This is a genomic window from Frankia umida (assembly GCF_023242945.1).
Taxonomy (GTDB): domain Bacteria; phylum Actinomycetota; class Actinomycetes; order Frankiales; family Frankiaceae; genus Frankia; species Frankia umida.
The window spans coordinates 1-57,671 of sequence record NZ_JALKFT010000020.1; the positions used below are offsets into that span (position 1 = coordinate 1).

The 57,671-nt window shown below is 70.8% G+C and carries 45 protein-coding genes (1 of these 45 running past the window's edge); 22 read left to right on the forward strand and 23 right to left on the reverse strand.

The features are described 5' to 3' along the window. The first annotated feature begins 151 nt into the window (after nucleotides 1–151). Nucleotides 152–925, forward strand: a complete 774-nt coding sequence (locus tag MXD59_RS18130; protein ID WP_308301737.1) for a GntG family PLP-dependent aldolase — start codon at nucleotides 152–154, stop codon at nucleotides 923–925. Between the two features lie 24 nt (nucleotides 926–949). Here MXD59_RS18130 and MXD59_RS18135 read toward each other — a convergent pair whose 3' ends face one another. After that, nucleotides 950–1,747 carry a VOC family protein gene (locus MXD59_RS18135; RefSeq protein WP_248825877.1) on the reverse strand — a complete coding sequence of 266 codons (798 nt, stop codon included), beginning with the start codon at nucleotides 1,745–1,747 and terminating at the stop codon, nucleotides 950–952. Nucleotides 1,748–1,998: 251 nt separating this feature from the next. On the opposite strand from MXD59_RS18135, the gene MXD59_RS18140 reads away from it, so the two are divergent. Continuing rightward, nucleotides 1,999–4,032 carry an AMP-binding protein gene (locus MXD59_RS18140; RefSeq protein WP_248825878.1) on the forward strand — a complete coding sequence of 678 codons (2,034 nt, stop codon included), beginning with the start codon at nucleotides 1,999–2,001 and terminating at the stop codon, nucleotides 4,030–4,032. 23 nt (nucleotides 4,033–4,055) lie between these two features. On the opposite strand, the gene gad is transcribed toward MXD59_RS18140, so the two are convergent. Next, nucleotides 4,056–5,477 carry a glutamate decarboxylase gene (gene gad / locus MXD59_RS18145; RefSeq protein ID WP_248825879.1) on the reverse strand — a complete coding sequence of 474 codons (1,422 nt, stop codon included), beginning with the start codon at nucleotides 5,475–5,477 and terminating at the stop codon, nucleotides 4,056–4,058. 49 nt (nucleotides 5,478–5,526) lie between these two features. Continuing rightward, nucleotides 5,527–7,584 (reverse strand): nSTAND1 domain-containing NTPase, encoded by a 2,058-nt coding sequence (locus MXD59_RS18150; protein ID WP_372512129.1) that lies wholly within the window; start codon nucleotides 7,582–7,584, stop codon nucleotides 5,527–5,529. A gap of 931 nt (nucleotides 7,585–8,515) precedes the next feature. Between MXD59_RS18150 and fxsT (MXD59_RS18155) the strand changes: the two genes are divergently transcribed. Continuing rightward, complete coding sequence (gene fxsT / locus MXD59_RS18155; RefSeq protein WP_248825881.1) at nucleotides 8,516–11,065, forward strand: FxSxx-COOH system tetratricopeptide repeat protein; 2,550 nt, start codon at nucleotides 8,516–8,518, stop codon at nucleotides 11,063–11,065. On the opposite strand, the gene MXD59_RS18160 is transcribed toward fxsT (MXD59_RS18155), so the two are convergent. The 3 genes from MXD59_RS18160 to fxsA are packed head-to-tail and all read right to left on the reverse strand — an operon-like array spanning nucleotide 11,060 to nucleotide 14,404. Beyond that, complete coding sequence (locus MXD59_RS18160) at nucleotides 11,060–12,946, reverse strand: HEXXH motif domain-containing protein (RefSeq protein ID WP_248825882.1); 1,887 nt, start codon at nucleotides 12,944–12,946, stop codon at nucleotides 11,060–11,062. The genes fxsT (MXD59_RS18155) and MXD59_RS18160 overlap by 6 nt on opposite strands. Beyond that, nucleotides 12,943–14,181 (reverse strand): FxsB family cyclophane-forming radical SAM/SPASM peptide maturase, encoded by a 1,239-nt coding sequence (locus MXD59_RS18165; protein ID WP_248825883.1) that lies wholly within the window; start codon nucleotides 14,179–14,181, stop codon nucleotides 12,943–12,945. The genes MXD59_RS18160 and MXD59_RS18165 overlap by 4 nt, the downstream gene beginning before the upstream one ends. Then, nucleotides 14,174–14,404 carry an FxSxx-COOH cyclophane-containing RiPP peptide gene (gene fxsA, locus MXD59_RS18170; RefSeq protein ID WP_248825884.1) on the reverse strand — a complete coding sequence of 77 codons (231 nt, stop codon included), beginning with the start codon at nucleotides 14,402–14,404 and terminating at the stop codon, nucleotides 14,174–14,176. The genes MXD59_RS18165 and fxsA overlap by 8 nt, the downstream gene beginning before the upstream one ends. A gap of 433 nt (nucleotides 14,405–14,837) precedes the next feature. On the opposite strand from fxsA, the gene MXD59_RS18175 reads away from it, so the two are divergent. Further along, nucleotides 14,838–16,310: a TIR-like protein FxsC gene (locus MXD59_RS18175; protein WP_248825885.1), complete on the forward strand. Its 1,473-nt coding sequence runs from the start codon at nucleotides 14,838–14,840 to the stop codon at nucleotides 16,308–16,310. A gap of 10 nt (nucleotides 16,311–16,320) precedes the next feature. Next, nucleotides 16,321–20,256: an FxSxx-COOH system tetratricopeptide repeat protein gene (fxsT, locus tag MXD59_RS18180; RefSeq protein WP_248825886.1), complete on the forward strand. Its 3,936-nt coding sequence runs from the start codon at nucleotides 16,321–16,323 to the stop codon at nucleotides 20,254–20,256. Nucleotides 20,257–20,259: 3 nt separating this feature from the next. Here fxsT (MXD59_RS18180) and MXD59_RS27790 read toward each other — a convergent pair whose 3' ends face one another. From MXD59_RS27790 to MXD59_RS18195, 4 genes are all read right to left on the reverse strand, one after another. Then, nucleotides 20,260–20,469, reverse strand: a complete 210-nt coding sequence (locus MXD59_RS27790; protein WP_504858359.1) for an FxSxx-COOH-like cyclophane-containing RiPP peptide — start codon at nucleotides 20,467–20,469, stop codon at nucleotides 20,260–20,262. A 221-nt stretch (nucleotides 20,470–20,690) separates the two neighbouring features. Next, a complete protein-coding gene (locus MXD59_RS18185; protein ID WP_248825887.1) occupies nucleotides 20,691–21,419 on the reverse strand; it encodes an aspartate/glutamate racemase family protein in 729 nt (242 codons plus the stop codon). Nucleotides 21,420–21,585: 166 nt separating this feature from the next. Continuing rightward, nucleotides 21,586–23,124 (reverse strand): NCS1 family nucleobase:cation symporter-1, encoded by a 1,539-nt coding sequence (locus MXD59_RS18190; protein ID WP_248825888.1) that lies wholly within the window; start codon nucleotides 23,122–23,124, stop codon nucleotides 21,586–21,588. A gap of 396 nt (nucleotides 23,125–23,520) precedes the next feature. Next, nucleotides 23,521–24,216 carry a GntR family transcriptional regulator gene (locus tag MXD59_RS18195; protein ID WP_248825889.1) on the reverse strand — a complete coding sequence of 232 codons (696 nt, stop codon included), beginning with the start codon at nucleotides 24,214–24,216 and terminating at the stop codon, nucleotides 23,521–23,523. 252 nt (nucleotides 24,217–24,468) lie between these two features. On the opposite strand from MXD59_RS18195, the gene MXD59_RS18200 reads away from it, so the two are divergent. The 5 genes from MXD59_RS18200 (at nucleotide 24,469) to MXD59_RS18220 (ending at nucleotide 29,691) form a co-directional block, all read left to right on the forward strand. Next, nucleotides 24,469–26,124 carry a serine/threonine-protein kinase gene (locus tag MXD59_RS18200; RefSeq protein WP_248825890.1) on the forward strand — a complete coding sequence of 552 codons (1,656 nt, stop codon included), beginning with the start codon at nucleotides 24,469–24,471 and terminating at the stop codon, nucleotides 26,122–26,124. A 255-nt stretch (nucleotides 26,125–26,379) separates the two neighbouring features. Further along, on the forward strand, nucleotides 26,380–26,985 hold the full coding sequence (locus tag MXD59_RS18205) for a GNAT family N-acetyltransferase (RefSeq protein ID WP_248825891.1): 606 nt from the start codon (nucleotides 26,380–26,382) through the stop codon (nucleotides 26,983–26,985). 375 nt (nucleotides 26,986–27,360) lie between these two features. Then, nucleotides 27,361–27,687 carry a hypothetical protein gene (locus MXD59_RS18210; protein WP_248825892.1) on the forward strand — a complete coding sequence of 109 codons (327 nt, stop codon included), beginning with the start codon at nucleotides 27,361–27,363 and terminating at the stop codon, nucleotides 27,685–27,687. Nucleotides 27,688–27,694: 7 nt separating this feature from the next. Further along, on the forward strand, nucleotides 27,695–28,090 hold the full coding sequence (locus tag MXD59_RS18215; protein ID WP_248825893.1) for a hypothetical protein: 396 nt from the start codon (nucleotides 27,695–27,697) through the stop codon (nucleotides 28,088–28,090). A gap of 116 nt (nucleotides 28,091–28,206) precedes the next feature. Beyond that, a complete protein-coding gene (locus tag MXD59_RS18220) occupies nucleotides 28,207–29,691 on the forward strand; it encodes a mechanosensitive ion channel family protein (RefSeq protein ID WP_248825894.1) in 1,485 nt (494 codons plus the stop codon). 268 nt (nucleotides 29,692–29,959) lie between these two features. On the opposite strand, the gene MXD59_RS18225 is transcribed toward MXD59_RS18220, so the two are convergent. Both MXD59_RS18225 and MXD59_RS18230 read right to left on the reverse strand, forming a co-directional pair. Then, complete coding sequence (locus MXD59_RS18225; RefSeq protein ID WP_248812474.1) at nucleotides 29,960–30,265, reverse strand: GlsB/YeaQ/YmgE family stress response membrane protein; 306 nt, start codon at nucleotides 30,263–30,265, stop codon at nucleotides 29,960–29,962. Nucleotides 30,266–30,374: 109 nt separating this feature from the next. After that, complete coding sequence (locus tag MXD59_RS18230) at nucleotides 30,375–31,103, reverse strand: hypothetical protein (RefSeq protein ID WP_248825895.1); 729 nt, start codon at nucleotides 31,101–31,103, stop codon at nucleotides 30,375–30,377. Nucleotides 31,104–31,489: 386 nt separating this feature from the next. Between MXD59_RS18230 and MXD59_RS18235 the strand changes: the two genes are divergently transcribed. Together MXD59_RS18235 and MXD59_RS18240 are read left to right on the forward strand one after the other, a co-directional pair. Beyond that, nucleotides 31,490–33,160, forward strand: a complete 1,671-nt coding sequence (locus MXD59_RS18235; RefSeq protein WP_248825896.1) for an amidase — start codon at nucleotides 31,490–31,492, stop codon at nucleotides 33,158–33,160. A 102-nt stretch (nucleotides 33,161–33,262) separates the two neighbouring features. Continuing rightward, nucleotides 33,263–34,399 carry a PP2C family protein-serine/threonine phosphatase gene (locus MXD59_RS18240; protein WP_248825897.1) on the forward strand — a complete coding sequence of 379 codons (1,137 nt, stop codon included), beginning with the start codon at nucleotides 33,263–33,265 and terminating at the stop codon, nucleotides 34,397–34,399. A 63-nt stretch (nucleotides 34,400–34,462) separates the two neighbouring features. Here the strand turns inward: MXD59_RS18240 and MXD59_RS18245 are convergent, their stop codons facing one another. Then, nucleotides 34,463–34,666 (reverse strand): DUF4236 domain-containing protein, encoded by a 204-nt coding sequence (locus MXD59_RS18245; protein ID WP_248825898.1) that lies wholly within the window; start codon nucleotides 34,664–34,666, stop codon nucleotides 34,463–34,465. Between the two features lie 233 nt (nucleotides 34,667–34,899). Here MXD59_RS18245 and MXD59_RS18250 point away from each other — a divergent pair, with 233 nt between their 5' ends. Continuing rightward, the gene (locus MXD59_RS18250) at nucleotides 34,900–35,439 is read left to right on the forward strand and encodes a hypothetical protein (RefSeq protein WP_248825899.1); all 540 of its coding nucleotides are present in this window, start codon (nucleotides 34,900–34,902) and stop codon (nucleotides 35,437–35,439) included. Here MXD59_RS18250 and MXD59_RS18255 read toward each other — a convergent pair. Beyond that, the gene (locus tag MXD59_RS18255) at nucleotides 35,410–36,081 is read right to left on the reverse strand and encodes a TIGR03086 family metal-binding protein (RefSeq protein ID WP_248825900.1); all 672 of its coding nucleotides are present in this window, start codon (nucleotides 36,079–36,081) and stop codon (nucleotides 35,410–35,412) included. The two genes, MXD59_RS18250 and MXD59_RS18255, sit on opposite strands and share 30 nt — an antisense overlap. 231 nt (nucleotides 36,082–36,312) lie before the next feature. Between MXD59_RS18255 and MXD59_RS18260 the strand changes: the two genes are divergently transcribed. Both MXD59_RS18260 and MXD59_RS18265 read left to right on the forward strand, forming a co-directional pair. Then, nucleotides 36,313–37,719: a glycosyltransferase family 4 protein gene (locus tag MXD59_RS18260; RefSeq protein ID WP_308301736.1), complete on the forward strand. Its 1,407-nt coding sequence runs from the start codon at nucleotides 36,313–36,315 to the stop codon at nucleotides 37,717–37,719. Then, nucleotides 37,716–38,744: a lysylphosphatidylglycerol synthase transmembrane domain-containing protein gene (locus tag MXD59_RS18265; RefSeq protein WP_248825901.1), complete on the forward strand. Its 1,029-nt coding sequence runs from the start codon at nucleotides 37,716–37,718 to the stop codon at nucleotides 38,742–38,744. The genes MXD59_RS18260 and MXD59_RS18265 overlap by 4 nt, the downstream gene beginning before the upstream one ends. Before the next feature lie 55 nt (nucleotides 38,745–38,799). On the opposite strand, the gene MXD59_RS18270 is transcribed toward MXD59_RS18265, so the two are convergent. Beyond that, nucleotides 38,800–40,719 carry an ABC transporter ATP-binding protein gene (locus MXD59_RS18270; protein WP_248825936.1) on the reverse strand — a complete coding sequence of 640 codons (1,920 nt, stop codon included), beginning with the start codon at nucleotides 40,717–40,719 and terminating at the stop codon, nucleotides 38,800–38,802. Nucleotides 40,720–41,227: 508 nt separating this feature from the next. Here MXD59_RS18270 and MXD59_RS18275 point away from each other — a divergent pair. Continuing rightward, nucleotides 41,228–42,997: a Kelch repeat-containing protein gene (locus tag MXD59_RS18275; RefSeq protein ID WP_248825902.1), complete on the forward strand. Its 1,770-nt coding sequence runs from the start codon at nucleotides 41,228–41,230 to the stop codon at nucleotides 42,995–42,997. A gap of 113 nt (nucleotides 42,998–43,110) precedes the next feature. Here MXD59_RS18275 and MXD59_RS18280 read toward each other — a convergent pair whose 3' ends face one another. After that, a complete protein-coding gene (locus MXD59_RS18280) occupies nucleotides 43,111–44,370 on the reverse strand; it encodes a lysylphosphatidylglycerol synthase transmembrane domain-containing protein (protein WP_248825903.1) in 1,260 nt (419 codons plus the stop codon). A gap of 145 nt (nucleotides 44,371–44,515) precedes the next feature. After that, nucleotides 44,516–45,583 carry an HpcH/HpaI aldolase/citrate lyase family protein gene (locus tag MXD59_RS18285; RefSeq protein WP_248825904.1) on the reverse strand — a complete coding sequence of 356 codons (1,068 nt, stop codon included), beginning with the start codon at nucleotides 45,581–45,583 and terminating at the stop codon, nucleotides 44,516–44,518. Nucleotides 45,584–45,872: 289 nt separating this feature from the next. Between MXD59_RS18285 and MXD59_RS18290 the strand changes: the two genes are divergently transcribed. Both MXD59_RS18290 and MXD59_RS18295 read left to right on the forward strand, forming a co-directional pair. After that, nucleotides 45,873–47,057 (forward strand): CaiB/BaiF CoA transferase family protein, encoded by a 1,185-nt coding sequence (locus tag MXD59_RS18290; RefSeq protein ID WP_248825905.1) that lies wholly within the window; start codon nucleotides 45,873–45,875, stop codon nucleotides 47,055–47,057. A gap of 20 nt (nucleotides 47,058–47,077) precedes the next feature. After that, nucleotides 47,078–48,094 carry a TIGR03617 family F420-dependent LLM class oxidoreductase gene (locus MXD59_RS18295; RefSeq protein WP_248825906.1) on the forward strand — a complete coding sequence of 339 codons (1,017 nt, stop codon included), beginning with the start codon at nucleotides 47,078–47,080 and terminating at the stop codon, nucleotides 48,092–48,094. Nucleotides 48,095–48,208: 114 nt separating this feature from the next. Here MXD59_RS18295 and MXD59_RS18300 read toward each other — a convergent pair whose 3' ends face one another. The 4 genes from MXD59_RS18300 to MXD59_RS18315 are packed head-to-tail and all read right to left on the reverse strand — an operon-like array spanning nucleotide 48,209 to nucleotide 51,241. Then, a complete protein-coding gene (locus MXD59_RS18300; protein WP_248825907.1) occupies nucleotides 48,209–49,123 on the reverse strand; it encodes an enoyl-CoA hydratase-related protein in 915 nt (304 codons plus the stop codon). 5 nt (nucleotides 49,124–49,128) lie between these two features. Then, nucleotides 49,129–49,560 carry a MaoC family dehydratase gene (locus tag MXD59_RS18305; protein ID WP_248825908.1) on the reverse strand — a complete coding sequence of 144 codons (432 nt, stop codon included), beginning with the start codon at nucleotides 49,558–49,560 and terminating at the stop codon, nucleotides 49,129–49,131. Beyond that, the gene (locus tag MXD59_RS18310; RefSeq protein ID WP_163548049.1) at nucleotides 49,557–50,048 is read right to left on the reverse strand and encodes an FAS1-like dehydratase domain-containing protein; all 492 of its coding nucleotides are present in this window, start codon (nucleotides 50,046–50,048) and stop codon (nucleotides 49,557–49,559) included. The genes MXD59_RS18305 and MXD59_RS18310 overlap by 4 nt, the downstream gene beginning before the upstream one ends. A 41-nt stretch (nucleotides 50,049–50,089) precedes the next feature. Continuing rightward, nucleotides 50,090–51,241, reverse strand: a complete 1,152-nt coding sequence (locus tag MXD59_RS18315; protein WP_248813519.1) for an acyl-CoA dehydrogenase family protein — start codon at nucleotides 51,239–51,241, stop codon at nucleotides 50,090–50,092. 562 nt (nucleotides 51,242–51,803) lie between these two features. Between MXD59_RS18315 and MXD59_RS18320 the strand changes: the two genes are divergently transcribed. Next, on the forward strand, nucleotides 51,804–53,003 hold the full coding sequence (locus MXD59_RS18320; RefSeq protein WP_163548051.1) for an acyl-CoA dehydrogenase family protein: 1,200 nt from the start codon (nucleotides 51,804–51,806) through the stop codon (nucleotides 53,001–53,003). A gap of 94 nt (nucleotides 53,004–53,097) precedes the next feature. After that, nucleotides 53,098–53,616 (forward strand): MaoC family dehydratase, encoded by a 519-nt coding sequence (locus MXD59_RS18325; RefSeq protein ID WP_163548052.1) that lies wholly within the window; start codon nucleotides 53,098–53,100, stop codon nucleotides 53,614–53,616. Nucleotides 53,617–53,911: 295 nt separating this feature from the next. Here the strand turns inward: MXD59_RS18325 and MXD59_RS18330 are convergent, their stop codons facing one another. Together MXD59_RS18330 and MXD59_RS18335 are read right to left on the reverse strand one after the other, a co-directional pair. Further along, the gene (locus tag MXD59_RS18330; RefSeq protein ID WP_248825909.1) at nucleotides 53,912–54,697 is read right to left on the reverse strand and encodes a class I SAM-dependent DNA methyltransferase; all 786 of its coding nucleotides are present in this window, start codon (nucleotides 54,695–54,697) and stop codon (nucleotides 53,912–53,914) included. A gap of 425 nt (nucleotides 54,698–55,122) precedes the next feature. Beyond that, nucleotides 55,123–56,352, reverse strand: a complete 1,230-nt coding sequence (locus MXD59_RS18335; RefSeq protein ID WP_248825937.1) for an acetyl-CoA C-acetyltransferase — start codon at nucleotides 56,350–56,352, stop codon at nucleotides 55,123–55,125. Nucleotides 56,353–56,728: 376 nt separating this feature from the next. Here MXD59_RS18335 and fabG point away from each other — a divergent pair, with 376 nt between their 5' ends. Beyond that, nucleotides 56,729–57,487, forward strand: a complete 759-nt coding sequence (gene fabG / locus MXD59_RS18340; RefSeq protein WP_248813515.1) for a 3-oxoacyl-ACP reductase FabG — start codon at nucleotides 56,729–56,731, stop codon at nucleotides 57,485–57,487. A 55-nt stretch (nucleotides 57,488–57,542) separates the two neighbouring features. Next, a protein-coding gene (locus MXD59_RS18345; RefSeq protein WP_248813514.1) for a thiolase family protein crosses the window boundary here: on the forward strand, nucleotides 57,543–57,671 show its start. The gene runs 1,056 nt beyond the window's last position; only the first 129 of its 1,185 coding nucleotides appear in the window; it begins with the start codon at nucleotides 57,543–57,545; the stop codon falls past the right edge of the window.

A 57,671-nucleotide genomic window follows, 5' to 3' on the forward strand; every position in this document is an offset into this window, starting at 1 on the left:
TAGAAACGGTAGCGGTACGCCCGCTTCACCACCCGACTTCCCACACCGGGCAGAACACACGATTCCCCGGTCATTCTGGCAGCCGAGTTGACGCGCTGACCCCGCCCTGAAGGACGGGGCCTGCACGCTACGTTTCCCGGTCACCTACGAACTGGGCGGGCTCGCCGCGCTCGGCGGTGTGCAGACCCGCACCCTGCCCGGCCTCGCCGACACCGCCGACCTCGCCGAGGTCGCCCGTGCGATCCGCGTGCCGACGGCCACCTACGGGATGGTGCGCACGGCGGTTCTCGCGGTGGAGAACACCCAGGCCCGTCGCGGTGGCCGGGTCGTGCCGCCGGCCCGGCTGGATCAGCTCGGCGCACTCACCTCCCGGGCCGGGATCGCCCTGCACTGCGACGGCGCGCGGCTGTGGAACGCCGCGGTCGCCGGCTCGGTCGAACCGCGCCGGCTCGCCGCACCGTTCACGACGCTGTCGGTGTGCCTGTCCAAGGGGCTCGGCGCGCCGGTCGGCTCGGTGGTGATCTGCCCGGCGGGTCTGGAGGGCGACGTCCGCGAGTGGCGGCGCCGCCTTGGTGGCGGGATGCGCCAGGCCGGGGTGCTGGCCGCGGCCGGCCTGTACGCCCTGCGCCATCACGTCACCCGCCTGGCCGAGGACCATCGGCGCGCGGCGGAGCTCGCCGCCCGGCTCGCCGACGTCGCCCCCGACCGGGTCGATCCCGACCAGGTCGAGACGAACATGGTGCTGGTCGAGGTCAGCGACGCCGCTCGCAGCATCGAACAGGCCGCCGCGGCCGGCGTGCTGATCGGCGCGACCGGCCCGACCACCCTGCGCCTGGTCACCCACCTCGACCTCGACGACGCGGCCACCCGGCGCGCCGGCGCGGTCCTGGCCACCCTGCTGCGCGCCGAGTCCGCCCGCCCCTGAGTTCAGGGTGCCAGCCGGCCGCGGTCAGCTGGCCGCCGGGGCCTCGGCCTTGTTCGGGCCGAGCAGCTTGAACACGGCACCGGTGAGGTCGGCGGCGATACCGAGGCGGCCGTAGGGAGTGTCCTCACCGGGCTGGAGCACCGTGCCGCCGAGTTCGGCGGCCCGCGCCAACGTCGCGTCGGTGTCGGCCGCCCCGAAGTACACCGACCAGTGCGCCGGAACCCCCTCCGGCAGGAAGGCCGAGGCGTCCATGATGCCGGCGCGGGCGGACTCGTCCTTGCCGTAGGTGGCGTAGCGGAACTCGGGGGTGTCGCTCACGATGTGGACGTCCCAGCCGAACACCTCACGGTAGAAGTCGACCGCGGTGGTGAAGTCGCGGGTGAACAGTTCGAACCAGCCGGGCGCGCCCGGCTCGGCGAGCACACCGACGCCCGCGTGGGTGCCGGGCTGCCACATGCCGATCGCCGCCCCGGTCGGGTCGGTCACCACGGCCATCACACCGAGTTCGTTGATGGCCATCGCCGGCACGATCACCCCACCGCCGTGCTCGGTCGCCGCGGCGACGGTCTTCTCCGCGTCGGGTGTGGCCAGGTAGATCGACCAGCCATCGGGCGCCGGGCCCATCTCCGCGACCTTCGGCATCAGCCCGCCGACCAGCGCACCGCCCAGCTCCAGGTTGGTGTAGCCGCCGAACTGCTCCGCGGCCACCTGCCCGGACCAGCCGAACAGGTCACGGTAGAACGCCTGGGCGCCCTCGGCGTCCGACGTCAGAAGGTCGACCCAACAGGGGGCGCCGGCCGGGATGTTATCGCTCGCGGGCATGGTGTCTCCTTCTCGAACGTGGTCTCGCACGCGGTGGTCTCACATGCGGTGGTCTCACATGCGGTGGTCTCGGCCGCCATCGCGGCTGCCACCACCTTGGACCCCACCACCGACAAAATTTCATCGCTCCCTCCCGACCCACTTTCCGAATCCCGCGGCTCACGTCAGGACCACGCGTCGCCCCGGCGCCCACGGCCGCGCCGCGTCCGAAAGACACCCCGTCCACCGCCGGACGCGAGAGGATGGCGACCATGGTCACCGGCCAGCACCGCACCAGCCCCCACGAGACCTCCGACCAGCACGTGATCGGCCAGCGCGGCACCGACCAGGCGCGCCTCAGCCAGGACGACCACGGCCCCGGCGACAGCCCCGGTGGCGGTGACAGCCCCGGTGACGACGCCGGTGTCGGTGCCTACCGGCGGGCGTGGGAGCGGGCGGCGAGCGATCCGGCGGAGTTCTGGGCGGACGCGGCGCGAGCGGTCACCTGGACCAGGCCGCCGCGGCGTGTCCTCGACGCGGACCGTCCACCGTTCTACCGCTGGTTTCCCGACGCCGAGCTCAACACCTGCGCAAACGCGCTCGACCGCCACGTCGACGCCGGCCGCGGCAGCGACCTCGCGCTGATCCACGACTCGCCGGTCACCGGCACGATCCGCCGCTACACCTTCACCGAACTGACCGACGAGGTGGCCCGGGCCGCCGGCGCGCTCGCGGCGCTCGGTGTCAGGCGGGGCGACCGGGTGATCATCTATCTGCCGATGATCCCGGCCGCGGTGATCAGCATGCTGGCCTGCGCCCGGCTCGGCGCGGTGCACTCGGTGGTCTTCGGCGGTTTCGCGCCCGCCGAACTCGCCGCCCGCATCGACGATGCCCGCGCGAAGGTCGTGGTCAGCGCCTCCTGTGGGCTCGAGCCGAACCGGATCGTGGCGTACAAGCCGATGCTCGACGAGGCGATCGCGCTCGCCGCCCATCCACCCGAGCACACCCTGATCGTCGCGCGCCCGCAGCAGCCCGCGCCGCTCGTCCCCGGCCGCGACCATGACTGGGACGCCGCCCTCGCCGCCGCCACCCCGCATCCACCGGTCCCGGTCGCCGCCACCGACCCGCTGTACATCCTGTACACCTCCGGCACGACCGGACGGCCCAAGGGCATCGTGCGGGACAACGGTGGCCACGCCGTCGCGATGGCCTGGTCGATGGGCAACGTCTACGGCATCCGCGCCGGGGACGTCATGTGGGCGGCCTCCGACGTCGGCTGGGCCGTCGGCCATTCCTACACCGTCTACGCGCCGCTGCTCGCCGGGGCGACCACGGTGCTGTACGAGGGCAAACCGGTCGGGACGCCGGACGCCGGCGCGTTCTGGCGGGTCGTCGCCGAACACGGGGTGAACGTGCTGTTCACCGCGCCGACCGCGATCCGGGCCATCCGCCGTGAGGACCCCAACGGTGACCTGCCCGGCCGGTACGACCTGTCCGGCCTGCGCGCCCTGTTCCTGGCCGGCGAACGCCTCGACCCGGCCACCTGTGACTGGGCGTCCACCACCCTGGGCATCCCGGTGATCGACAACTACTGGCAGACGGAGACCGGCTGGCCCATCGCCTCGTCCCCGCTCGGCCTCGAGCCGCTGCCCGTCAAGGCCGGCTCACCCTCGCTGCCGATGCCCGGCTACGACGTGCGGGTCCTCGACGACACCGGACGACCCGTCCCCGCCGGGGTGGAGGGAGCCCTGTGCCTGCGCCTTCCCCTGCCGCCCGGCACCCTGCCCACCCTGTGGGGTGATGACGAGCGGTATGCCGCGTCCTACCTGCGTGCCTTTGACGGCTTCTACCTCACCGGCGACGGCGGCTACCTCGACGACGACGGCTACCTGTTCGTCCTCGGCCGCACCGACGACGTGATCAACGTGGCCGGCCACCGGCTGTCCACCGGCTCCATGGAGGCCGTGCTCGCCGAGCATCCCGCCATCGCCGAATGCGCCGTCGTCGGTGTCGCCGACCCACTGAAGGGCCAGGTCCCCCGCGGGCTCGTCGTGGTGAAGGCCGGTGTGGAGATCGACCCGGCCGTCCTCGCCGCCGATCTCGTCGCCCGGGTCCGCGAACGGATCGGCCCGGTCGCCGTCTTCCGACGCGTCGACGTGGTGACCGCGCTGCCCAAGACCCGCTCCGGCAAGATCCTGCGCCGCACCATGCGCGAGATCGCCGACGGCCGCTCCCCCGCCGTCCCGCCCACCATCGAGGACCCCGCCGTCCTGGACGCCCTGCGCCCCGTCCTGCGCGCGCACTGACCGCCGCGGCCGGTAACCCGACGTCAGTGGTGGAAGGAGGCGGCGTCCGCGGGTGCGGCGGGTGGGAGGCGATGCCCGCCCGCGCCGGTGCGGGCGGACTCGAACCGGTCGATGGTTCGGCGAAGATCGGTGATGAGCAGTTCGGCGAGGTCCCGGCTGAACTCGTGCCGCACGACGATCCGCAGCACCGCGAGGTCGGTCAGCTCCGGCGGGAAGTGGTAGGCCGGCACGAGCCAGCCGCGGGTGCGCAGCAGTTCGGAGATGTCGAAGACGGTGTAGTCGCTGATCTCGTCCCGCAGCCGAAAGGCGAACGCCGGGATGCCGCTGCCATCGGACACCAGCTCGAACGGACCCATCTCGGCGATCTGCCCGGCGAGCCAGCGGGCGGTGTCCCGACAGCCCTGGGCCACCCGCTGATACCCGGCGAAACCAAGCTGGATCAGTGTGTAGTACTGCGCGACGACCTGGGCGCCGGGACGGGAGAAGTTCAACGCGAACGTCGGCATCGACCCGCCGAGGTAGTCGACCTCGAAGACGAGTTCGTCCGGCAGATGTGCCCGGTCCCGCCACAGCACCCAGCCGACGCCCGGGTAGACCAGCCCGTACTTGTGCCCCGAGGTGTTGATCGACACCACCCGGTCGAGCTGGAAGTCCCACCGCAGGTCGGGGTCGCAGAACGGGGCGATGAACCCACCGGAGGCGGCGTCCACGTGCACGGGGATGTCCGGGCCGCGCTCGGTCGCCGCCAGCCGGTCGAGAGCTTCGACGATCTCGGCGACCGGCTCGTAGCTGCCGTCGAACGTCGACCCGAGGATCGCGACCACGCCGATCGTGTTCTCGTCGCAGTGCCGCACCGCCTCGTCCGCGGTGAGATGGGTGCGCCCGGGCCCCACCGGCACCAGTCGCGGTTCCACATCCCAGTACCGGGCGAACTTCTCCCAGCACACCTGGACGTTCGCGCCCATCACGATGTTCGGCTGGTCCGTCGCGGCACCGGCCGTCTGGCGGGCCGCCCGCCAGCGGCGCAGCATCGCCAGGCCCGCGAGCATGCACGCCTCGGACGACCCGGTCGTCGAACAACCGACGGCGTGCGCGGCATCCGGGGCGTGCCACAGATCGGCGAGGATGTTCACGCAGCGCCCCTCGAGCTCGGCGGTCTGCGGATACTCATCCTTGTCGATCATGTTCTTCGGGGCGCACTCGGCCATCAGCCGGTCGGCCAACGGATCCATCCAGGTGGTGACGAACGTGGCCATGTTCAGACGCGCGTTGCCGTCGAGCATCAACTCGTCGTGCACCAACTGGTAGGCGGTCTCCGGCGCCATCGACTCCGCCGGCAGCCGAAACCGCGGCACGCTCGTGTCGCCCCCCGGGCGCACCAGCCTCGGCCGGATCGCGACGGTCCGCTGCGACTGCCGCCCACTCGCCTTTGGATGTAGTGACATCGCTGGCCCCTCTTCCTGATCCCGTCGGGTGGTCCGTCAGGTGGTCGCGTCAGGCCATCGCGCCGGGGTGACCCAGCAGCCGGTCCACCTCCCGACGCTGGTGCGGCAGCAGCGCGGGTTCGCGTGCCTCGACGGCCCGCCGCAGCAGGTCCTCGGCCCGGGTGTCGTCACCGATCACCCGGAACACCTCGGCCGCGTGCCACAGCACGGGACCGTTGTCGGCCGCGTCGTCGAGCACCGCCGTGGTCTCCGCCGACGCCGCCGCCGGCTGGCCGAGCCTGGCCATCGCCAGCGCCCTGGCCGCCCGGGTCTCGGGCGCCGGGACCGCCTGCTGCGCCTGCGGGTTCAGCCGGTCCAGCCGGTTGAGATCCTCCAGCGCCGCCACGTCATCGCCGAGTTCGACCCGCAGCAGGCCGCGTCCGGCCAGCGCCGCCGCCGAACGGGGCGCGAGCGCCAGCGCCGTCGAGAACAGGGCGGTGGCGGCCCAGCGCTGGCCGGAGTACCACAGCGCCCGCCCAAGATCGATCTGGATGTTCGCGTCCGCGGGCAGCCGGGTCGCCGCCGCCTGCAACTCGGCGACCGCGGAACCGAGACGTCCCGTGCGCAGCAGCAACCGGGCGGCCTCGGCCAGCGCCCGACCGGAGGCCTCCACATCCGGGAGCGACTCGTAGAGCTGCGCCGCGTCCTGATAGCCAGCCCGCGCCTGCTCGAGATGACCTCGTTCGCTGTCGATGTCGGCCAGCAGCACCAGCGTCTGGGCCCGGACCCGCGGATCGGCGGCCTGCTGGCGCAGCACCTCACCGGTGTGGAGGCGAACCGCGACGTCGTCGCCGTCCACCCGGCTGATCAGGGCCGCGTGCAGGTGGTCGGCCGCGCTGATCTCGGTCGCCGCGGCGCCGGCGATCGACCAGGTCGGCACCGCCGCCTGTAGCACCGGGATCAGCCGGTCGTCGAACAGCTCGAACCGGCGGGCACCGGCCCGCCATTCGACGACCAGGACGTACCGCTCGGCGAGCGCGACGAGCAGAGCGGTGGGCATGCCGGCGGTCGTGGCGAGGCCCTCGTCCACCCCGGCGCGGCGCCCGCGCTCGGTGATGAAGGTCTGGGCGAGCCAGTGCCGCACCTCGCCCGCGTCAAGATCATAATGGCGGGCCTCCTGCGCGATGGCCTGGGTCAGATAGGCCGCCAGCAGGACGTCGGTGGCGCCCCACGCCGGGAGCTCCGCCACCACGGCCTCCGCGTGACCCGCGCGTTCCCGCTCGAACGCGGCCATGACCAGGTGCAGGAACAACGGCTGCACGGTGTCGCTGGTCAGCACCGACGGCGCTCCGGCGACGTCCGTCACCCGACTCGTGGTGAGATCGTCCAGGCAGGCATCGATGACCTCGGGAGACAGGTTGCCGCCTGCCCGCCGGGCCGGCTCGGCCAGGGCCAGGGCCGCGGCGCCACGATCGGGGGGGTCGACCCGGACCCTGGTGATCTCACCGCCGGCGGCGAGGATCGACTCGTACGGCGCCAGCTCGGCCAGGCTGCCCTGCCGGATGATCAGGAGTAGCCGCAGGTTCGGCATCGCCGTGACCGCGGCGCCAAGAAGCGTCATGAACTGCTCGCGTAGCACCTCAAGCCGCGGCGAGTGCGGCGCGAGCAGCTCCTCGAACTGGTCCACCGCCGCCAGCACCGGCCGCTGCGAGCAGGCCACGGGTCGGCCACGTCCGACCCCGGACAGCACGTCTCGCAACATCGGCGGTAGTGGGGCGGCGTCGCCCGGGCCGGACCAGGACCGCAGCAGCGCCGCAGCGAACGGGTTGACCTGGGGACTCCCTGCCGGTGCGACGGTGCCCATGCCCAGATCGCCGTCGGCCAGCGGCCGGACGCGCCCCAGCGCCAGCACGTCGGCATCCCGGTCGGAACAATTCGGTAGGACCCCGGCCCGTATCAGTGAACTTTTTCCGGCGCCTGTTGGTCCGTACACCACGACCAGGCGGCTATCCAGCCATTTCGCCAACAACGAATGCGCAGCGGCCGCCCGCCCGAAGAACAGCGCCTCGGCGGCGGGAACGAAAGGACGCGCCACGGAAAACGGGCCGTCTTCGGCTCGAGATGTCATCGCTCGACCCGGGATCCCGCCGACCCGGTGGGCCGCGTCGCACCCATCCGGCCGGTAGTGTGACCAGCCACGCGTTCGACCGATACCGACCGACGTCGCACTCGGCCCGCGGCCCGGCGGTGAGCCGGCACTCCGCCCACCCGCGACGAAATGACGACCTCGCCGCCCGCCCTGACCGATTCGACACCCAATGTGGTAGAGCTCCTCGTCGCCCATCCCTGACGTCGGCAAATCTTATCGGAGAACGGTCAGCACCACCGGCCGGACAGCCACCCCGGCCGGCAGGCCGTAATACGCAGCCAGACCAGCCGAACCGCCCGGCTCTCCTGACTGAACCGGCCGAAACCGGGCACCGTGAGCAGCGCGATCTCACGGTGGGTCAACGATGGTCCGTACCGTCAACCCCACGGCGACAGGGCTTCCTCGGTCAGCGACCTGGACACCGGAGCCGTGCGCGGGCGGCATCTCCACGTCCGTGACCGCCGGGAAAACAAGACTCGGACAGCATCTGGCTGCGGACGCGACCCCATCGGACTCGGATTCAGGGGTTGACCTGCGAGTTTTGCCAATTTTGACCGCCGAATGCGGCAAGATCAAAATTCGCGATGGGCGAGAACGCTGATAGACATGTACTGGGCCGCGGACGCCGATGCGGCCCGGGCGTATCGGAGGGTATACACGCCCGTACGCCCGAATGGCTTCCTACCTCGCCAACCACTAGGTAGGATCAGTCGGTAGACTGAAGAATTTTTGCTTGGCAGGTCACTCGGCCAGAAGTCCGTTGGTCCCGGAAGTGGACCGACCCGGCCGGAGCGGAACGTCGGGTACAGCCAGAACAGAGCAAGAGGCGCGGCAGGATCCGGGGTAGGCACCAGCAGACCGCCAGACCGCGCCTCGCGTAGAGCTACGCGGGGGGCCAAGAGTGGATGCGGTGGTGGGTTCGGTTCCGGTGCAGGACACGGGTCGGCGGGTGCCGATCGTGTGGGGCAACGTGCCACAACGGAACAAGAACTTCACCGGCCGGACGAAGCAGCTGGCCGATCTACGGCGACGGATCACCTCCGACGACCTCGACATCACCGCCGTGCTGCCGCACGCGCTGCAGGGGATGGGCGGCGTCGGCAAGACCCAGCTGGCGGTCGAGTACGCCCACCAGTTCCAGACCGACTACGACCTGGTCTGGTGGGTCGGTGCCGAGCAGCCGGTGATGATCCGTTCCGCCCTGGCCGCACTCGCACCCCAGCTGCGGCTGACCGAGGGCGGTCCGCTGCGCACGGAGGACGCGGTCGCCCTGGTGCTGGACGCGCTGCGGCGCGGCGAACCCTACCGGCGCTGGCTGCTGGTCTTCGACAACGCCGAGAGCCCCGAACTGATTCGCCCCCTCATCCCGCACGGCCCAGGGCACGTCATCGTGACCTCACGCGACCGGGGCTGGCTGGGCCAGGTGGACGCGATCGAGGTCGATGTCTTCGACCGGGCGGAGAGCACGCAGTTCCTGCAGCGCCGCGTCCCGGGGATCACCCCGAACGACGCCTACGAGCTCGCCGACGCGCTCGGCGACCTGCCACTCGCCTTGGAACAGGCGGGCGCCCTGCAGTTCGAGACCGGAATGGCCGCTCAGGAGTACCTGCAGCTGTTCCGCGAGGCATCCGGCCGTCTCCTCGCGGAGAGCCAGCCCACCGACTATCCGACGTCGGTGGCCGCGGTGTGGAGCCTGTCGATGAACCGGCTGCAGGAGCAGTCGCAGTTCGCGCTGCGGCTGCTGCGCCGCTGTGCGTTCTTCGGCCCGGAGCCGATCTCACTGGAGATGCTCGACCGTGGCCGGTACATCCTGGATTCCGACTTCGGCACCGAGATGCAGGACCGGCTCGCGGTCAGTCGCGCCATCCGGGAGATCGGCCGCTACGCCCTGGCCCGGATCGACAGCAGCGCGCGCACGCTGCAGGTGCACCGGCTCGTCCAGATTGCCATCCGCAACGAGCTACCGGACGAGGACCAACAGAAGATCCGCAACGAGGTGCACCAGCTACTGATCGCGGCCGACCCCGGCGAACCGGAGGTGCCGAGCAACTGGCCGCAGCTCGGCCAGTTGCTGCCGCACATCGTGCCCTCCGACGTCTACCGGTCGACGCTGCCACCGGCGCGCCGGCTGATCGAGACCATCGTGCGCTACCTGAACTACTCCGGTGACCTCAGCAACGGCCTGGTCGAGGCGGATCGGGCGTTGCGGTGCTGGATCGCCGACTCCGGGCCGGATGATCCCGACGTGCTCGTTCTCCAAGGGGTCAAAGCGAACATCCTCTGGGCGCTCGGGCGCTATGGCGAGGCCTACGAGCTGCGCCGGCCAACCCTTGAGGCGATCACCCGGGTACTCGGTCCCAACCACGAGGAGACCCTGCTCATCCTGAACGGTCACGGCGCGGACCTGCGCGCTCGTGGCGAGTTCTCCGAAGCCTGGCGGCTCGATGAGGACAGCCTGGCCCGGCACCGGACCGTCTTCGGAGACGAGGGCCGACCCACCCTGCGTGCCGCCAACAACCTCGCGGTCGACTACGGCCTGATCGGTTCGTATGCGCGCGCGCTGGAGACCAACGAGCACAATCTCGCCGATCAACGTGCGGTGGCCGGCGGAGATGACATCTGGGTGATCCACTCCATGAGCGCGGTCGCCCGCGATCGGCGCCAGGCCGGCCGCTACCTGGAGGCCCGGCAGCTGGCCGAGCAGGCCTACCTCCTGCACCGTGACCTCGTCCAGCGTCGTGAACTCGCGGCCGATCACCCCCTCGTGCTGCTCGCGGCGAAGGATCTGTCGGTGGCCCGGCGTAAGGCCGGCGACTTCACCGGTGCCCTCACACTCGCCCGTGAGGTCTACGACCGCTACACCAAGGCGCCGCAGTTCGGCTCCGAGCATCCGGACAGTCTGGCGGCCGCGATCAGCCTGGGTAACGCCCAGCGGGTGGCCGCCGACCCGCTGGAGGCGACCGAGCGGATCGAGAAGACCATCCGCCGGTTCCACGACGTGCTGGGCCCGGAGCATCCCTTCACCCATGGCTGCGCGCTGAACCTCGCGCTGGTCTACCGCCAGCTCGACCGGGTCAAGGAGGCCGAGAAGCTGCTGACCGACGCGCTCACCGGCCTGCGGGCCCGGCTCGGCGCACACCACCACTACACCCTCACCTGCGTGGCCAACCTGGCCACCGTGCGCGCTGTGCTCGGTTTCACGGACGAGGCCCTGGCGATGGGTGAGCAAACCCTGATCGAGTTCCGCGAGCTGCTCGGTCCGGACCACCCGCACACCCTGGTCTGCGCGGCCAACGTGGCGCTGGACCTCACCACCCTGGGCCGGTCGGACGAGGGCACGGCGCTGGCCGAGGACACGATGCGGCGCTATCGGCGGGTCCTTGGCGAGGAGCATCCGGACGTGCGGGCGGGGCTCAACCGTGAGCGCCTCGACTTCGACTTCGAGCCGCCCGCGCTATAGCTCGGGGCCGGGCCGCGGCGACGACGCGGCCGGCAGCCAGGACGCCAGGGCCAGCGGATCGGGTCGCCGGTCGGCCAGCCTGGTGATCTCCCGGTGCAACGCGAGGACGAGCTCGGGTGCCGTGGCCAGCATCGGCGCCTCGGCGCGCGCGTCCTCCCAGGCCCACAGGGCAAGCCCGGCCCAGGGCTCAAGCCGGTCCGGATCGTCAGCGATCCGGACCAGATAGTCGGCCCTCGCGGCGGGAAGATCGCCCAACGCGTGCGCCTGGTCCGAGATCGGGATGTCGACTCCCAGCGCACCAGGCAGGCCCTCCCGGGCGGCCTGAAAGGCCTTCGGCTCACGCAGCCGAAGGTGCGCCAGCTCCAGCTGGACGCTACGGGGCAGTGCCCGTGGCGCCGGACGCACCTGGGCGGGCGGCCGCGGCCCGACCGGGGCCGGGCGGCCCGCGAGCCACGCCCGCGCCAGCGACGTGACCTGATCGGCCGCGGGTTCCAGATTGCGCAACCGCCAGGTCAGCCTGGACTCCGCGCTGATCCGTGCGGCCAGCCGCCCCGGCCGCGCCGGTACCACCGCCTGCCGGTGCGGCCAGACGGCGGCCTGCATGCCGTCGAGAAAGCGCCGTCCCAGCGGCGTCATCGCGCCCGACATCCGCATGGTGATCAGAACCCGCCACACCTCCTCCCGCCACCGGGCGAACTCGAAGTGCGCGTAGTCGTTCTCGGGATGCTCCCGACGCTCGTCGTCCCAGAACCCGACGAGACCGAGGTAGGCGTAGGCACCCTGCAACAGGCCGCCCAGGGGACGCGGATCGGCCCGCCAGGGCGCGTAGAACAGCCGTCCGTCCGCCGGCTCGCACAAGGTCACCAGATCGAGCAGCGCCGAAAGCTTGTTGTGCTGGAACTCGTGGAGCAGCGCGGCGGCGCAGGACAGGCCGTCCACCGGCAGGGTCATCGCGACAGCACCGAAGGCCTCCCCCGCGGAGGCGGACAGCTCACTCGCCCCGTCCGTCGCCCGTAACGGAAAGATCGTGGTGATCGCCGCCGACAGTGCCCGAGCCGCCACCGGATCTCGCCGCACCAGGATCCGCCAGCCCTCGTCCAGGCGACGCTGCCACCGCTCGACCAGGTCCGGGTCGACGTCCCCGGAAACCGGAAGACCAAGATGGTGGCGACCTGGGTCGACGAAGTCGAGCCGCAGCTCGATCCCCATACCGGACGCCTCGCTACGCAGCGCCGGAACCGCGTGCCAGCTCGGGCTCCCCGCGACCCCCGGTGCCCCGGCGACCCCAGGTGCCGTGGCCTCCCGTCGACCGGTTCCTGGCCGCAGGTCAAGGTCGGGTGAGTCGGCATCGTCGCGCCGGGCATCGTAGGCATGGAGGGAGAGCCGGCCGTCGACCAGCCGGGCTCGGAGCCAACCGGCCAGATCACCGCGGCGGCGGCCAAGCGTGGGCAGCACCAGCTCGCCACGGGGCGCGTACAGGACGAGCTCGGCGTCGATCCCCGTCCGGGCCGCCGCGACGACGGCCAGGGCACCCAGTCCGGCGAGATCACCCGCGACCGGTCCGGTCGAGGACACGCTGCCCCGCAGCCGGCGCAGACAGTACATCGCCCAGAGGCCGAATCCCGGCGACAACAACAGCTCGGTGACCACGTCCGGGCCAGCATGCTGCGCGGCCGCGAGAACGCCGTAGCTGCGGGTGAGCTCGCTTCGGTGGGTGGCGGCGGGGTCCAGCCGCTCGGCGTCCTCCATGACGGCCCGCAGCAGCAGAAGGCGCCGGCTGAGCTGGGTGCTACGCAGCCGGTGGACGACATCGTCTCGGGCGCGACCGGCCGCCAGCTCGTCGAAGTCGGACCAGTCAAGCCGATGAAACCGGACGTTCACCCGGTCCGGCGCCGAGTGTCGTCGAGATCGGCGCGGATGCGGCGGCCGATGTGCGTGATGAGGGCGAACAGGTCAGGACAGTACACCGAGCGGTTGCGGAAACCCGATCCGGGCTGGTAACGGTGGGGGTAGTACCCGCCGCCGCAGATCCGGTGCAGGGAGCAGTCCGCACACCGCGCGCCGAGCGCGGCCACGCCGATCTGCCTGGCCACGATGCCTGGATGCGGCAGTGCCGCGTCGAAGTCGTCTCGATCGACGTGCAGCCCGGTCCGGGCCGCGCCATGGTAGGCGGACTTGAGCGCGTCGACCTGTTCGATGGCACCGTCGGTCTCGACGACGATCACGGCGGCCGGGGTGAGGCCGATGCTCTCGACCTGGCTGTGTCCACCGAGAAGCAGAACGATGATCTCGGCGAAAAGACGAATCTCGGTTTCGTGCTCCGGCGCGGAGTACCAGCGTTCGAACGCCGTGATGAGCCAGTCCGCGTACGGCGTGCGCTGTTCGTCCGCTACCCGACCGGGCGGTCGGCTCAACCAGTTTCCGTGCGGCAGCAGGAAATCCACGGCAGGTGGCCGCCAGGCCAGCAGGCTTTCGTACACCTCCACCGGGTCGGCCTCGAGGTCGACAACGCACAGCAGGCCCGCGAAGACGTCACGGAACCGATCCGCCGTCAGCCGGCTCAGTCCAGCATGGACCGCCTCGAAGCTGCCACGCCCGTTTCGGTATGGGCGCTGTCGGTCGTGTGCCGCCGCCCCGCCGTCCACGCTCACGCCGACCTGAACGCCGTGGGACAGGCACAGCTCGAGCATCGCGTCGTCGAGCAGCACCGCGTTGGTCTGCATGCCGAGGACAACCTCGGTCTCGGGCGACACCGCCGCGCGGAACGCGGTGGCCAGATAGCCGAGCAGATCAGCCCCGGCCAGCAGCGGCTCTCCGCCGTGCAGGATGACCTGCACGGCGGAGAGCTCGTGCTCGCGAGCGTGCCGTGCGACCCGCGCGGCCGTCACATCGATCGTCCGACGGCTCATCATCACGGGCTGCTCCCGCCAGCCCTGATCGGCCTGGTGGTAGACGTAGCAGTAGCTGCAGGCGAGATTGCACCTGCTGTGCACCTTGAGAACGAACTGTCGAAAGGGTTCGCCGCGCCAGGCCGAATGACCGGAGAGATCCGCCAGCCGAATGCCGTACGGCCATTCAGGGCCGGTGGTCAGCGCCAGCTCGGAGATTTCATGCACCACGGTCGAGGCCGGCCGACTTCTCCGGAGCAACGCCCGCGCGCTGGCCGGAGTTTCCGGGCGGTGGCCCGATCATCTGCTGGTCCGCTGAGGATCTGATAATCGAGTTGAAACCGGAGTACCTGGGTGGCGCCCCGCTGGCTTCCCGGCACAGGCGTAGCAGCGCGCGACCAAGCTGCGGGCCGCCCACTTCCATGATCTTCTCGAGGGACAGTCCCGTCATATCGGGCTGGTGAGACTCGATGGCTGCCGATCCGCTGGCCACTACATTACCTCCTCGCCCCACCCTGATCTTCCAATCTAGCCGGCCGCGGCGGCGCGCGCGCGTAATGCCACCGAACGGCCGCCGCAGCGGGCCGGCAGCGGACCGATGACCGCACCTCGTCCGGGGCCGCGTCGTAGACTCGGCTTTCGCGGCATCGACGCCTGCCGCGGCCGGAGCAACGGTCTGCACAGGGTGCGGGGGCACTGGGTGGAAAACAAGCGATCAGTGATGCCTGCGGCGTCCGCCTACAGGCAGTCGAGTCGCGGGCATGCCTGGCCGTCGTTATCTCGTCGAATACACGAGGTCCGCACGCGGACAGGTCCGGATCGCTTCTGGGTACGCACCGGGCCCGGCGGCCCCGTTCCCCACCGACCTGGATGCGGCTGATCCGGTGGCCGAGCTTCCCCTCTACTTCTTCCTCAGCTACGCGCGCCTCGACGGCCAGGACGGTGCCCACCTGGGCCGGTTCGTCGACGACCTGCGGCGTGAGGTGCGTGCCCGGTGCGGGCATCCCGATGTCAAGGAGATCGGGTTCCTGGACACCACCAACATCGCGCCGGGAGAAGCCTGGTCCGAGGGCCTCACCGAGGCCCTTCGCCGGTGCCACACCTTCGTCGCGATCTGCTCACCGAGTTTTTTCGCCAGCGAGTACTGCGGAAAGGAATGGCAGGCGTTCAGCGATCGCTGCCAGCGTGGCCAGCCCAACCAGGGCACCCAGCTTCCCGCCCTGCTACCGGTGATCTGGACCCCGTTGCCGCGGCTACCACCCGTCCTGGCACGACTGCAGTATGATCACACCGGCTTCGGTGAGCTCTATTCTCGGCGTGGCCTGCGCTACCTGCTTCAGCTGAAGCGGAACCATGACGACTACCAGGAGTTCCTGGTGGCGCTGGCAGAACGGATCGTGCACCTCGTGCAGGTCTCCCCACTTCCACCGCAAGCCGAGATGCCGGATTTTTATCGGATTCGCAGCGCCTTCGAACCGCAGGAGCAGAAAACCGATCGGCCGGATCCCATCCCGGCCGAACCGGAGCTCACGCCGCTCGAACCGGTCGCCGAGGGTGAGCCCCACTCCGATCGTTCCGCCCAGCCCTCTCGGCACGAGGTGGACCGCCCCCAGCCGGTCAACCCACCACTGGTGGCGACGACGACGGCCGACGACCGACCCCAGCCCGAGAACGGCCCCGGTGCACCCAGGCCACCGGACACCTCGGTCCCGCCAGAGCCGGACACCCTCCGAGCAGCCGAGTCACCGGTGCGCGGCTCGGGTCCGAAACGCGTTACGTTCGTCATGGCCGTGGCCTCGGCCGCCGAACTGTCTTCGTTACGGAGTCAGCTCAACTATTATGGCAGCCAGTACGACGAGTGGACACCCTACCATCCCCGGTCCCGTCAACGGGTCTGCATCGCCGCGCAGGCCATCGCCGCATACCAGGACATGTCCTCCGACATTGTCGAACTACGCGACGGGATCAGCACGCTTCTCGATGCCTCCCGCGATCGTAATGAGATGGTGGTCTTTATCGTCGACGCCTGGACGACCCAGCTCGAGCCGTTCCACCGGGCGCTACGGGAGTACGACAACCGAAACGAGCCGACCACCGGCGTGCTGGTCCCGTGGAACCTGGATGACACCGAGACCGCCGAAAACGCCGCCGAGCTCAGGGAGTCACTGGGGCGGGCCCTGCGAAACAACATCGTCCGACAGGACAATCTCCAGCTGGAGATACACACCCACGAGGAGTTCGACGCCTCTCTGCTACAGATGCTGGTGGACACCCAGGCCCGCATCTTCAGGTCGTCATATTCCGTCCGTCGCTCAGAATCCCCACCTCGCCGCCGGCCCTTTCTCGCCGGCCCGTAAAAGGTAGGCCATGCCAGGTGCATCCGTGGGACGCATCGTCACGTTCTACTCCTACAAGGGTGGCACGGGGCGATCGATGGCGCTGGCCAACATCGCCTGGCTGCTGGCAAGCAACGGGCGACGCGTCCTGGTGGTCGACTGGGATCTGGAGGCACCCGGCCTGCAGCGGTATTTCCACCCTTTCCTGAACGACCCGCAGCTACGTTCCACCCGCGGCGTCATGGATCTCATCTGGAACTTCACCGCCGCGGCGCTGTCGCCGACCGCGTCCAGCGAGGAGGACTGGCTGGTCAGGGTCAGCGCGATCACCCCCTACGCGGAATCGCTGACCTGGGACTTCCCCGACGACGGCACGATCGACTTCGTCTGCTCCGGGCGGCACGACGCCGCCTACTCCCAACGCCTGAGCGCCTTCGACTGGACCTCCTTCTACGAGAGGCACGGCGGCGCGGACTTCATCGACGCTCTGGCCGAGAGCATGCGCGACTCCTACGACTGGATTCTGATCGACAGTCGGACCGGCCTCAGCGACACCGCCGGAATCTGCACCATGCAACTCCCGGACACAGTGGTGAACTGCTTCACCCTCAGCACGCAGAGCATTGAAGGGGCGGCGGCCGTCGCACGATCGATCACGGCGCCGGAAGGCGACCACGAGATTCGCCTGCTCCCGGTACCGATGCGGGTCGAGGACACCGAGCACGCGAAACTCGAACGGGGCCGCGACCTCGCCCGGGCCACATTTGATCCCTATCTCGCCGGCATGAGTGCCGATGAGCGTGCCCGCTACTGGGGGGATGTGGAGATCCCCTACAAGGCGTATTACTCCTACGAGGAGATCCTGGCGGTCTTCGGCGACCGTCCGCATCAGGAGGGCACCCTGCTCGCGGCCTACGAGCGACTCGCCGCACGGCTGACCGACGACGAGGTCCACGAGCTGCCGGCCCAGGACGAGCGGCAGCGACGACAGCATCTCGCCCTGTTCGAACGCCAGCAGGCCGATATCCCGGCTGGTATCCGGGTACGTCATGCCACCCGCGATCGCGGTTGGGCCGACTGGATCGCCGAGGAGATCGCGGCGGTGGGCTTCGCCGTCACCCTTGAACCACTCGACGAGCGGGACGGGAGCACGCGGCTGCCTTCCACGGGCGACGCGGACGGGCGCGTCGTCGTGGTGCTTTCACCGGCCTATCTGAGTCTCTTCGGTCCGCCGGATTCTCCGCGTGGGAGTGGTGGCGCCGGCTACGGCGGCGATCGAGCGCCGATCGTCGTCCGGATCAAGGAGGTGGAGCTGCCGGCCGAGTTCGACAGCCTCCACATCGCCGAACTCGCTGGTCTTGACGAGGCGGCCGCGCGACGCACCCTGCTCACCACGACGGGCCGACCCACCCGACGACCCGCGGTGGACCAGCCGACGACCAGGCAACCATCCGCGGTCCGTTTCCCAGGTGCGCCCCCGCAGGTCTGGGTGGGCGTGCCCACCCGCAATCCGGCGTTCATGGGTCGTGAGGATCAGCTCGCTCTGCTGCGGGAGCGCTTCGTCGGGGCGCAGGCCGCACCTACTCGTGCTCTGGTGCTCCAAGGGCTCGGTGGGGTTGGCAAGACACAGATCGCGGGCGAGTACGCCTACCGGTTCGCGTCCTCCTACGATCTGGTCTGTTGGATCGGCTGCGACCAGCCGGCGCTGGTGCGCAGCAGCCTGGCCGCCCTGGCCGGGGTGCTGGGCCTGCCGGAGCGGCCCGGGCGTGACCCCGTCGCCGACGCCCTGAACGCGCTCCGGCGAGGAGTGCCCTACCGACGTTGGCTCCTGATCTTCGACAACGCCGACAGTCCGGACGACATCGTGCACCTGGTGCCGCACGGGCCGGGTCATGTACTGATCACGTCCCGGAACCAGCGCTGGCAGGGGCGACAGGCCCGGCTGGAGATCGGCGTCTTCAGCCGGGCCGAGAGCGTCGCGCTCCTGCGCCGCCGGGCACCGTCGCTCACCGAGCAGATCGCGGCCCGGCTCGCCGAGGCACTGGGCGATCTGCCGTTGGCGCTGGAGCATGCCGGTGCCTGGCATGCCGAGAGCGGGATGTCCGCCGAGAGCTACCTGCGCCACCTCGAGGACAGCCCACGTCCGCTGTTGTTGGAAGGGGAGATTCCCACCTATCCCAGGCCGGTCGCCCGCACCTGGTTGCTTTCCGTCGAGAGACTGCGCGAACAGGTGCCGATCGCGGCACGACTGGCCGAGCTGTGCGCCTTCTTCGGGCCGGAGCCGATCAGCCTGAGCATCTTCGCCGGCACCGAAAACCTCCGCGAAGTCACCGATCCGGGAGATCAGGAACTGCGGGATTCGATCACACTGGCCTCCGCTGTTCGTCACGTGACCGAACACGCCCTTGTCCGGCTGGTGGACAAGGACGGCGATTCCTGCCTGGAAATGCACCGTCTGGTACAGGCGGTACTCCGCGACGAGTTGGCCCCGCCGCGGCGGGCCGAGGTCCGCGGTCGGGTCCATGCCCTGCTGGCCGCCGCCGATCCGGTCGACCCCGACGAGGCGTCGGCGTGGGCCAGTTACGCTCGGCTCCGCCCGCACGTGCTGGCCTCCCGGGCGGTGCGCTCCGCGGCTCCGGTGGTGGCGGATCTCGTACGCAACCTGGTACGCAGTCTTTTCACACAACGCGACTACGGCGGCTGCCAGGAACTCGCCAACGAGGCTCTCGCGGTCTGGCGTGACCGTCTGGGCGAGCACGACTGGCGCACCCTGCGGATCGCCCTGGATCTCGCGGACAGCCTACGGGCCCTCGGCGAGCCGGAACGGGCTCACCAGTTGGACGAGGCCGCGCGAAACGGGCTGGTACGCATTCTGGGTCAGGATCACGAACTGTCGCTGCGGGCGGCGATGGCGATCGCCGGCGACCTCCGCGGCATCCGCGACTACCAGCAGGCCCGTGTCTTCGACGAGCAGACCTTCGAACGATTCAGAATCAACAACGAGCTCGATACTCCCGACGGAATCAAGGCCGCCAACAACCTGGCCGTCTCACTGCGGTTTGCCGGCGACTTCCGGCGAGCCCTCGAGCTGAGCCGGGACGTCCACGATCGGGTGCGGACGCCGGCGCTGTCCAAACCCAAGGATGTCGATGTGCTGCAGTACGCCGACAGCCACGCGCGGGATCTTCGCGAATGTGGCCGATATCACGAGTCGCTGAGTTTGCTACAGCAGACGCAACAGGAGTGTCGGATCAGACTCGGTGACGATCACCCGGACACTCTGAGATCCGCACGTAACTATGCAATCTCACTGCGCTGGAACGGCCGGCTGAGCGAGGCGTTCCGCCTCTCCAGGGAGACCATGGACAAGCTTCGCAACCTCTCCGGCCCGAACCACCGTGAAACGCTCATGACGGCGGCCAGCCTCGTCTACGACCTGTGCCTGGATCAGCAGACCTCCGATGGCTGGCAGTTGGCCGAGGATACCTTCGAGCGGGCCCAGAACCACCTTGGGCCAGAAAGCCTCGACACGCTTGGGGTGGCAAACTCACTAGCCGTCGCACGACGCCGTCTTGGCGATAACCTGCAGGCTGCGGACCTTGCCGAAAGAACCATCCTGAGCCTGGAGTCGTCCCTGCCAAAAAACCACCCGTTCGTCCACTACGCCCGTGCCAATCTCGCCAGCTGTCTCTTCGACCTGGGCCGCGAGCGCGAAGCCAGGGAGCTCGACCGGCAGGTCGAGGGGGGCCTGCGGACCGCACTCGGCCATGAACACCCCCACACCATGTTCGCCACGGCCAACCGCGCCGCGGCGCTGGCAAGAACGAACGAGGAGAAGCTCGCACATACGATGAGCTCGCGGACCCTCGAGGAGCTCGCGGTTTCGCTGGGACCAGCGCATCCGGTGCTCGCCAGGATCACCGGCGGTGAACGCATCGATTTCGAAATAGACGTACCACCGCCGTGACCCTCATTCCGCGTGGGGCTCAGAAGCGACCACAGTCGGCGGACCAATGCTCGAGTTGAATCCCGACTGCGCGCCAAGTGGGTTCTCCGCGGCTCTGCTCAGAGCGGTCAGGGCATGTCGGATCCGAGGGTTCGGATGATCTCTGAGTCGATCCAGATCAATGTCGGAGAGATCCGGCAGATCCGACTCGAAGGCCTCGTATCCGGCGACCATGGCTCGTTCCCCTTCCCGCTCCGGCCGGACACGGCCGAAATTGAAGGCAGCGTACGACCACCGGCCCGGCGTCCGATGACCCGGGGGCGCGACTGCCGGAGAGTAACCCGCCACGTACCCCGGTCAACACACCTTGGCGGGCCGCCTTATGTCCACCGATCACGGTAACCGGCCACATACTCCACCAGTTCAACCAGCGATCAACACCTGCCGCGTCGCGATCAGACAGCGAAGGTCCGCAGCGGGCCGGTGTAGGGCTTGGCCGGTGGTGGGGCGTACTCACCGCGGCCGCTGGTGCGCAGACCGAGGCCGGCGAGACCGGCGACCATCGCCGTGGCCACCGAAACGCCGTCGATCACCGGAATCTCGAGATCGGCCGACAGGGACGTACACAGGTCGGCCATGCCAGCACAGCCGAGCACGATCACGTCGGCGCCGTCGTGATCACGCGCCGCTCGGCACTCGGCGAGGATGCGGGCCGGTGCGCTCGGGTCGGCCTCAAGCTCCAGGACCGCGATCTCGCAGGCGCGCACGCCGCGGCAGACCGACCGCAACCCGTACCGGTCGACCAGCTCCCACGCCCGGCCACGGGTGCGCTCCAGGGTGGTGACGACGCTGAACGCCCGGCCGAGGGTGGCCGCGGCGCGCATCGCCGCCTCGGCGATGCCGAGCACCGGGCCGGTGGCCACTTCGCGGGCCGCATCGACACCCGGGTCGCCGAAGCAGGCGATCACATAGCCGGCCGCGCCGTCGGCCTCGCCGGCGGCGATCTCGCGCAGAATGCCCGGCACACTGAGCGCCTCGTCGTAGTGGCTCTCGATCGAGGCCGGTCCCATCGCCGGGGTGACGGCCTCGACCCGCGTACCCGGCCCGGCGGCGAGGCGGGCCGACCTGCCGATCAGTCTGGTCATGAACTCGGTCGTGTTCGGGTTGATGACCCGGATGAGCATGGTGCGGCAACCGTCCAGGGAGAGCCGAAGGAGTCCGGAGCGCGGCGCCGGCGTCAGGGGCCGTACTGGCCGCCGGACGCCGGACGCCGGACGCGGGGTGCGGGGTGCGGGGTGCGGGCGAAACGTGGGACGTGGGAGAAACGTGGGACGTGGGAGAAGCGGGCGGTCAGCGGGTGGCGGCCCGCGGTTCGGTCTGCGGGGTGCGGGGGCTTGGCACCGGGGCGACCAGGGAGGTCGCGGTGACCGGGGAGCGGCGGGCGAGCAGGTAGTAGACGGCGAGCCCGAGGCCCATCCCGATGAACCAGCTGTACTGGGCGGCGGTGTGAATCCACGAGATGGCCGACCCGGGGATCACGACGGTGAGCATCGCGATGACGGCGCCGACCACCGTGGCGATGACCGCCGGCGGGTTGAAACCCTTGTGGTACCAGTAGGACCCGCGCTCGGACATGGTGAACAGGTCGTCCACGACGATGGTCTGGCGACGGATCAGGTAGAAGTCGGCGATGAGCACGCCGAACAGCGGGCCGATGAAGGCGCCCAGCGTTTCCAGGGTGTAGCGGATGACATCCGGGTTGTTGTACAGGTTCCACGGTGTGATGAGTACGGAGCAGACCGCGGCGATCATGCCGCCTGCGCGCCAGCTGATGCGCTGCGGGCTGACGTTGGAGAAGTCGAACGCCGGCGAGATGAAGTTCGCGACGATGTTGATGCCGATGGTGGCGGTGGTGAAGGTGAGCGCGCCGAGCACGATGGCGAAGGTGCTGTCGATCCGGGCGACGGTCTGAACCGGGTCGGTGATGAGTTCCCCGAAGACGGGAATCGTCAGCGAGGCGGTGAGCACCACCAGCAGGGAGAACACCAGGAAGTTCACCGGAAGGCCAAGAAGGTTGCCGCGTCGGACGGCACCGAAGTCCTTTCCGTACCGGGCGAAGTCGCCGAAGTTCAGCATCGGACCGGAGAAGTAGGAGACGACCAGGGCAATAGCGCCAAGCATGATCGAGATGGTGGAGCCGCCATGGCGCTCGCCACCGAGGTTGAGGCTCATCGCACCCCACCCGGCCTTGTAGATGAGATAGCCGGTGAGGGCGAACATCACGACGTAGACGGCCGGGCCGCAGAAGTCGATGAACCGGCGGATCGTCTCCATGCCGGTCCAGAACACCGCCGCCTGGAGGACCCACAGGGCGGCGAAGCTGCACCACCCGAGCAGCGGCAGGCCCAGGAAGCCGTACTGGTGGACATCCGCGTAGGGGGCGAGGCCGCCGAACAGCTTGAGCAGGACGACGTCCAGCGCGGCCGAGGCGAGGTAGGTCTGGATGCCGTACCAGGCCACGGCGATGAGCCCACGGATGATGGCCGGGATGTTGGCACCGAGCACACCGAAGGATGCCCGGCAGACCACCGGATAGGGCACCGCCGCCTGCTGGCTGGGCCGGGCCACGAGATTGCAGAAGAAATAGACGATGGTGATGCCCACGAGAAGCGCGACCAGGACCTGCCAGCTGGTCAGCCCGAGCGCGAACAGGCTGCCGGCGGTCACATATCCGCCGACGCTGTGCACATCCGACATCCAGAAGGCGAAGATGTTGTAGGTCGACCAGGTCTGCCTGGGTAGCGGAGCAAGGTCCTCGTTGGCAAGCCGTGGATCGTAACCTGGCTTCACCGCACCCGAACCGACCGGTTGGCCAGCGGCTTCGATCATATCTCCGTTACTTGTTGGCAGGTCCCGCGGCGGCGCCACGGTAGCCTCGGACTCGTTCATTGTTTCTCCCTCGGATGGCTGCGCGGTCCACGCGGGTGATCGGGCGTTTTCAGACACACGACGGGTCGCCGGAAACGCGGCCCGCTTCGGCGTCAGACCGCTCCGGTCACGGCGAGATGAATCCACCGGCCGGCCTCTGTCGAGAGACAGTAGGGTGGTGATGTTTCTGTCGAATGACACGACAGATATATCCGCTGGTGGACGGTCGAAGCCGAGTTACTCCGTGCTGCGCTGATCAGAATCGCGGCTGATCGGCGACACGGCTGACCGCGACCCGCCCCTGAGGCGGCCCCGGCCAGCCCAGGGACGGGGTCGGCCAGTCGGGTGGGAAGGCGGTCAGGGCGTGGGGCCGGGACTGCCGGGGAGGGAGGCCCGAAGGCGGGCGTGGTGCAGGCGGGAGATCTCCAGCAGCGCCGGCGCGTTCCGAGCCGCGAAGGCGGCGAGCATCCGCTCGTGGTCCTCGTTGAGCGCGGTGACCACGTCGCGCGGCGCGTGGTCCATCGGCCGGGCGGGCTCGGTCATGTTCCAGGCCGATTCGTACATGCGTGCCAGCCGGGGCATGGCGCCGGCGTTGACGAGCGCGAGATGGAACCGGCGGCTCTCGCGATGGTGCCCGCGGGCGTCGCCGGCCTCGATCGCCGCGGCGGTGGCGACGTGCGCCGCCAGGACCCGTTCGTCGTCCGCGGCTGTGGCCCGGCGCACGGCCGCCGCCAACGCGGAGGCCTCCAACGCCTCCCGCACCAGGTAGAACTCGCGCAGCTCGGCGGGCGTGAGCGCCGCGACGGTGTAGCCCGCGCGGGCCCGATGCTCCACCAGCCCCTCACCGACCAGGCTCATCAACGCCTCACGGACGGGAATCCGGCTGACCTGGTAACGCGCGGCGACCTCATCGACCGGGATGGGCAGGCCGGGGCCGGCCGCGCCGTCGAGGATGACCCGCTTGAGCTCGCCGAGGATGGCCTCACGGGCCGATCCATCCCAGTCGGTGGACAGGGTCGCGACCCATGTCACCGGTGGCCGGGGGACTCGCATCCCATCCTCCCAGGGATGGATCCGCCGGGGCAGCTGGCGGGCCGGATCTGCAGTGGACGTCCGGGACTGTAGCCCCGAACTGTTTCGTCCCGTCCGCCGTCAGATCACGTTTGTGCACCGAGCCAGCCCACCCCCGCGAACCGGGCCAGCCCGGCCGCGATCGGGGCGGACCGGACCAGAGGTGCGGCCATGTGCGCCGACCGGACACAATGACCGAACTGACGGACCGAACTGGCGGAGAGGAGATCGACCGTGCCGGTTTCGCCTCTGCGCCCCAGCGACCCGGCGGAGATCGGTGGTTATCCGGTTGCCGCCCGGCTTGGTTCGGGGGGGATGGGCGTGGTCTATCTGGCCACCGATCCCGCCGGTCGACCGCTTGCCGTCAAACGAATCGCCACCCGGTTGGCGGGCGACCCTGATTTCCGACAGCGTTTCCGCCGTGAGGTGACGGCCGCCCGGGCGGTCGGCGGGGTGTGCACGGTACGGGTCGTGGCCGCCGATCCCGACGCCGACCGTCCGTGGCTTGCCACCGAATACGTCGCCGGCTCCAGTCTGACCGAGGTGGTGGAGGCCGAAGGCGCCCTGATCGGAGGTGTCCTGGACAGCCTCGCCGTGGGTCTGGCGGAGGCGCTTTCGGCGATGCACCGGGTCGGCGTGGTGCACCGGGATCTGAAACCGTCCAATGTGCTGCTGACCGCGGACGGTCCCAAGGTGATCGATTTCGGGGTGTCCTGGTATGCCGAGTCGACGCCGCTGACCAGTCCGGGCTCGTTGCTGGGCAGTCCGGGTTACATGGCGCCCGAGCAGGTCGCCGCTGGTGAGACCGGGCCTTTCACCGACGTGTGTTCCTGGGCGCTGACGCTCGCCTTCGCCGCCACCGGACGCCCCCCGTACGGGCTGGGTCGACCCGAGGTTCTGCTGTACCGCGTGATCGGGGAACGCCCTGATCTCACCGGCGTCCCCGACCGTCTGCTGCCCGTCCTGCTGGCGGCGTTGCGCCCCGATCCGCGTGGCCGGCCGAGCGCGACGGACCTGCTGCACCAGCTTCTGCCCGCGGCCGCCGACCCGACGGCCGACCCCGCCGAGGCGACCCAACGCCTGCTGGACGAGCGATGGCGGCTCCCCGGCCTTCCCCGCACGGTCACCGACCTCGGCTCCATGCCCGTCATCCACCCTTCGCCACCGGCCACGGGGGCAGCCGTGGCGCGCCCCTCGCCACCGGCCGCGGCTTCGCGACCAGGGCAGGCAGGGCCGCCAGGACAGCCAGGACAGCCAGGACAGCCGGTGCCACGGCCAAGGCGTCGGCCGGGGTGGTTGTCGGGCCCGTGGATTCCGGCCGTGATCGCCATCGCGGGTGTTCTCGCCATCGCGATCGTCGCGACCCTGCTCACCCGCGGTGGGCCCGCGAAGCCCACCGCCGGGGCCGGCACCGCCCGCACCGCCACCGCGCCGGCTCCGGGGACGGCCGTGCCCGTACCTGCCGGGACGGCGTTTCCCGGCCCGTCGCCGTCGCTGCCCTCGACCGGCGGCGGCTCCGTGGCGGCGACTCCGAGCGCCGCCGCCACACCACCGATCGCGCTGCCCGGCCTGTGGCGCGGCGGGTACGTCTGTTCGCAGGGCCCGACCGGGCTATTGCTCAGTATTGTTCTGACTCCGAGCCAGGATCTGTGGGCACGGCTTGACTTCTACCCGCTGCCGTCCAATCCCGGTGTGCCCCGCGGCTCCTACCTGACCCGCATCATCTTCGCCGACGGGGTGCTGAACTTCACCGGTGTGCGCTGGATCGAGCAGCCCCCCGGCTACAACATGGCCAACTTCACCGCGCGTCCGGACGCCACCCGCCCCGACGACCTGGCGGGCCAGGTGCGCCTGGCCGGATGCTCGACCTTCGCCGTCCATCGCCAGTAGTCCCCCGGACCGACCCGCACCGCCCGTACGGACCAGACAGCCGCGCGAACGGCATATCCACGCGAACCACATCACGTCACCGAAATCCGACAGATGATCTAGGTCGGGCATAAGGTCGCAGGTGGGGCACGGGGATCGGCGCGAGAACCCGGCGAGGCACGGCGATCCGGTGGACGGTGAACCTGCCCGTCACACGGTGGCTCGCGCCGCCACACGGCCGCTCAGGCAACGTGGTCAACGGGCAGGATCGAACTGGTGCGGACACGGCGAGCGTCCCCGGCGGACTGGGATGCGATCTGGCCTGTCTGGCGCGCCGTCGTGGTCGAAGGCGAGACCTGCCCCTGGCCACCGGACACCGACGAGCAGACCGCCCGCGCCGCCTGGATGCTGCCCTCGCCGGCCGACGTCCTCGTGATGGAGCAGGAGGACGCCGCCGGCCGGATCACCGTGGTGGCCACCGCCCTGCTGCTTCCCAGCCTGCCCGGACTCGGCGATCATGTCGCCCAGGCCACGCTGCTGGTTGACCCGAAGTGGATCGACCATGGCGGCCCGCCACACCGGGCCCGGGTCCTGGGCGGTGCCGGCGCCCGCCCCGGCGCGGGCGGTGCGGCCGGCCGCAGCGGCGGCCACTGGGAGAGCGCGAGCCGCCTCGCCGCCGAACAGATGATCGAGTACGCGACCGACCGCGGCTACCGGGCGATCCAGCTCAACGCGGTCATCTCGGTGAATCCCAAGCTGGTCGCCCTGTGGCGCTCACTGGCATTTCGGCTGATCGGCACTCTGCCCGCCGCCTATCGCCATCCCTGGCTCGGCGACGTCGACCTCCACGTCATGTACCGCTTCCTGCCAACGCTGGACTGACGCGACGCCAGCAACATTGTCCGAACGTTTTTCCGCATCAGGAACACCTACTCGGCCGAACATCTGACCGGGCGACCACCCGCCTGATATCGGAAAAATACGGGAACTCCACCAATCGATAAGCAAAAAACGACTGATGGCCATCATGTGCACACAGGTCGGGCGCATCATGAGGCGGCGACTCCCAACCCGCCGTTCGAGCAGAACCGCTCCGCGGTGCCCTTCCGCACAGCGACCGGTACCGAGCCAGGTGTCCTACGTTGCTCGGTCCCGGCGAGGACCGTGTGGTGATGTCCTGCGACTATCTGGCCCGCGAGTCCGGGCTGGTGCGGGCACCGGGCGGGCTCGCTCGCCGAGCTGGTCGAAGGTCTGCTGGTGGCGGACCCGCCGTTCGGCGCCGACGGTTCCCGCCCGCAGGTCACCGAGACCGGCTGGCTGACCAACGGTCAGCGCTCGCCCGCGATGGGCGCGCGTCAGGCCATGGGCGGGCTCGTCGGCTGGTCGCCGCCGGTGGAGAACGCGGGGTACCAGCACTCCCCGTTCCTGGATGTCGAGCTGTGGAACGGCCCGGAGGAGAAGCGCCGATGGTCCTGCGCCTGTCTGGCCGCCGTCTGGCAGCTCGCCCGGCTCGGCGTCCTGCGCCGACGGGGGCGGGACGTGGCGACCCCCGAGCGCGTCTCCTACGTTCTGCTCGGCCCATGAGCGTCCTGTGAGCGTCCTGCTGGGCGAGGTGCGCACCGCGCTGTCGCGGCACTCCCGGGCGGTGAGCGTGGACGCGGTCGAGGAACTGTTGGAGCTGGCGCCCGCGGCCGTGCGGCTGACCTCACGACCGCTGGCCCGCGCCGTCGTCACCGGTGGCCGGGACGATCTGTCGTCCGGGTTCCTCGGCCCCCGCCGAGTGGATGCCGGGGGCGCACACCGAGCCGGAGCTATCGAGCCGGAGCTTTCGTGGGTGTGGGCGGCGTTGGAGGGGCGGCCGGGGTTCTCCCGGCAGTGGGCCAGCATCGTCGCCCGCATCCGCAATGAGCTGGATCTTTCCATCCTGCGGGCGCTGTCGGACGGCGCGACACCGCCGCCCACGACGGGCCTGCGTCCCGGACTATGACGCTTGTCACTTCATCGAGGCGACCGTTCATGGGCAGGGGGAACGGGAACTGTCCCTGACGGACGAGGAGCCTGCCTGTGCGTGAGAGCGCCGCGCCCGATTTTTCGTTTTCCGATATGCAGTCCACGATTGCCGTGCTCACCGTGGTGGCCGGTGCGGTGATCGTCGCGCTGGCCGCCTCGGTGCTGCTGCACCGGGTGGCCGGACGAATCGGCCAGCATTCCGCGATCGTCGCCGACCTCGCCCACCGCGGCCGCCGACCGGTCCGCCTCGCCCTGGTGCTGATCGCCATCCAGATCAGCCTGGGCACCACCCACGAACAGGACTGGACCACCTCCGCCGCACGCGTCTGCGGGGTGCTGCTGATCGCCGCCCTCGCCTGGTGCGTGACGGTCCTCGCGTTCGTGTTCGAGGAACTGGCGCTGCTGCGCTATCGGGTGGACGTCGTCGACAACCGCCACGCCCGCCGCGTACGTACCCAGGTCAGTCTGCTGCGCCGGATCACGGTCGCGGTCATCTCGGTCATCGCCGCCGCGTCGATCCTCATGACGATCCCGAGTGTGCGGGTCGCCGGGGCCAGTATCTTCGCCAGCGCCGGAGTCGTCGGCATCGTCGCGGGCCTGGCCGCCCAGACATCGCTGGCCAATGTCTTCGCCGGCCTGCAGATCGCCTTCACCGACGCGATGCGCGTCGATGACGTGGTGGTCGTCGAGGAGGAATGGGGCCGCATCGAGGAGATCACCCTGACCTACGTGGTCGTGCACATCTGGGACGACCGCCGGATGATCCTTCCCTCCACCTACTTCACCACCACCCCGTTCCAGAACTGGACCCGCAAGGAATCCGCGGTGCTCGGTGCCGTCGAACTCGATCTCGACTGGGAGGTCCCGATCGAGGAGATGCGCGCGGAGATGCACCGGGTTCTCGAGGCGAACGAGCTGTGGGACCGACGGGTGTGCGTTCTGCAGGTGACCGACGCCATCGGTGACCACATTCGCATCCGGGTGCTGGTGAGCGGCAAGGACGGCCCCACCACCTTCGACCTGCGCTGCCACGTGCGGGAAGCCCTCGTCCTGTGGCTGCAGCGCAACCACCCGGGCGCCCTGCCGCGCACCCGCGTCGAGTTCGGCCGCCCCGGCCAGGATGTCGGTTCGGCCGTCTTCGGGCAGCGTGATTCCGACCCGACCGAGTTCGACCCGACCGAGTTCGACCCGGGAACCTCCGCCCGTACACCAGGTCAACGATCCGGTGCCGACACACGGCGCGAGGGGAGCGGCCGGCATGCCGGCGCCACTGGGATCGCTGGTACCGACAACAACCATGACGGCCACAACGGTGCGCGTCGCGGCGGTGCGATCGGCACGCTCCTGCGCAAGCAGGATCGCCACGACGACTCCGACAGCGCCGGGGCCGAGGCCGAGCGGGGTGGGCCGGCGTCCTCATCCCCGTCGTCGGCGCAGCACTCCCACGGCGACATAGCCTCTGATGCCTCGCTGTTCTCGGGTGACAACCCCGATGCGGCCAGGCGCGCCCGCGACTTCAGTGAGGCCCCGTCCGACCCGGACGATGACTCCTTCCCCACGAACGATCGCTCCCACTGACGCGGAATCCCTCCACAAGCCGGCCATCCGTGCACGGATGGCCGGCTTGACCGCGTGCCGCCGCAGACCAGTGCTGGCGGTGCCGTCTCCGCTGGCCATCCTGCCCGCAGCACCAGCGGCGAGTCCGGACATGACTGACGGCGGCCGCGGGAGCCACCGGGGAGAACCATGTCTGGTTCCTACCGGAGGCGCCCCGCGACCGCCGTCAGAGGTGCTCGGCAGTCCCGGAGATCACCTGTCGGTGCCGCCGTGACCGATACCCGCTCGGTTACCGACGGGCGTAGCGCCGGCTGCGACCGTGCGAGCGGCTGTGACCGGTGCCCACGTTCCGCCAGATCAGCAGCACGAGGATGGCACCGATGATCGAGCCGATGATGCCGGACGGCTGCAGGGCACCCTCGCCCAGGTCCTTGTCGAACAGGACGTAACCGAGAAAGCCGCCGACGAAGGAACCGATGATGCCGACAACAATGGTGCCGAGAATGCCAATGGGGTCGGGCCCGGGAAGAACCACTCGCGCAACCGCGCCAGCGACCAGACCGAGCAGAATCATGACGACAACGAATGTGACCATTTTATTCTCCCTGCCGAGGTGACTGGTTCATTCGTTCCCGTCGGCCTGGGTGACAAACACGGTATTTCAATTTTCTCCCCAGACGTCGTGAGACGTCCCGGTGCGGGAGTCAGCTGGCCTTGCGACGGCGGCGGCGACGGCGTCCGGCCAGGGCGAGCAGGACGATGCCGGCCACCACACCACCGGTGGCCCGCGGGTTGCCGCGGGCGCGCTGGCCGGCGGAGCGGGCGGCCTTTCCGCTGGTGGCGAAGGCCTTCTCCGCCGCGGCGCTGGCCTGCGGGTGCTGGGCGAGCCGTTCGAGGGCGGTGCCGAGGGCGCGGTCGCGGGCGTCGATGGAACGGGCGGTCGCGGCGGCGAGCTTCGGGTTGTCGGCGGCCTTGTCCCGCACGGTGCCGGCGACCTTGCCCGCGGCCTCGCGGGTACGTCCGGCGGCGGCACCCAACTGCGGCGCCAACGTCTGCGCGGCCCCGGTCACCCGCTGACGCACCTCGGCGGCACCGGAGGCGACCCGCTCGCGGGCACCCTCCTCACCCGAGGACTCCGCCCCGGTGTCACTCGCGGTCGGCTCGTCCGCATCCGGTTCGTCGGTGTACTCCGACGCGGAGCGGCCGGGGGTGGACGGGGCCACCTCGTCGCCCTCCGGAGATGACGGGTCGACGATGACGGCCGCCGCCTCCGACGGGGTGGGGGCGGGCACCACCGGCTCGGGCGAGCCGGCCCCGGGGGAGGTGGCCGCGGAGGTGACGCTCGACGGCGCGGCCGGGGGGATGGGCCGCGAGCTGTTCGGCGTCGCGATCAGCGTGGGATCGGGTGTCGCCGGGTTCGGGTCCGCTGACATCGTCCTGGTTCCCTTCATCTGGTCGTTCTGGTCTCGACGTCTAGCCTGACCTGGCCTGCTCCGCGCACCGCGCGCACCGTCCGGGATACCTGCGGCCCAGCCCGCCGACGCGGTGCGGGGACCGCGGTGCGTCGGCGGTCGGTGCCGGTGCCGGTGCCGGTGGCGAGTCGGTGGCAGTGCTGGTGGCGGGGAAAAAGTTCACCGCCCATTTCCCGGACGGCGATACCCCATCATCGATGTTGATAACACGATGTGGACGGGGTGATGCGTCACTGCGCCACAGGTCCTGCGAACATATCACCCATATCGGGCGGATCTACGCCTGCCGTTGCGCGGAGCGGCGAGCAGATCCACGCCAGAATCCACATCCTGACACGTCAGGGACAATGACTGCGGTAGCGCCGCTGGGCTGTCTCGGACGGGCCGAGGTCGGTTACGGTGCAGACGCAGGCCTGGACGCGGCCCGCGCAGGCCGGGACAGCGGCTGGCAGGGAGTGCTGATGCCCGACCCGCAACGAGCCTTCGTCAGTTCCGAGGACGCCCACCCGCAGGATGCCCGGCCGGACGAACCGCGTGCCCGGAGCACCGCGACACCCGACGACCTCGAGGGTGTGTCCGTGCTGGCCGAGCGCCTCGCCCGCGGCGAGGTGACCTCGCGGGAGCTGGTCGAGGCGGCGCTCGAGCGGATCGAGGCGACACAGTCGACGCTCAACGCCTTCCGCCGGATTCGCGCCCTGGAGGCCCTCGACGAGGCGGCGGCGGCCGACGCGGCGCTCGAGCAGGGCGCGGCCACCCGAGCGGCCACAGGGTCGGCGGCCGGTGGCACGGCGACCGGCCGGTATCGGCCTGTGCTCGGCGTGCCGATCGCGATCAAGGATGACACGGACATCGCCGGGATGCCCACCGCGTTCGGCGCGATGGGCGAGTTCCCGCCGGCGGCCCGCGACAGTGAGATGGTCCGGCGGCTGAAGGCCGCGGGGGCGATCATCGTCGGCAAGACGAACACCCCGGAGTTCGGCCAGTGGCCGTTCACCGAGGGTCCGGCGTTCGGGGTGACCCGCAACCCCTGGGATCTCGATCATTCGCCGGGCGGGTCGTCGGGGGGTGCCGCGGCGGCGGTGGCGGCGGGGCTCGTCCCGGGTGCGATCGGTTCGGACGGTGCGGGGTCGGTGCGCATCCCGGCGGCGTGGACGCATCTGGTCGGTATCAAGCCCCGGCGCGGGCGGATCTCCAGCGCCCCGGTGCGCGAGCAGTTCAACGGGCTGACCGTGTTCGGGCCGCTGACCAGGACGGTCGCCGACGGTGCCCGGCTGCTCGACGCCCTGTCCGGCAGCCTGCCGACCGACCGGGACCGACCGCCGGCGCCCGCGGAGTCGTTCCTCGCGGCAGCCGGGCATCCGCCGCCCCGGCTGCGGATCGGCCTGTCGCTGCACCGTCCCTACAGTGGCATGCCGGCGAACCTCGACCCGGCGGTGCGGGCCGCGGTGGAGCGGATCGCCGAGGTCCTGGCCAGGCTCGGGCATGAGATCATCCCGGTCGAACCGCCCTACGGGCTGCTCGGCACGATCTTTCTGCCGCGGTCGATGGACGGCATCCGGGACTGGGCCCAGCGGGTGCCCGACCCGTCCCTGCTCGATTCGCGCACCCTGGCCAACGCCCGCACCGGACGGCTGCTGCGCCCGATCCTCCCGCTGACCCGCGTGGCCGAACCGGTGGCCCGGCTCAACATCGGCCGGGTCTTCCGCAAGGTGGACGTGGTGCTCGCCCCGACGACCGCGACGCCGCCGCCACGGGTCGGCGAGCTCAACCGGGACACGAACTGGGCGACCGACCAGGCGATCGTCGCCGCCTGCCCGTTCGCCTGGCCGTGGAACGTGCTCGGCTGGCCGGCGGTCAACGTGCCGGCCGGGTTCACCCCGGCGGGGCTGCCGGTGGGCGCGCAGCTGCTGGGCCCGGCCACGGCCGAGACCCGGTTGATCTCCCTGGCCGCGGAACTCGAGGACGCCGAGCGCTGGCAGCTGCACTATCCGGGGGAACGGGTCGCCCATATCGGCTGACCCGTGCGGCCGGATCTGACCATCTGGTCAGATTCTGGTGACCTTTGGAACGTCCTGTCAGGGTGCGTGGCCGAACTCCTGGTCGGGTCGGGACAATGACCCATGCGTACTGTCCGGACGGACGCCCCCGCCGCCCTGATGCCCACGGACGAACGGTCGGAGAACCTCGCGTTCGTCGTTGCCGGTGCCACGGTCCTGCTCGGCACGCTGCTCACCGACGTGCTCTCCACCGTCGCCCTGGCCGGGTATTTCGGCCTTGGTCCGCTGATCCTCGCCGCGGCCTGTCCGACGCTCATCACCGCGGGCGTCGGCGGGGTGACGGTGCTGCTGGGCATCGTGTCCGGCTTGTGGGACGACCGGTTCGGCACCGGTCAGCACATCGCGGCCATTCTGCTGATCGCCATCCAGGCGGCGATCGCCGTGTGTATCTGTGTGTTCCGGGAGCGGCAGCGCTCGAAGCTGCACCGCGTCCAGGCGGTGGCCGAGGTGGCACAGCGTGCGTTGCTGCCCGCGGTGCCCGGGCGCCTGGACGGCGTGGGTTTCGCCGCCCGCTACCTGTCGGCGGCGCGGGAGGCGTCCGTCGGTGGCGATCTGTACGAGGTCGTGCCGACCGCGCACAGCATCCGGGTGATCATCGGGGATGTGCGGGGTAAGGGGCTGCCCGCGGTGCGGCTGGCCTCGGTGGTGCTGGGCGCCTTCCGGGAGGCCGCTGTCACCTGGCTGGATCCCGAGCAGGTCGCGGCGGCATGTGCCCGCGCCGTCGCCCGGGAGGCCGGACCGGAGGACTTCGTCACCGCGCTCGTGCTGGACATCCACCCCGACGGCCGGCTCGGGATGTGCTCGGCCGGCCACCATCCGCCGCGTCTGGTGTCGCCACGCGGTGCGAGTCGAACCCTCACGTTGCGCTCCCCGAGCCCGCCGCTGGGCCTCGCCGACCAGTTCACCGTGACGAACGCGTTCTGGGAGGTCGGCGACCGGCTGCTGCTGTTCACCGACGGCCTGATCGAGGCCCGGGACGCCGCCGGCCACTTCTTCGACCTCGACGAGCATCTCGACCTGCTGCGCGGCGGCGGCCAGGAGGAGGCCCTCGACCATCTCACCACGGCCCTGGACACCCACGCCGACGGCGCCCTGCACGACGACCTCGCCCTCCTGCTCGTCGAACGCCACCCCGCCCCCGCCCTCCCCGGCACCCCCAGCGCCTCCACCCCTCCCCCACCCACCGTCGCCACCCGCTGAACGCCCCGCACGGCCTGAATCGCCTGAACGGTCTGCGGAAAGACCTACTCACCGCCGGATGGGTCAGGTGCGGGTGCGGCGGCGGCCTTCGCGGCGGTAGGAGAAGGGGCCGGGCAGGTCGACGCTGGACAGGCCGCCGCGGCGATGCCGGGACCAGACCCGCCAGGAGATCCGGCCGAGTTTCAGTGTCACCGAGGACACTCCGTTCTCGCTGACATTGACGTGGAACGGCCCGTACTTCGGGCGGCGGGTGTATCGCAGACCCATCTGGCACCTCCTGCGGGATGCGGGCCGGGCTTTGTTCGTCCTCGACCCGGCCCGATATCCGTACCGAAACAGCGACAATGCGCTTGTCTCCGGTATTGCGCGGTTTACACCTCGCCGCCTCGATATGCCGAGGAGAGCGGCGCCGAGGGCCGCCGGACCCGGCGCGGGTGTTTGTCGGGCGACGCGCACACCGATATCCGACGGATACGGAATCAGGCCATTACCGTCTGAGCATGCGGATCGACCTCACGATGCGGACGGACACGCCGAGGTCCACGGTGGTGGCATTCGGCGACGGTGATCCGCGGACCGACCGGTCCGTGCTGCGGCTGCTGGTCGCGCTGGTCGTGCTGCTCAGCGCGGTGACCGCGTTCGCCGTCGGTGGGCTCGTCGCGCTGTCGCAGCAGCGCATGGCGTCCCCGTCCGGCGTCGACAGCGACAGCATCAGGGGCGACGGCCAGCGCGGCGACGATCCGGGCGACGCTGGCGACTCGGACGACATGGTGGCGGCCGCCGGTGAGATCGGCCGGCTGGGAGTGGTGGATGACGGGGTGGTGAGCAGGCCCCTGGCCGGGCGGGTTCCGATGGCCGTCCCGCCGACCTCGCCTGTGCCGACGCGGGTGCCGACGGCCGTGCCGCCGACACCGCGGATTCCGGATGACGCCGAGCAGGCCACGGCGAGCCCGGTTCCGGCGCCTCACCGCTGCACTCAGCCTCCTGAGCAGGCCATCAGCGGGTCCGGCCTACCGATTCCGATCTTCCCGCTCTGCTGACCGGCGGCCAGCGCCAGGCTCCGGACGCCAGTCCGGGCGGCGACCGGAGAGGGCGATCAGGCTCGTCCACTCGTCGGCGTCGGCGGACACCGTGACGGGTTCGGCGAAGATGCCGACGACCCGCCAGGCGTCGATCTGACCGGCGAGGGCCTGGTGCACCCAGCGGACCAGCTCGAGGTTGCTGCCCACGGTGCGCGCCGAGGTGCTGTCACCGGGGAGGCGTCCGGCCTCGTCGACGGCGCGGGCGAGGTCCCAGCCGTGCAGGAGCAGGTCGGCGGTGAGCTGGAAGGCGTACTCGTCCGCGGGGGTGGGGCCGAACGACAGGACGGGGTTGCGCGTCCAGACCTCGCTGCGGTTCCAGGCCGCGCGGGACCGGCGGGCGGTGGCACTCCAGACACCGACCGGGTCGGTGCCGAGCTGGTCGCCGTCGAAGCGGCGTCCGATGTCCTCACGGGTCAGGCCGGCCAGCAGCGGCGGAACCCACAGATGTTCGACGGTCAGATGGTTGACCAGGCGGCGGATGTTCCACTCGCGGCAGGGCGTCGGCGCGTCCCAGGCGCCCTCGGGGACCGCGCGGACCTGGATGTCGAAGATGTCCATCGCCCAGTCCAGCCACTCGCGACGTGCCGTGGCAGTCAGCATGCTGCTCGCCATCTCCAGGTGCCCCCTTCGGCGCCACGTCCTCGAACCGCCTACCCGCCGCAGAACACCTACCCACCGGCGCCGACCACCCAACCCCGCGCATCCAGATGATTACGCGGAGCCCACACCTGGCCACAGACCCGGGCCGTTTCTCCGCTACACGCCGTTATGCACCATCGGGTGCGCGGCACTCATCCGGTGCACATCGGCCGCCTGTCATCATCTCCCCTCATGGATGGTCGCCGTCTGCCGTCGCAACCCGTCTCCCGGGACGACGCCTGCCGCCCACATCCCACGGCACCGGCAGGCGCCCCGTTCCCCCGGACGCTGGTCGTCGCCGACAAGTTCCCGCCTGTGCTCGGCGGCATCCAGACCTTCGCCTGTCATCTCACCGCGGGCCTGCCCGCCGACCAGGTGATCGTCGTCGCGCCGACCGTCGCCGGGGCGGACGAGTTCGACCGCACCCTGCCGTTCCCCGTCGTGCGCATCGGCGAACGAGTCGTGACGTCCCGGCGGTCCCGCGCGGTGCTGGCGGATCTGGTGCGCACCGAGGGGTGCGAGGCCGCCTGGTTTCCCACCTCGGCGCCGTACGGCCTGCTCGCACCGGTGTTGCGTGAGGCCGGTGTGCGGCGGGTCGTGTCGTCCAGTCATGGGCATGAGGTGGCCTGGTCGCGGCTGCCGGTCGGCTGGTCGCTGGTGCGCAGCTGCGCCGCCCGCGCGGACGTGCTCACCTACCTGACCTCGTTCACCCGGCGCCGGCTGGCCGCGGTCGCCCCCAACGGCACGGCCATGGCCCGGCTGACCGGCGGGGTCGACGTCGAACGCTTCCACCCCGGGGCCGGCGGCGACGAGATTCGCCGCATGCTCGGCTGGTCGGACCGTCCGGTGGTCATCTGCGTGGCCCGGATGGTCCCCCGCAAGGGCCAGGACATGCTGATCCGCGGCTGGCCGACGGTGCGCCGGCGGCACCCGGGCGCCCGGCTGCTGCTGGTCGGCAAGGGCCCGGCCGAAAGCCGGCTGCGACTGCTCGCGCGGCGCGTCGGGGTCGCCGACGACGTCCACTTCACCGGCGCCATCCCGGACGAGACGCTGCCCGCCTACCTCGACGCCGCGGACGTGTTCGCCATGCCCTCACGCACCCGCTGGCTCGGCCTGGACCTCGAGGGGCTCGGCCTGTCGTCCCTGGAAGGCGCCGCCAGCGGCCTGCCGGTGATCACCGGTGCGCAGGGTGGCGCCCCCGACGTGGTCCTGCCCGGTCGCACCGGCACCGTTGTCGACGGACGCGACGTCGACGCCGTGACCAGCGCCGTCCTCGACCTGCTGGACGACCCCGACCGCGCCGCCCGGATGGGCCTCGCCGGCCGCGAGTGGATGCGCACCGCGTGGAGCTGGCAGGAACTCAGCGGCCGCCTCGCCCGTATCCTCACCGGCCTTCCCGTCGACGACCATCTGACCGACCAGATCATCGACCGCACCCCCGCCTCCCCCATGGACCATCCTTCCCCCATGGACCGCTCCACCCCGAGGGACCGCCCCACCCCGAGGGACGACGCCGCCCCGATGGACGACGCCGCTCCCGCGGACGACACCACCGGCCAGCATCTCCCGGACCGCGTCGACGCCAGCCAGCGCCGGTGACGCCCACCCCCACCAGACCCACACCGGATGCCAGCACGGCCCGTCCGACCAGCCTGACCTGCCCGGCTGAGAAGGTCACGTCGGGGCGCGGACGCTGGTGGGCGGTGCGGCCGGTGCTGGCCTGCCTGGTACCGGTGGTGGTGGTCTGGTGGGTGGTGCGGTCATGGTCGACCGTGCGGGCTGGGGCGGCGGCGCTGGCCGACGCACATCCGGCCTGGCTGATCGGGGCGACCGTCGTCGCCCAGTTCACCTGGTTCGCGGGAGCGGCCTGCCAGCAGGGGGCGGTGTCCCGGGCGTTACCGGTCCGACCGCTGCTCGCCGCGCAGGTCGCGGGCAGTGTCGCGAACCACGTGCTGCCGGCCGGCTTCGGGGTCGGCGCGGTCAAGCTGCGTTTCCTGCACCGCCACGGCTTCTCACTGCCCGAGTCGCTGACCGCCGTCGGCCTGGACGCGACCGCCGGCGTCACCACCCACCTCGCGGTGCTCCTCGCCCTGCTCGCCGGTGGCTTCCTCGAGGTCGACACCGCACGTCTGCCGGGCAGCGGCCCGGTGTTCGCCACGGTGGCCGTGGGCGCCGCGGTGGCCGCCGCCGCGCTGGCGGTGGTGGTGGCACTCCGCGCCCAGCTGAGAACCCGGCTCTGGTCCCGGCTACGGGCCCACCTGTGCGGGGTGGGCACCACCCTGCGCTCGCCGGGACGCGCGGCGCTGCTGTGGGGTGGGTCGGCGGCGATTCCGCTCGTCCACGCGATCACCCTGTGGGCGATCGTCCAGGCGCTGCACCTGCCACTCGGGATCGGCGCGGTGTTCACCCTCTACTACGTCGCCAGCACCGCGTCGGCGGTGGTCCCGTCCCCCGGTGGCTTCGGATCACTGGACGCGGCCCTGCTCGCCGCGCTCATCGCCACCGGCCAGACACCCCCGGTCGCCCTCGGCGTGGTCCTCGGCTACCGCCTGGTCACCGTGTGGCTCCCGATGGCCCCGTCCGCCTGCGTCCTTGCCGTCATGGTCCGCCGCGGCCAGCTCTGACCCGGGAAGGCACCCAAAGGAGATCCTCGCCGTACACGTCGGCGCGGCCGCTCGGTCACACCGCGGTGGGGCGGTAAAGCTTGGCGTAGGGGCCGCCGGCGGCGAGCAGGTCATGGTGGGTGCCGTGCTGCGCGACGCGGCCCCGATCGAGGACGTAGATGCGGTCGGCGTCGATCACCGTGGACAGCCGGTGCGCGATGACCAGGCAGGTTCGTCCGACGGCGAGCCGGTCGAGGGCGGCGCGTACCGCGGCCTCCGAGACGGTGTCGAGTGCGGACGTCGCCTCGTCCAGCACCAGGACCCGCGGCGACTGCACCAGCACCCGGGCGATGGCCAGCCGCTGACGTTCCCCACCGGAAAGCCGGTAGCCACGGGCGCCGACCCGGGTCTCCAGGCCGTCCGGCAGGCGTTCGACCAGCGCGGACAGGGAGGCGGCGTCGAGGGCGGCGAGCAGTTCGTCGTCGGTGGCGTCGAGACGTCCGTAGCGCAGGTTCGCGGCGATCGTGTCGTGAAACAGGTGCGGATCCTGCGGGACCACGCCGACCTGCGCGTGCAGCCTGGACGGCGCGATGTCGTCCAGGCTGACCCCGTCGAGCCGGACGGATCCCCGCTGCGGCCGGTGCATCCCGCTGGCGAGATAGGCGACCGTCGTCTTGCCCGCGCCACTGGCCCCGACCACCGCCGTCGTCGTCCCCGCCGCGACCCGCAACGTCACCCCGCTCAGGTCCCAGCCGGCGCCGGCGGCACCGCCGGCACCGCCGCCGGCGCCGGCGCGGTCGTAGCCGAACCAGACATCCTCCAGCGCCAGGTCCACCCCGAGCCCCAGCTCCTCGCCGCGGCCGGAACCACCGGCGCCCCTATGGTCACCACGGCCGCCCGGCGCCGCCGGCCGGGGCGTTGTCAGCGCCGGAGCGCGCACCGCACCAGCCGTGTCCCGGCGCGCGGACCTGTCTGGGGACGCGTCGGGGGACGTGTCGAAACGGGCGCGGATCTCGTCCTCGGGGACGTCCAACAGGGCGAAGATGCGACGGAACGCGGCGCCGGCACCGGCGAGCTCCGTGCGCAGGTCGATCGCGGACGACAGCGGGCCGAACGACACCAGCAGCGCCCCACCCAGTGCGGCGACGGTCCCCAGCGTGGTCCGCTCGGACGAGACCAGCCAGGCGCCAAGCGCCACGACCACCGTCATCGTCGCCACAATGCCGAGGTTGACCAGGAAACGGACCCGGGACGTCAACCGGGCCTGGTCCCGCGAGGCCGTGATCAGCTCGGCGCCGGCGGCGTCGAACCACTCCCGTTCATGGTCGACCCGGTCGAACAACCGCACATGCAGCGCGCCCGACACCGATGCGGTGTCGGCGAGGCGCGCCATCAGCACACCGTCGAGTTCCCGCTGGTGACGGGACAGTTCCGCGAGGCGCCGCCGGCCCGAACGGACCATCAGCAGCGTCGCCGGCGCGAACACCATGACCGCCAGGCTGAGCCGCCAGTCCAGGACGAAGACGACCACCGTGCCGACCGCGATGTCCGCCACCCGGCAGATCACCGCCTGCACCGTGGCGGAGATCGCGTTCTGCGCGGCCAGCACATCATTGGTCATCACCGTCATGACCTCACCCGGCTGACTACGCGGGAAGAAACTGAACGGCAGCCGCTGCAGATGCGTGTTCACGGTCTGCCGGATGCGCACCGAGACCACCCCGCCCAGCCGCGCGATCAGCGCCATCCGTGCCGACAGCACCGCCGACTCGAACACCAGCAGCGCCCCCAGCAGCCCGATCGGCCAGGCGAGATCCCGGACGTGCCCCCGTGGCAGCGAGACATCCACGAGGTACCGCAGCAGGAACGGCCCCGCCGCCACCGCGACCGACCCCACCACCGACAGCGCCACCAGCACCGCCACGACCGGCCCCTGATCGGCGAAGAACCGCTCGGCCCGCCGCGCCTCCCCCACCCCGGTCAGCCTCGCGACCATCCCCGCATGCAGCCGGGTCACCCCCGCCCACCTCAGGTCCCCCGACCGCTCGGCCCTGCCCACCGGGTGGGTGGCGTCCGTCGGGTCGGCGGTGCCGGTCAGGTCGGCGGTGCCGGTCGGCTGACTGGCACCGGTCGGGTGACTGGACCCTGACGTAAGGGTCGGCGGCTGCGAGGTCACGGGGGAGAGGCTAGTTCCCACCGGCGCCGGCCCGTCCGCCTGGTCCGGGTCAGACAGCCCCGTCCACCCGTCGCTTCCCTCTCTGCCCCGTCCGACAGGCAGCGGCGGAGCGTCACCGCGGCGGCGGAAGGGGCCGCGACCATCGGCGAGCCCCGGCTCGGGGGGTTGGACGACTCCATGAGGTTACCTTTCGCATCCTCGGGAACACTCTGCGCGCATGCCCGCCAGGTGGAGCCGGAGCGGGAGCGGGTGCGGGACGCAGGTGCGAACGCACCGCGCGACCACCCGGCCGGGGTCCGCCGACGCGGGCCCGTAGAGGGGGAAACCGATGAGCTGGTCCCGCACGTCCCGACGATGCGCCTCTCGCGCGTTCGTCCTGTCCGCGACCCTCACCGCCGCGATGGCCACATCCGGGCTGATGGACGCGGCCATCGGCGTCACCGCGTTCCCGACCACGCCACCCGCCACGTCCTCGGCGCCCTCGGTAGCGGCCTCCGGTCCCACGACCAGTCCGCCCAGCACGGACGGCCCAACCCCGAGCGGCACCGCCGGGTCAGCTGGGAGCACCGGGCCGGACGAAGGCGGCGACCCGGGTGGGACGTCCACTCCGGGCACGTCCGGTTCGCCAGGTGTAGCACCCGGTGGGGGCGCTGCCGGCGGGCCGGCCTGCCCGAAGATGGCATCCGCGACCGGACCGCTGGGCACCTGGGAACCGGTCGCCGACCTGCCCACCGCGGTCGCCGGACTCGCCACGACCACAGGATGCGACGGGAAGATCTACGCGATCGGCGGCAGCGCGGAATCGGCCACGGCCGGCACCAGCCCCACGGGCGCGCCCAGCGCCGGTGTGGCACCCGCGCCCCCCGCCGGCCCCACCGCGACCTCCCCCGCCTCCCCGGGCACGACCACCTCCCGTGGCACGACCACCACACCGGGCCGCTCCGCCTCACCGGGCGGCGGCACCTCGCCGAGCGGGACATCCTCGCCGGGTACGACCGGGTCGCCGGGCGTGGGTCCCGCGGGGTTGGCTCCCTCAGGGGCGAGGATCATCCCCGGCGCGCTGACGGACGAGCCGGGCTTCGAACCGCTCCCGAACGCGTCCGAGGGTGCCACGGGCACGGACCCGGCCCAACCGGGCGACTCCGCCACACCCACCGGCCCGAGCGGGTCACCCGGCCTGACCACCACCCCCAACCCGGGCGGGACGGCCACCCCGAGCGCGACGTCCACCGCGGGCCGCACGGGCGGCCCCACACCCGGCGGCCCGGCCGGAACCGGCCCGGGCAACGGAGCGGGAGCCGGTGCCGGTGCGGGAGCGGGAGCCTCGGGCACACCGGTGGGTTCCGTCGCGGTGCTCGATCCGAAGTCGGGCGCCTGGTCGGACGCCGCCGATCTGCCCACGCCGCGCACGGACCTGGCCGCCGTCACCGGGGCGGACGGACGGATCTACGCGATCGGCGGGCAGGACGCGGACGGTCCGACGGACACCGTCGAGGTGTACCAGCCGGCCAGTGACTCCTGGTCGGACGCCACCTCCCTGCCGGCCCCGATGGACCAGCCCCGGGCGGCCCGCGGCGGGGACGGACGGATCTACGCCCTCGACGGCACCACGCTGGCGATCTACGATCCGGCCGCGAACGCGTGGTCGACCGCGCCGGCTCCGCCGTCCGCGTTGGACGCGCCGATCGTCGTCGCCCTCTCGGATGGCCGGATTCTGGCCGCCGGCGGCACCATCGACGGTACGTCCGCCCCGCGGGTGGCCTCGACGACGTACGTCTACACCCCTGGGACGGAGGGCGGCAGCGGCTCGTGGGCGCAGGTGGCCGGTCTGCCCACCCCGGTCACCCGGGCCGCCGGTGCCACTGGCCCGGACGGGCGGGTGTACGTCGTGGGCGGACGCGGTTCGGACAACGCGGTCACCGACACCGTGCAGATCTACTCCCCGGACCGCGACTCGTGGGACTCCGGCACCCCCGGTGAGGCGTCCGACCGGGCGGATGCCGCGGCCACGACCGGCGGCGACGGTCACATCTACGTCCTGGGCGGGACGTCCGGCAGTGACCAGCCCGAGGCCACCGTCGCCACGCTGTCCGACTGACCAGCCCCGTCCCGCCCCCCGGACGGCCGGCCATCGTGGGCCGTCCGGGGGGCGGCGGGTCGTCCGGGGGATGGCGGGTCGTCCGGGGATAGCTGGGTCGTGCGGGGGCGGGGCTAGCGGTAACGGACGCGGTAGGCGATCCAGGCGGGGGCGCCGGCGGCCAGCGGCAGCCAGAAGGACACCAGCCGGTAGGCGAGGGTGGACAGGGCCGCGGCCGCCGGCGGAACCCCGGCCAGGGCGAGGGTCCCGGTCAGGCCGGCCTCGACGAAACCGAGACCGCCGGGCGTGATCGGGATCATCGCCAGGACGCTGGCCGCCACGTAGGCCAGCAGCACCAGGGACGGCCGAGGATGCTGGCCGGCACCGGCCAACGCCGCGAGCAGGGCGAGGTAGTCGAGGGTCCACTTGCCGGCCGCGAACAGCAACGCGGCGGGTAGCCGACGTCCGAGCGAGTGCAGCACCTCGTCGCGGCGGATCAGCAGCAGGTCGGACAGGTCGGGATCAACCGGGCGGCGGGCCAGCTGCAGCACCCGGGCGAGCAGCCGCGCCAGCAGGCGCATCGCGGCCTCCGAGCGGGCCAGCACCAGGCCGGTCACAGCCAACACCGCGAAAGCGACGCCCCCGAGCCACGCCGCCGCGATCAGACCGCGCGGCGCCGGCTGGCCGAAGATCAACGCGGGCAGGACGAACAGCGGCAGCCCGAACACGATGCTGGTCGTGACCATGGAGATCGCGGTCAGGGCGAACCCGGCGGCCGCGGGATCACAGCCCGCCCGGCTCAGCATCCGGAACTGGACGGCGCCGCCCACCGCGATCCCGCCGGGGATGATCCGGCTGATGCTGTTCGACGCGAGCTGCGAGGTGATGGACAGAAACCAGCTCAGCCCGTCGATGGCGAGCCGTTGGAGCTGCCACACACAGGCGAAGCTCGCGATCTCCCAGCCGACCATCGCCGGGTACCACCACGGACGGAAGTGCCGCAGCCGGGGGAAGGCGGAGAACACGGTGAGCAGTTGCGGGGCGAGCAGGTAGATCGCCACCGCGGTGACCGCGAGCGGTATCACCCGGCCGGCGATCCGCCCCCAGGCCAGACCGCCGGGAACGACATCGGTGCGAAAGCGCCCCGCCGCCCCCAACCGCCGCGGCCGCGTCCCGCCGCCCCCAGCTGACGGTGCCGACTCAACCGGCGGTGCCGACTCAACCGGCGGTACCGACTCAACCGGCGGTGCCGGCTCGGCCGAATCCGCCGGGGCGGTGGGTTCCGGTGCAGCGGCCGGTGTCGCGGCCGGTGCGGATGCGTCGTCGTCCACGTCGTCCAGGTTGTCCGGCTTGCAGGTTTTGTCCAGCGGTTTGTCGGCAGGGTCGGCCGGCACTCGCGCCCTCCTCCGCCCCACCTGCGGTGCGGGCCGCCCGACGTACCTCCTGCGCGTCACCCTAGACGAGCGATCGACGAGGCGAATCAGCCCACCGCCGGCCGGCCCGGCCGCACCGGCCGGGCGGCGGTGGTCGCAGGGCTGGTCAGGCGGTGGGTCCGGGCAGGTTGTAGCTGGCGGCGAGGGTGGCGTCGCGGGCGGCGAGGCGGCGGGCGAGGTCGAGGATGACCTGGCACTGCTTGACCGAGGCGTCGTCCTGCATGGTGCCGTCGACCATCACCGCGCCGGTGCCGTCGCCCATGGTCTCGACGACCCGGCTGGCCCAGGCGACATCCTTGGGCTCGGGGCTGAAGACCTTCTTGGCGATGTCGATCTGCACCGGGTGCAGCGACCAGGCGCCGACCGCGCCGAGCAGGAACGCGTTGCGGAACTGGTCCTCGCAGGCCAGGGTGTCGGCGATGTCACCGAACGGGCCGTAGTACGGCATGATCCCGTGCGCCACGCAGGCGTCGACCATCCGGGCCAGGGTGTAGTGCCAGGGGTCCTGCTGGAAGGTGGCGCGCACGGCGCTCGGGTCGTCCGGGGTGGGGTCCTGGCGGACCAGGTAGCCGGGGTGGCCGCCGCCGACCCGGGTGGTCTTCATCCGCCGGTCGGCGGCGAGGTCGGCGGGGCCCAGCGACAGGCCCTGCATGCGGGGGCTCGCGGCGCAGATCTCCTCGACGTTGCTCACGCCGCGGGCGGTCTCGAGGATCGCGTGCACGAGGATCGGGCGGGTCAGGCCGGCCTGGGCCTCGAGCTGGGCGAGCAGCCGGTCGATGTAGTGAATGTCCTCGGCGCCCTGCACCTTCGGCAGCATGATCACATCGAGCTTCGCGCCGATCGCGGGCACGAGGGTGAGCAGGTCGTCCAGCCCCCAGGGCGAGTCGATGCTGTTCACCCGGATCCAGAACTGGGTGTCGCCGAACTCCGCGCCACCATCGATGATCTTGATGAGTCCCTCGCGGGCGGCGAGCTTGTTGTCGGCCCTGACGCCGTCCTCGAGGTTACCGAGCAGCACATCCACCTTGGGGATGAGAGTCGGCAGCTTCGCGGCCATCTTGGCGTTGCTGGGGTCGAAGAAGTGGATCACCCGGGACGGCCGCCACGGGATCTCGCGCGCCGGGGCCGGCGCGCCCACGGCGAGCGGAGCGAAGAAGTCCTTGGCACTGCGCATGGGGAGTCTCCCGGAAGGGGAACCTGACTGGCGGACCGAACCGTCGGGCGGACGGGGTCACCACCAGCGACGGGCACGACGCTCGACGACGAGGCACGTTACCAGCTCCCCGTTTCACCCGCCCCGAGTTAAATCACACAGAGTAACGATATTTGCCCAGAGTGACGCAGCTCGCAGTGCGTGGTCAGGGCAGGGTGAGCCAGGACGCGCAACCCCGCGCCACAGACGCACTTCTGGTTTATTGAGGCAGTCGCCAGAGTGACTGCCCGCTCGACTGCCAGGAGGAGCGTTGGATCTCCCGCTGCGGGATCTCGTCGTGGTCGGGCTGGAGCAGGCTGTCGCCGCCCCGACGGCCACCCGTACCCTCGCCGACCTCGGCGCCCGCGTCATCAAGGTGGAGAACCCGCGCGGCGGTGACTTCGCCCGCGACTACGACAACGCGGTGCTCGGCGAACTGGCCGCGCACTTCGTCTGGCTCAACCGGGGCAAGGAGTCGGTCGCGCTGAACTTCCGCGACCCGCGCGGCGCCGAGGCTCTGGAGCGGCTGTTCGCCCGGGCCGACATCGTGGTGCAGAACCTCGCACCGGGCGCGGCCGCCCGCTACGGATTCGCCGCCGAGCAACTGGTCGAACGCTTCCCGCGGATCGTCGCGGTCGACATCTCCGGCTACGGCGAGGGCGGCCCGCTGTCCCACAAGCGGGCCTACGACCTGTTGGTGCAGTCCGAGGCCGGCTCCTGTTCGATCACCGGAACGCAGGAGCACCGGGCCAAGCCGGGTATCCCCGTGGCCGACATCGGCGCCGGCATGTACACGGTGACCTCCGTGCTCGCCGCGATCCACGCCCGCACGGCGACCGGCCGCGGCACCGCCCTGTCGATCAGCCTGTTCGACACGGTGGTCGAGTGGATGAGCTACACCATGAACATCACCATGGGCACCGGTGAGCAGCAGGTTCCCAACGGGGTGAGCTCCCCGGCCGTCTCCCCCTACGGCGCCTACCCGACGGCGGACGGCTTCACCCTCGTGCTCGGCACCACCAACGACGGCGAATGGCAGCGGCTGGCCCGCACGGTGCTCGGCCGCGACGACCTCGCCGACGATCCCGCCTTCACCCACAACGACGACCGGGTCCGGCTGCGCCCCCGCCTGGACGAGGCCATCCGTGCCTGGACGACCACCGTTCCCATCGCCCAGGCCGAGAAGATCCTCGACGACGCGGCGATCGGCAACTCCCGGCTCAACAGCGTGCAGGAGGTCATCGACCACCCGCATCTGAGCGCCCGGGACCGCTGGCGTGACGTCGCCACCCCCGCCGGCCCCTGGCGCGCCCCCCTGCCACCGCCGATCACCCCCGACTGGGCCCTGCCCATGGGGCCCGTCCCGGCCCTCGGCGAGCACACCGAGGCCGTACTGGCCGAGGTGGGCCTCACCGCCGACGAGATCGCCCAGCTACGCGCCGACCGCGTGATCTGACAGGCTGAAGGGAAACATCGATGAAGATCGACGCCGTCCTGGGCACCGACATCGACCTCGCGGCGACCGCGGCACGCCACGCCGAGACCGCCGGCTACGCGGGCGCCTGGGTCGGCGACACCAACCACGACCCGTTCCTGCAGATCATGCAGGCGGCGCAGGCCACCGAGAACATCACGGTGGGCACGGCCGTGGCGATCGCCTTCGCCCGCAGCCCGATGACGACCGCCACCTCCGCCTACGACCTGGCCCGCTACGCGCAGGGACGGTTCGTTCTCGGCCTCGGTTCGCAGGTCAAGTCGCACATCGAGCGCCGGTTCTCGATGACCTGGTCGAGCCCGGCGGCCCGGATGCGCGAGTACGTGCTGGCCCTCAAGGCCATCTGGGCGTCCTGGCAGGACGGCACGAAGCTCGACTTCCAGGGCGAGTTCTACTCCCACACCCTGATGACGCCGTTCTTCGCCCCCGAGCCGCATCCGGCCGGGCCGCCGCCGGTGTACGTCGCCGGGGTGAACGTGGCGATGACCGAGGCCGCCGGTGAGGTCGCCGACGGCTTCTTCCTGCACCCCTTCACCACCCGCCGTTACCTCGACGAGGTGACCCTGCCGGCGCTGCGCCGCGGCCGGGCCAAGCGGGGCGGCACCCTCGACGACTTCGTCGTCAACGGCCCGATGTTCGTCGCCGTCGGACGCACCGAGGAGGAGCTCGCGACCGCCATCGCCGGCACCCGCGCGCGTATCGCCTTCTACGGTTCGACCCCCGCCTACCGGCCCGTGCTGGAGCTGCATGGCTGGGGTGACCTGCAGCCCGAGCTCACCCGGCTGACGAAGGAGGGCCGCTGGGCCGAGCTCGGCTCGCTGATCACCGACGACATCCTGCACACCTTCGCCGTCGTCGGCACCCCCGCCGAGGTCGGCCCCGCGCTGTACGCGAAGGTCGGCGACGTCCTCGCCCGGACCTCCTTCTACACCCCCTACGACGCCGAGCCGGGCCTGCTCACCGAGCTCCTCGCCCACGTCCGTCCCCCGGCTGTCTGAGCGCACCGGCACCGCACCGCACCGCGCGGCCCGGTCCTGACCTGGGCCGCGCGGTGCGACGAACCGTCAGTGCGACGAACCGTCAGTGCGACGAACCGTCAGTGCGACGAACCGTCAGTGCGACGGCGGCGCGTCCGGCTCGGCCGCCAGGACGATGCGGGGATGGTCGGCGGGCAGACCCTCGAAGCGCGGCGGGCGGCGTTCACGGAAGGACGCGACCCCCTCCCGGTAGTCGGGTTTGCCCCGAGCGACGTCCAGGACGGTGTTCGCGGCCAGCCGGGACTGTTCGATGTCCGCCGCGTCATCGCGGGCCAGTTGCTGCTTGACCTGGGCGACCGCCCACGGGGAGCAGTTACGGGCCACGTCCCGGGCCCAGTCCAGGGCCGCGGGCAGCAACTCGTCGGGTTCGACCAGCCGGTTGGCGAGCCCCATCCGAACGGCCTCGTCGCCGCGCACGACCCGGCCGGAGAACAGCAGGTCGGCGGCGTGCCCGGCGCCGACGAGCCGGGGCAGCAGCCAGGTGACGGTGTCCTCGGCGATCAGTCCCCGGCGGGTGAACGACGTCGTCCACTTCGACCGGGCGGTGGTGAACCGCAGGTCGGCCATGAGGGCCTGGACGAACCCGACCCCGGCGCACGCCCCGTCAACAGCGGCGATGATCGGCTTGGGCACCGTGCGCGGGATCGTCGCCGAGGGACGCACCGGGCGGACGAAACTCGGATCGGTCGTCGCCCGGCGCAGCACCTCCATGTCCATCCCGGCGCAGAACGCCTCACCGGCGCCGGTCAGCACGATCACCCGGACGCCGGGATCGGCCATGGCCTCGTCCAGCAGCGCGACGTAGCGCAGCTCCATGTCGTACGCCCAGGTGTTGCGCCGTCCCGGCCGGTTGAGGGTGAGCAGCAGCACCCCGTCGTCGTCCAGCTCGCGCAGCACCGTGTCCTCAGGTGCCAGCTCGCCCAGCGCCACCCTCTGGGACGCCGTGGCCTGGGACGCCGTGGTCTGGGACGCGGGGGGCGTTTCTCCCACGGCGGCTAGGCCGGCAGCGCGGCGGCGGCGGTGCCGCTGATGACCTGGACACCGTCGCCGTTGACGGTGACGACGTCCAGTTCGACGATCCGACGGCCGTCCGACTCGGTGATGCCGGTCACCGTCAGGGTGGCGACGAGCCGGTCACCGGGCCAGACCTGGCTGCGAAAGCGCACGCCGTAGCGCAGCAGCTCGCCGTCGCCGATGAAGTCGGTGACGGCCTTGCCGGTCATTCCCATGGTGAGCATGCCGTGGGCGAACACACCGGGGTAGCCGGCGGCTTCCCGGGCGTACACGTCGTCGGTGTGCAGCGGGTTGTAGTCGCCGGAAGCCCCGGCGTACATGACCAGTCGGGTCCGGGCGAGATCCTCGGTCAGCACCGTCTCGACGGTGTCGCCGACAGCGATGTCAGCGGCGGCGGCCGTGCGCGGGCTCACTGCGCCACCCCCGCCGTCGCGCCGCCCTCGGCCGGGGACTCGACGACCTTCGACGGGATGACGACGACGGAACGTGCCGTCACCACCAGCTCGCCGGCCGCGTCCCGGAACTCGGTGATGGTCTCCCGGAAGGTCAGCGAACCACCGCGCCGCCCGGCCTTCTCCCATTCCTTGCCGGGAATCTGGACGGCGGTGAGCACATCACCGACCCGGACCGGACGGTGGTACTCGTAGCTCTGCTCGGCATGCAGGCTGCCACCACCGGATGTCGCCGGGGTGGGCACGCCCGACGGGGTGCGGCCGGAGCCGCGCCACGGTTCGCCGTACTTCGGGCGCAGATGGAACTCCGGGTCGAACTGGGCACCGGACTGCGTGAAGGTCGGCGGAGCGCCGGCCGTCCCGTCGCCATAGGCGGAGTCCGGATAGCCGACGGCCCGGGAGAACAGCAGGACCGCGCCCGCCTCCACCGGGAAGGTATAAGTGCTCACCGCACACCCACATCCATCGAAATCGGTTGAGAAGCGCTGGTTCAGCGGGCGTCGCGCAGCACGTTGCGTGCGATCACCAGCTGCTGGATCTGGCTCGTGCCCTCGTAGATGCGGAACAGTCGGGCGTCCCGGTAGAAACGCTCCACCGGCACGCCACGCATGTACCCGCTACCACCATGGATCTGCACGGCGCGGTCGGCGATACGACCCACCGCCTCCGAGGCGAAGTACTTCGCGGTGGACGGGCCGATCCGCCGGTCGCTGCCGTCGTCGAACGCGGCGGCGACCTCCTTCACCAGCGCCCGGGACGCGTGCAGGTCGGTCACCGAGTCCGCCAGCAGGCCCTGGATGAGCTGGTGCTCGCCGATCACCTTGCCGCCCTGCACCCGCTGGGAGGCGTAGGCCACCGACTCGTCCACCAGACGCTGCGACATACCCACGCACAGCGCGGCGATGTGGATGCGCCCGTGGGCCAGGCACTTCATCGCCGTGGCGTAGCCGCGGCCCTCACCGGCCGGGCCGCCGATCAGGGTGTCGGCGCTGACCCGCAGGTCGTCGAAGTAGACGTCCGCGGTCCAGGCCCCGGCCTGCCCCATCTTCGGGTCCTTCGGCGCCACCCGCAGCCCGGGGGTGCCGCGCTCCACCATGAACGTGCTGATGCCCCGGCCGCCCGACGAGCCCTCCTCGGAACGGGCGAAGACCATGAAGACATCGGCGTTCGGCGCGTTGGTGATGTAACGCTTCGAACCGTTGATGACCCAGTCGTCACCGTCGCGCCGGGCCGTGGTGGCAAGGCCGGCCGGGTCGGAACCCGCGCCTTCCTCGGTCAGCGCGAAGGACGCCACCCACTCACCCGAGGCGATCTTCGGCAGATATGCCTTCTTCTGCTCCTCGGTGGCGCCTTCGAGCAGGACGTGGCCGGCGATTCCGTTGTTCGTCCCGAACATCGAGCGGAAGGACGGCGTGGTGTAACCAAGTTCGAATACCAGCCGCGCCTCCTCGCTCATCGAAAGGCCGAGGCCGCCGTAGATCTCCGGAATGGCGAAACCAAAAAGACCCATGTCCGCGGCCGCCACACGAATGCGGTCCGGAATCGAGTCCTTCTCCTCGATCTCCGTCTCTGCGGGTACAACCTCTTCGCGCACAAAACGGCGTACCGAGGCTACGACCTCGTCAATGATCTCGCTGCTCACCCGACCGTCACCACCCGAATCCAGATCAGTGTTTCTGCTGTTATGGCGTTATGGGCACCGCCGCTGCGCGCCACGGTCGAGGGCTCCCCCGCGACGGTTCGATCCCGCAACAGACATGATCCGCAACAGACATAGTGAAAAACGCTTCAAATGGTAGGGGTGCCACCGCCCGGCCGCAACCGATCGCTCCCACACCGGACCAGCCCGGGATGTGTGCCGCGACACGGCGACCGAAGACGTTCTCGCCGGCCGGGAAACCCGGCTTCGAGGCGTGTTGCCCGGATCGGGTGGACCATGTTAATAAGCTCGCTGTTGTCCCGCTCCGGGAGCGCGGCGGCGCCCGCCCGTGGCACTCGCCCGCGGGCACGCGTGGCCGGGCGTGACAGCGTCCTGTCCGTCGGCGGTCACAACGCCGGGCGTGCGCACCCCCGGTTCCCTTACGGTCAGGGCGGGGACGACCGAGGGACGACCCCGGCCGCACCACCGCCACACCGCACCACCGCCGCCCCCGCACCACCGCCGCCCGAGGTGGCGCCCCGCGACAGACGACGAGGAGCTGGACATGGGCAGGATCGCGCAGACCGACGGGCTCACCGACATCCAGGCCGACATCCTGGCGGCCGTGCGCACCTTCGTGGACAAGGAGATCCTGCCGAACGCGGGTGACCTCGAGCGCAAGGACGAGTACCCCGAAGAGATCATCAACGCGATGAAGGACATGGGGCTGTTCGGCATCATGATCCCCGAGGAGTACGGCGGCCTCGGCGAGTCGCTGCTCACCTACGCCCTGGTGGTCGAGGAGATCGCCCGCGGCTGGATGAGCGTCTCCGGTGTGATCAACACCCACTTCATCGTCGCCTACCTCGTCGCGCAGCACGGCAGCGAGGAACAGAAGGCCCGGCTGCTGCCGAAGATGGCCACCGGGGACGTCCGCGGCGCGTTCTCGATGAGCGAGCCCGGCTGCGGCTCCGACGTCGCCGCGATCACCACCCGCGCGACCCGTGACGGCGACGACTACGTCATCAACGGCCAGAAGATGTGGCTGACCAACGGGGCCCGCTCCAGTGTGGTCGCCACCCTGGTGAAGACCGACGAGGGTTCCGACTCGGTCTACAAGAACATGACCACGTTCCTGTTGGAGAAGGAGCCGGGCTTCGGCACCTCCAACGGCCTCTCCATCCCCGGCAAGCTCGAGAAGCTCGGCTACAAGGGCGTCGAGACCACCGAGATGATCCTCGACGGCCACCGCGTGCCCGCCTCGTCGATCCTCGGCGGCGCCGAGAAGGCCGGGCGCGGTTTCTACCAGATGATGGACGGCGTCGAGGTCGGCCGGGTCAACGTCGCCGCCCGCGCCTGCGGCATCATGATCCGCGCCTTCGAGCTCGGGATCGCCTACGCCCAGCAGCGGCACACCTTCGGCCGCCAGATCGCCGACCACCAGGCCATCGCCTTCAAGCTCGCCGAGATGGCCACCAAGGTCGAGGCCGGCCACCTGATGATGGTCAGCGCCGCCCGCAAGAAGGACTCGGGCCAGCGCAACGACGTCGAGGCCGGCATGGCGAAGTACCTGGCCAGCGAGTACTGCTTCGAGGTGACCACCGAGTCGTTCCGCATCCACGGCGGCTACGGCTACTCCAAGGAGTACGAGATCGAGCGCCTCTACCGCGAGGCCCCGTTCATGCTCATCGGCGAGGGCACGTCCGAGGTGCAGAAGCGCATCATCAGCCGCGCCCTGCTCAAGGACTACCGCCTCAACGGCTGACGCCCCGCTCGCCGGCCGACGGACGCCACGTCGGCCGGCGAGCCGCCGTATCGCCACTGACCACGACCCCATCATCACGAGATCGAGGCGACCCATGCAGTTCGGCCGGTACTACGAGGAGTTCGAGGTCGGCGCCGTCTACAAGCACTGGCCAGGCAAGACGGTCACCGAGTACGACGACCACCTGTTCTGCCTGATCACGATGAACCACCACCCGCTGCACCTCGACCTGAACTACGCGGAGAAGACCACCCAGTTCAAGCGGAACGTGGTCGTCGGCAACTACGTCTACTCGCTGCTGCTCGGGATGTCCGTCGCCGACGTCTCCGGCAAGGCGATCGCGAACCTCGAGGTCGAGTCCCTGCGCCACGTCGCACCGGTCTTCCACGGCGACACGATCTACGGCGAGTCGACCGTCCTGGACAAGGTCGAGTCGAAGTCCAAGGACGACCGCGGCATCGTCACCGTCGAGACCCGCGGCCACAACCAGGACGGCACCCTGGTCTGCATCTACCGCCGCAAGGTCATGGTCCCCAAGCGCGCCTACGGTGAGGCCCGCGGCGGCGAGCAGCCCGGCCGCCCCGAGCCCGTCGCCCCCAAGCCCAAGTCCTGACCCCAGGCCCCGACCCCAGGTCGCGGCGGTTCCACACCGGCAGCCGCGTCCCTGGTCGTTTCCCGGAGATCAGGCCCGGTCCTGATCTCCGACCGCGGTACAGAACCGCGGGGAACGTCGTTCTCGTTTCTGATGCCGAGGGTTGTTCGGCCTGTAGCCCCTGAATTCCCGAACAACCCTCGGCATCACGGCTCATAACCCTCGGCATGACCACCAAGCCGTCGGTACCACGGCCTGAGCCCCGATGCGGGCCAGCCGGCTCCCAGCCACCCTGCTCGGCAGCGAGGTCGGACGATCACACCGACGGCCTGCGCCAGACGGAGACGTGGTAGCCGCTCGTGGCGGTGAACGGTTCGCCGGCCCAGCCCGCCCACCGTTCGGCCAGCTCCAGCCCGGCGATCCGGCCCATCAGATCCAGCTCGCTCGGCCAGACGTACCGCAGATCAGCCGGGTAGGTCCGCACCCCGTCCGGCCCGAGGACGATCCGCCGGTGACGGATCCGCTGGGCCACCGGGTCATGGACCGCCGCGCTCAGCTGCGTGGACTCGCCCGCCAGCCGCTCGACCTGCACACACTGGCCATGGTCGTAACGGGCGACATCGGGAACAAATGCCTCCAGCACGAACAACCCGCCGGGCCGTAGCGCGGACGCCACCGAGGTAAAGCAACGCACCTGGGCATCCTGGTCGGCGAGCATGAAGAACGTGTTGAACACGACGTAGATCAGAGAAAGGGACGCGGCAGGAACGTCCAGCTCGGTGAAGTCACCGAGCTTCAGGTCGAGATCGGACCCGCCGGGTTTTTCCCGCAGCCTGGCCAGCATCCGCGGCGAGGCTTCGATCCCGATCACCTTCACGCCCTGGGCGGCAAGTGGCAGGGCTACCCGTCCGGTCCCGACGCCGAGTTCCAGCACGGGCCCGGCGCCGGCCCTGGCATACAGGAAGTCGGCGGCGGTGGCACCGGTTCCGGGCGCACCCACCGTCTGGTCCGGGCTCGAGTAAAAACCGTCGTAGGCCTCGGCGATCGTGTCGCCGTAAACCGCCGGATCGAGAAAACCGTCATCCTGATCAATGTGGACCATGGCAGATCTTTTATCAGGAGTCACGGTGCGATCGCACCTCAATTTCACGGCCACACCGAGAACCATCAGGATCCGGCGCGCTGTCCGTGAGCGTTTCCGGTTGTGGCCGGGTGCCTGACGGGTGGCTGCGCTGCCCGACACCCCGGCAACAACGTCACCCTCCGCACCGGGCCCACCAGGAACATCGCCACCAGCGAGCACGCAGAACGATCACGGTAGCCTTGTGGGGGGCAAATCGGACAGGAATACCCCCACGGCGACCCGTGTAGGAACAACCCCATCCATCCAGCGGATGAAAGGGACAAAACGCCGGCCGCAAAGGTCGCGGAGCGTGAATCTCACGCCGGGCGGGCCATGTCCACGACCCGCGACGGTTCCGCGGAACACCACGGCCGGGGCCGAAGCCCCGGCCGGTGGCGGGTGGGTCAGGAGGCGATGCGCTCGTAGATGGCAGTGATGCCCTGGCCGCCGCCGATGCAGAGGGTCTCGAGGCCGTAGCGGACCTCGCGGCGGTGCATCTCGTGGAGCAGGGTGGCCAGGATGCGACCGCCGGTGGCGGCGACGGGGTGGCCGAGGGAGATGCCGGAACCGTTGACGTTGAAGCGGTCCCAGTCGGCGGCGGACCAGTCGCCGGCGGGGAAGCCCCACTCGCGGGTGCAGGCGAGGACCTGCGCGGCGAACGCCTCGTTGAGTTCGATCAGGTCGATGTCGGAGAGCTTCAGGCCGGCGCGGTCGAGCGCCTTCGCGGTCGCGGGGACCGGGCCGATACCCATCCGCGACGGTTCGACGCCGGCGACGGCCCAGCTGACCAGGCGGGCCAGCGGACGCAGACCGAGCCGCTCGGCGGCCTCGGGGTGGGTGACGACGCAGACCGAGGCACCGTCGTTCTGGCCGCTGGAGTTGCCGGCGGTGACGGTGGACTCGGCGTCCTCGCGGCCCATGATGGGACGCAGCCGGCCGAGGGTCTCCATGCTGGAGTCGGCCCGCGGGTGCTCGTCGGTGTCGATGACGGCGGTGGCCTTGCGGCTCTTCACCGTCACCGGGATGATCTCGTCCTTGAACCGGCCCTCGGTCTGGGCGGCGACGGCGCGCTGGTGTGAGCGCAGCGAGAACTCGTCCTGCTCGGCGCGGGAGATGCTGTACTCGCGGCGCAGGTTCTCCGCGGTCTCGATCATGCCGCCGGGGACGGGGTGGTTCACGCCGCCGGCGGTCGTGCGACCGCGGGCGAGGGCGTCGTGCAGGGTGAGGTTGCCCGAGTTCGGACCCCAGCGCAGGTCGGTGGAGTAGAACGCGGCGTTGCTCATGCTCTCCGCACCGCCGGCGAGCACGACGTCGGCCACACCGGTCTGCACCTGCATCGCGGCGAACGCGACGGCCTGCACGCCCGACCCGCAGCGCCGGTCGAGCTGCAGCCCGGGGACGGTGATGTCCAGGCCCGCGTCGAGGGCGACGACCCGGCCGAGCGCCGGAGCCTCCATCGTCGGGTAGCAGGATCCGAACAGGACGTCGTCGATGTCCGCGGAACCCAGCCCCGTGCGCTCGAGCAGGCCACGCAGGACGGTGGCGCCGAGCTCGTGGGCGGTCAGCCCCTTGAAGACACCGCCGTAGCGCCCGACCGCGGTCCGGACCGGCTCGCAGATCACCGCGTCACGCATGAGAACTCCTGTCTGCACCTACGCCATCCCGGGGGACGACCCTCGAACGTCTCGTCCTGGGCCGGTTGCGAACAGCACGATAACTCGGCCGGGACACACATTCCCGAATCGCAGGAACGCTCTGATCATTCCCGTAAACGTCCTGATCATGGGCCTGTTGTGGGGTGATCGGCATTTCTGGCGCCGTCCACGGCGGCAAAGTAGGCTCTTGCGCCGGTGACCTCGCCGCCGTGTCCGACCCGTTGGTCTGGCCCGCGCACCTGGGCACCCCGGCACACGCTCCCCGGCTTCGGCCGCCCTGTGGCCGCCAGACCTGGCACCGTCGGAGCTGGCAGCTGACCTGGATGGCATGCCCACCATGAACTAGGAGATGCTGATGAGCGAAACACGACGTGTCGCGATCGTGACCGGGGCGGCCCGGGGGCTTGGCGCTGCCACGGCCCGCCGGCTCGCCACCGACGGCTTCGCCGTCGCCCTGCTTGACCTGGACGAGGCCGGCGCCAAGGAAGTGGCCGACAGCATCGTCGCCGAGGGTGGCCAGGCACTGGCCGCCGTCGCGGACATCAGTGACGCCGCGCAGGTCAGCGCCGTCGTCGCCCGGGTGGCCAGCGAGCTCGGCCCGCCCACCGTGCTGGTGAACAACGCCGGTATCACCCGCGACAACCTCATCTTCAAGATGCCCGAGGCCGAGTGGGACCTGGTACTCGCCGTTCACCTGCGTGGCGCGTTCCTGATGACCCGTGAGGTGCAGAAGTACATGGTCGAGGCCAGGTACGGCCGGATCGTGAACCTGTCCAGCACGTCGGCGCTGGGCAACCGCGGCCAGGCGAACTACGCCGCCGCCAAGGCCGGCATCCAGGGTTTCACCAAGACGATCGCCCTCGAACTGGGCAAGTTCGGCGTCACCGCCAACTCGGTCGCCCCCGGCTTCATCGCGTCCGAGATGACGAAGGCGACCGCCGAGCGCCTCGGCAAGGACTGGGACGAGTACAAGATCGAGCGGGCCAAGTCGATCCCGGTCGCCCGCGTCGGTGTCCCCGACGACATCGCGCACACCGTGTCGTTCCTGGTCAGCGAGGGTGCCGGGTATGTCTCCGGCCAGGTCATCTACGTCGCCGGCGGCCCGCGCAACTGACCCGTCCGGCCAACACCACAGCGGCCAACACCGCAGCAGCTAACGAGGTGGAGTGATGACGGGCACCGAGGTCGTGGTCGTGGATGCCTGCCGGTCGGCGATCGGCAAGCGCAAGGGTTCGCTCAAGGACGTCCAGGCACCGGATCTGCTCGGGGATGTGCTTCGCGGGCTGATCGACCGCACC

Coding starts and splice junctions, on each gene's coding strand:
- MXD59_RS18330 (WP_248825909.1), bottom strand. CDS start 54,697: ATGGTCCACATTGATCAGGATGACGGTTTTCTCGATCCGGCGGTTTAC.
- MXD59_RS18285 (WP_248825904.1), bottom strand. CDS start 45,583: ATGCGCAGTGCCAAGGACTTCTTCGCTCCGCTCGCCGTGGGCGCGCCG.
- MXD59_RS18150 (WP_372512129.1), bottom strand. CDS start 7,584: ATGACATCTCGAGCCGAAGACGGCCCGTTTTCCGTGGCGCGTCCTTTC.
- MXD59_RS18250 (WP_248825899.1), top strand. CDS start 34,900: ATGCGGATCGACCTCACGATGCGGACGGACACGCCGAGGTCCACGGTG.
- MXD59_RS18185 (WP_248825887.1), bottom strand. CDS start 21,419: ATGCTCATCCGGGTCATCAACCCGAACACGACCGAGTTCATGACCAGA.
- MXD59_RS18255 (WP_248825900.1), bottom strand. CDS start 36,081: ATGCTGACTGCCACGGCACGTCGCGAGTGGCTGGACTGGGCGATGGAC.
- MXD59_RS18295 (WP_248825906.1), top strand. CDS start 47,078: ATGAAGATCGACGCCGTCCTGGGCACCGACATCGACCTCGCGGCGACC.
- MXD59_RS18230 (WP_248825895.1), bottom strand. CDS start 31,103: ATGTCAGCGGACCCGAACCCGGCGACACCCGATCCCACGCTGATCGCG.
- fxsT (WP_248825886.1), top strand. CDS start 16,321: ATGCCAGGTGCATCCGTGGGACGCATCGTCACGTTCTACTCCTACAAG.
- MXD59_RS18220 (WP_248825894.1), top strand. CDS start 28,207: ATGCAGTCCACGATTGCCGTGCTCACCGTGGTGGCCGGTGCGGTGATC.
- MXD59_RS18335 (WP_248825937.1), bottom strand. CDS start 56,352: ATGCGTGACGCGGTGATCTGCGAGCCGGTCCGGACCGCGGTCGGGCGC.
- MXD59_RS18235 (WP_248825896.1), top strand. CDS start 31,490: ATGACTGCGGTAGCGCCGCTGGGCTGTCTCGGACGGGCCGAGGTCGGT.
- MXD59_RS27790 (WP_504858359.1), bottom strand. CDS start 20,469: ATGGTCGCCGGATACGAGGCCTTCGAGTCGGATCTGCCGGATCTCTCC.
- fabG (WP_248813515.1), top strand. CDS start 56,729: ATGAGCGAAACACGACGTGTCGCGATCGTGACCGGGGCGGCCCGGGGG.
- MXD59_RS18190 (WP_248825888.1), bottom strand. CDS start 23,124: ATGATCGAAGCCGCTGGCCAACCGGTCGGTTCGGGTGCGGTGAAGCCA.
- MXD59_RS18320 (WP_163548051.1), top strand. CDS start 51,804: ATGGGCAGGATCGCGCAGACCGACGGGCTCACCGACATCCAGGCCGAC.
- MXD59_RS18225 (WP_248812474.1), bottom strand. CDS start 30,265: ATGGTCACATTCGTTGTCGTCATGATTCTGCTCGGTCTGGTCGCTGGC.
- MXD59_RS18260 (WP_308301736.1), top strand. CDS start 36,313: ATGGATGGTCGCCGTCTGCCGTCGCAACCCGTCTCCCGGGACGACGCC.
- MXD59_RS18135 (WP_248825877.1), bottom strand. CDS start 1,747: ATGCCCGCGAGCGATAACATCCCGGCCGGCGCCCCCTGTTGGGTCGAC.
- MXD59_RS18325 (WP_163548052.1), top strand. CDS start 53,098: ATGCAGTTCGGCCGGTACTACGAGGAGTTCGAGGTCGGCGCCGTCTAC.
- fxsA (WP_248825884.1), bottom strand. CDS start 14,404: ATGACGGGACTGTCCCTCGAGAAGATCATGGAAGTGGGCGGCCCGCAG.
- MXD59_RS18270 (WP_248825936.1), bottom strand. CDS start 40,719: ATGGTCGCGAGGCTGACCGGGGTGGGGGAGGCGCGGCGGGCCGAGCGG.
- MXD59_RS18245 (WP_248825898.1), bottom strand. CDS start 34,666: ATGGGTCTGCGATACACCCGCCGCCCGAAGTACGGGCCGTTCCACGTC.
- gad (WP_248825879.1), bottom strand. CDS start 5,477: ATGTCACTACATCCAAAGGCGAGTGGGCGGCAGTCGCAGCGGACCGTC.
- MXD59_RS18140 (WP_248825878.1), top strand. CDS start 1,999: ATGGTCACCGGCCAGCACCGCACCAGCCCCCACGAGACCTCCGACCAG.
- MXD59_RS18240 (WP_248825897.1), top strand. CDS start 33,263: ATGCGTACTGTCCGGACGGACGCCCCCGCCGCCCTGATGCCCACGGAC.
- MXD59_RS18275 (WP_248825902.1), top strand. CDS start 41,228: ATGAGCTGGTCCCGCACGTCCCGACGATGCGCCTCTCGCGCGTTCGTC.
- MXD59_RS18195 (WP_248825889.1), bottom strand. CDS start 24,216: ATGCGAGTCCCCCGGCCACCGGTGACATGGGTCGCGACCCTGTCCACC.